This window comes from Streptomyces sp. NPDC002206 (assembly GCF_053593595.1).
Genome location: NZ_JBSFCW010000013.1, coordinates 42027 through 99697, shown reverse-complemented (window position 1 = coordinate 99697; position 57671 = coordinate 42027). Strand labels below are relative to the sequence as shown.

The 57671-nt window shown below is 70.5% G+C and carries 44 protein-coding genes, 1 tRNA gene, 2 pseudogenes and 1 riboswitch (1 of these 48 only partly in view); of the genes and pseudogenes, 16 read left to right on the top strand and 31 right to left on the bottom strand.

Features of this window, described 5'->3' with window-relative positions:
• Together ACWCP8_RS23765 and ACWCP8_RS23760 are read left to right on the top strand one after the other, a co-directional pair.
• A protein-coding gene (locus ACWCP8_RS23765; RefSeq protein ID WP_451117964.1) for a purine-cytosine permease family protein crosses the window boundary here: on the top strand, positions 1-680 show its 3' end. 727 nt of this gene lie to the left of the window's left edge; only the last 680 of its 1407 coding nucleotides appear in the window; its start codon lies beyond the left edge, outside the window; it ends in the stop codon at positions 678-680.
• Between the two features lie 194 nt (positions 681-874).
• Positions 875-1297 (top strand): hypothetical protein, encoded by a 423-nt coding sequence (locus tag ACWCP8_RS23760; protein WP_352265572.1) that lies wholly within the window; start codon positions 875-877, stop codon positions 1295-1297.
• A gap of 11 nt (positions 1298-1308) precedes the next feature.
• Here the strand turns inward: ACWCP8_RS23760 and ACWCP8_RS23755 are convergent, their stop codons facing one another.
• Positions 1309-2070, bottom strand: coding sequence for an SDR family oxidoreductase (locus ACWCP8_RS23755; protein WP_352265570.1), 762 nt, complete (start codon positions 2068-2070; stop codon positions 1309-1311).
• 152 nt (positions 2071-2222) lie between these two features.
• Here ACWCP8_RS23755 and ACWCP8_RS23750 point away from each other — a divergent pair, with 152 nt between their 5' ends.
• Positions 2223-3056 carry a helix-turn-helix transcriptional regulator gene (locus ACWCP8_RS23750; RefSeq protein ID WP_352265568.1) on the top strand — a complete coding sequence of 278 codons (834 nt, stop codon included), beginning with the start codon at positions 2223-2225 and terminating at the stop codon, positions 3054-3056.
• 301 nt (positions 3057-3357) lie between these two features.
• Here the strand turns inward: ACWCP8_RS23750 and ACWCP8_RS23745 are convergent, their stop codons facing one another.
• The gene (locus ACWCP8_RS23745; RefSeq protein ID WP_451117961.1) at positions 3358-4761 is read right to left on the bottom strand and encodes a cystathionine beta-synthase; all 1404 of its coding nucleotides are present in this window, start codon (positions 4759-4761) and stop codon (positions 3358-3360) included.
• A gap of 156 nt (positions 4762-4917) precedes the next feature.
• Here ACWCP8_RS23745 and ACWCP8_RS23740 point away from each other — a divergent pair.
• From ACWCP8_RS23740 to ACWCP8_RS23730, 3 genes and pseudogenes are all read left to right on the top strand, one after another.
• Positions 4918-5919, top strand: a pseudogene (locus ACWCP8_RS23740) (GDSL-type esterase/lipase family protein); the annotation flags it as partial.
• A 411-nt stretch (positions 5920-6330) separates the two neighbouring features.
• On the top strand, positions 6331-7551 hold the full coding sequence (locus tag ACWCP8_RS23735) for an acetyl-CoA C-acetyltransferase (protein WP_313937637.1): 1221 nt from the start codon (positions 6331-6333) through the stop codon (positions 7549-7551).
• A 396-nt stretch (positions 7552-7947) separates the two neighbouring features.
• Positions 7948-8778: a hypothetical protein gene (locus ACWCP8_RS23730; protein WP_352265646.1), complete on the top strand. Its 831-nt coding sequence runs from the start codon at positions 7948-7950 to the stop codon at positions 8776-8778.
• 99 nt (positions 8779-8877) lie between these two features.
• On the opposite strand, the gene ACWCP8_RS23725 is transcribed toward ACWCP8_RS23730, so the two are convergent.
• Positions 8878-9195 (bottom strand): hypothetical protein, encoded by a 318-nt coding sequence (locus ACWCP8_RS23725; protein ID WP_352265564.1) that lies wholly within the window; start codon positions 9193-9195, stop codon positions 8878-8880.
• Between the two features lie 100 nt (positions 9196-9295).
• On the opposite strand from ACWCP8_RS23725, the gene ACWCP8_RS23720 reads away from it, so the two are divergent.
• Positions 9296-9523, top strand: a complete 228-nt coding sequence (locus ACWCP8_RS23720) for a DUF4287 domain-containing protein (RefSeq protein ID WP_030976961.1) — start codon at positions 9296-9298, stop codon at positions 9521-9523.
• A 77-nt stretch (positions 9524-9600) separates the two neighbouring features.
• Here the strand turns inward: ACWCP8_RS23720 and ACWCP8_RS23715 are convergent, their stop codons facing one another.
• The 3 genes and pseudogenes from ACWCP8_RS23715 to ACWCP8_RS23705 all read right to left on the bottom strand — a co-directional run.
• Positions 9601-10488 (bottom strand): Bax inhibitor-1/YccA family protein, encoded by an 888-nt coding sequence (locus ACWCP8_RS23715; RefSeq protein ID WP_352265562.1) that lies wholly within the window; start codon positions 10486-10488, stop codon positions 9601-9603.
• A 148-nt stretch (positions 10489-10636) separates the two neighbouring features.
• Positions 10637-10722: transfer RNA gene (locus ACWCP8_RS23710), tRNA-Leu, on the bottom strand.
• Positions 10723-10974: 252 nt separating this feature from the next.
• Positions 10975-11950, bottom strand: a pseudogene (locus ACWCP8_RS23705) (glycoside hydrolase family 2 protein); the annotation flags it as partial.
• A gap of 368 nt (positions 11951-12318) precedes the next feature.
• On the opposite strand from ACWCP8_RS23705, the gene ACWCP8_RS23700 reads away from it, so the two are divergent.
• Both ACWCP8_RS23700 and ACWCP8_RS23695 read left to right on the top strand, forming a co-directional pair.
• On the top strand, positions 12319-13089 hold the full coding sequence (locus tag ACWCP8_RS23700) for an ABC transporter ATP-binding protein (RefSeq protein WP_267004794.1): 771 nt from the start codon (positions 12319-12321) through the stop codon (positions 13087-13089).
• 55 nt (positions 13090-13144) lie between these two features.
• On the top strand, positions 13145-15670 hold the full coding sequence (locus ACWCP8_RS23695) for an ABC transporter permease (protein ID WP_451117958.1): 2526 nt from the start codon (positions 13145-13147) through the stop codon (positions 15668-15670).
• Positions 15671-15763: 93 nt separating this feature from the next.
• On the opposite strand, the gene ACWCP8_RS23690 is transcribed toward ACWCP8_RS23695, so the two are convergent.
• From ACWCP8_RS23690 to ACWCP8_RS23630, 13 genes are all read right to left on the bottom strand, one after another.
• Positions 15764-17068, bottom strand: a complete 1305-nt coding sequence (locus tag ACWCP8_RS23690; protein WP_451117956.1) for a class I SAM-dependent methyltransferase — start codon at positions 17066-17068, stop codon at positions 15764-15766.
• A gap of 300 nt (positions 17069-17368) precedes the next feature.
• Positions 17369-18754 (bottom strand): NAD(P)/FAD-dependent oxidoreductase, encoded by a 1386-nt coding sequence (locus ACWCP8_RS23685; protein WP_352265553.1) that lies wholly within the window; start codon positions 18752-18754, stop codon positions 17369-17371.
• Between the two features lie 463 nt (positions 18755-19217).
• Entirely contained in the window at positions 19218-20159 is a 942-nt protein-coding gene (locus tag ACWCP8_RS23680) for a Ppx/GppA phosphatase family protein (protein WP_352265551.1), read from the bottom strand.
• Positions 20156-20770: a DUF501 domain-containing protein gene (locus tag ACWCP8_RS23675; RefSeq protein ID WP_352265549.1), complete on the bottom strand. Its 615-nt coding sequence runs from the start codon at positions 20768-20770 to the stop codon at positions 20156-20158. Before ACWCP8_RS23675 ends, ACWCP8_RS23680 begins: the two co-directional genes overlap by 4 nt.
• 69 nt (positions 20771-20839) lie before the next feature.
• On the bottom strand, positions 20840-21310 hold the full coding sequence (locus ACWCP8_RS23670) for an FtsB family cell division protein (protein ID WP_329163281.1): 471 nt from the start codon (positions 21308-21310) through the stop codon (positions 20840-20842).
• Positions 21311-21412: 102 nt separating this feature from the next.
• Entirely contained in the window at positions 21413-22693 is a 1281-nt protein-coding gene (gene eno / locus ACWCP8_RS23665) for a phosphopyruvate hydratase (RefSeq protein ID WP_352265547.1), read from the bottom strand.
• Between the two features lie 282 nt (positions 22694-22975).
• Positions 22976-23704 (bottom strand): transglycosylase family protein, encoded by a 729-nt coding sequence (locus ACWCP8_RS23660; RefSeq protein WP_451117952.1) that lies wholly within the window; start codon positions 23702-23704, stop codon positions 22976-22978.
• A riboswitch (cyclic di-AMP (ydaO/yuaA leader) is annotated at positions 23705-23875 on the bottom strand. It lies immediately after the preceding gene.
• A 300-nt stretch (positions 23876-24175) separates the two neighbouring features.
• Complete coding sequence (locus ACWCP8_RS23655; RefSeq protein WP_451117950.1) at positions 24176-25108, bottom strand: transglycosylase family protein; 933 nt, start codon at positions 25106-25108, stop codon at positions 24176-24178.
• 105 nt (positions 25109-25213) lie between these two features.
• On the bottom strand, positions 25214-26527 hold the full coding sequence (locus ACWCP8_RS23650) for a cytochrome P450 family protein (protein ID WP_451117948.1): 1314 nt from the start codon (positions 26525-26527) through the stop codon (positions 25214-25216).
• 9 nt (positions 26528-26536) lie between these two features.
• Positions 26537-27499 carry a nucleoside triphosphate pyrophosphohydrolase gene (locus ACWCP8_RS23645; protein ID WP_352265540.1) on the bottom strand — a complete coding sequence of 321 codons (963 nt, stop codon included), beginning with the start codon at positions 27497-27499 and terminating at the stop codon, positions 26537-26539.
• A 198-nt stretch (positions 27500-27697) separates the two neighbouring features.
• Complete coding sequence (locus tag ACWCP8_RS23640) at positions 27698-28354, bottom strand: SurA N-terminal domain-containing protein (RefSeq protein ID WP_352265538.1); 657 nt, start codon at positions 28352-28354, stop codon at positions 27698-27700.
• A 138-nt stretch (positions 28355-28492) separates the two neighbouring features.
• Complete coding sequence (locus ACWCP8_RS23635) at positions 28493-28894, bottom strand: GtrA family protein (protein ID WP_352265536.1); 402 nt, start codon at positions 28892-28894, stop codon at positions 28493-28495.
• Positions 28891-29850 (bottom strand): glycosyltransferase family 2 protein, encoded by a 960-nt coding sequence (locus ACWCP8_RS23630; RefSeq protein ID WP_352265535.1) that lies wholly within the window; start codon positions 29848-29850, stop codon positions 28891-28893. The genes ACWCP8_RS23635 and ACWCP8_RS23630 overlap by 4 nt, the downstream gene beginning before the upstream one ends.
• Positions 29851-29984: 134 nt before the next feature.
• On the opposite strand from ACWCP8_RS23630, the gene ACWCP8_RS23625 reads away from it, so the two are divergent.
• A complete protein-coding gene (locus ACWCP8_RS23625) occupies positions 29985-32543 on the top strand; it encodes a YfhO family protein (protein WP_451117945.1) in 2559 nt (852 codons plus the stop codon).
• 119 nt (positions 32544-32662) lie between these two features.
• On the opposite strand, the gene ACWCP8_RS23620 is transcribed toward ACWCP8_RS23625, so the two are convergent.
• The 4 genes from ACWCP8_RS23620 to ACWCP8_RS23605 all read right to left on the bottom strand — a co-directional run bounded on the left by ACWCP8_RS23620 (position 32663) and on the right by ACWCP8_RS23605 (position 38117).
• Entirely contained in the window at positions 32663-33454 is a 792-nt protein-coding gene (locus tag ACWCP8_RS23620; protein WP_451117943.1) for a glycoside hydrolase domain-containing protein, read from the bottom strand.
• A gap of 197 nt (positions 33455-33651) precedes the next feature.
• Positions 33652-35184: a serine/threonine-protein kinase gene (locus ACWCP8_RS23615; protein ID WP_352265529.1), complete on the bottom strand. Its 1533-nt coding sequence runs from the start codon at positions 35182-35184 to the stop codon at positions 33652-33654.
• A complete protein-coding gene (locus tag ACWCP8_RS23610; RefSeq protein WP_451117941.1) occupies positions 35181-35813 on the bottom strand; it encodes a hypothetical protein in 633 nt (210 codons plus the stop codon). Before ACWCP8_RS23610 ends, ACWCP8_RS23615 begins: the two co-directional genes overlap by 4 nt.
• Positions 35814-35942: 129 nt before the next feature.
• On the bottom strand, positions 35943-38117 hold the full coding sequence (locus tag ACWCP8_RS23605; protein WP_451117939.1) for an N-6 DNA methylase: 2175 nt from the start codon (positions 38115-38117) through the stop codon (positions 35943-35945).
• A 234-nt stretch (positions 38118-38351) separates the two neighbouring features.
• On the opposite strand from ACWCP8_RS23605, the gene ACWCP8_RS23600 reads away from it, so the two are divergent.
• Together ACWCP8_RS23600 and ACWCP8_RS23595 are read left to right on the top strand one after the other, a co-directional pair.
• On the top strand, positions 38352-39203 hold the full coding sequence (locus ACWCP8_RS23600) for a DUF4190 domain-containing protein (protein WP_451117937.1): 852 nt from the start codon (positions 38352-38354) through the stop codon (positions 39201-39203).
• Positions 39204-39241: 38 nt separating this feature from the next.
• Complete coding sequence (locus tag ACWCP8_RS23595; RefSeq protein WP_451117935.1) at positions 39242-39973, top strand: hypothetical protein; 732 nt, start codon at positions 39242-39244, stop codon at positions 39971-39973.
• Between the two features lie 59 nt (positions 39974-40032).
• On the opposite strand, the gene ACWCP8_RS23590 is transcribed toward ACWCP8_RS23595, so the two are convergent.
• From ACWCP8_RS23590 to ACWCP8_RS23580, 3 genes are all read right to left on the bottom strand, one after another.
• The gene (locus ACWCP8_RS23590; protein WP_355996178.1) at positions 40033-40779 is read right to left on the bottom strand and encodes an N-acetyltransferase; all 747 of its coding nucleotides are present in this window, start codon (positions 40777-40779) and stop codon (positions 40033-40035) included.
• Positions 40780-40954: 175 nt separating this feature from the next.
• Entirely contained in the window at positions 40955-41698 is a 744-nt protein-coding gene (locus tag ACWCP8_RS23585) for an HNH endonuclease family protein (protein ID WP_451118019.1), read from the bottom strand.
• Positions 41699-41870: 172 nt separating this feature from the next.
• Positions 41871-42737 (bottom strand): SCO6745 family protein, encoded by an 867-nt coding sequence (locus tag ACWCP8_RS23580; RefSeq protein WP_352265521.1) that lies wholly within the window; start codon positions 42735-42737, stop codon positions 41871-41873.
• 105 nt (positions 42738-42842) lie between these two features.
• Here ACWCP8_RS23580 and ACWCP8_RS23575 point away from each other — a divergent pair, with 105 nt between their 5' ends.
• Positions 42843-43418, top strand: a complete 576-nt coding sequence (locus ACWCP8_RS23575) for a TetR/AcrR family transcriptional regulator (protein ID WP_352265520.1) — start codon at positions 42843-42845, stop codon at positions 43416-43418.
• Here ACWCP8_RS23575 and mfd read toward each other — a convergent pair.
• From mfd to ACWCP8_RS23560, 3 genes are all read right to left on the bottom strand, one after another.
• Positions 43396-46926, bottom strand: a complete 3531-nt coding sequence (gene mfd, locus ACWCP8_RS23570) for a transcription-repair coupling factor (protein ID WP_352265519.1) — start codon at positions 46924-46926, stop codon at positions 43396-43398. The genes ACWCP8_RS23575 and mfd overlap by 23 nt on opposite strands.
• A gap of 396 nt (positions 46927-47322) precedes the next feature.
• Positions 47323-49908 (bottom strand): ABC transporter permease, encoded by a 2586-nt coding sequence (locus ACWCP8_RS23565; protein WP_451117931.1) that lies wholly within the window; start codon positions 49906-49908, stop codon positions 47323-47325.
• Positions 49905-50693 carry an ABC transporter ATP-binding protein gene (locus ACWCP8_RS23560; RefSeq protein ID WP_352265514.1) on the bottom strand — a complete coding sequence of 263 codons (789 nt, stop codon included), beginning with the start codon at positions 50691-50693 and terminating at the stop codon, positions 49905-49907. The genes ACWCP8_RS23565 and ACWCP8_RS23560 overlap by 4 nt, the downstream gene beginning before the upstream one ends.
• A gap of 514 nt (positions 50694-51207) precedes the next feature.
• Between ACWCP8_RS23560 and ACWCP8_RS23555 the strand changes: the two genes are divergently transcribed.
• The 3 genes from ACWCP8_RS23555 (at position 51208) to ACWCP8_RS23545 (ending at position 55003) form a co-directional block, all read left to right on the top strand.
• On the top strand, positions 51208-52740 hold the full coding sequence (locus ACWCP8_RS23555; RefSeq protein WP_451118017.1) for an MFS transporter: 1533 nt from the start codon (positions 51208-51210) through the stop codon (positions 52738-52740).
• Between the two features lie 140 nt (positions 52741-52880).
• Positions 52881-53378, top strand: coding sequence for a DUF485 domain-containing protein (locus ACWCP8_RS23550; protein WP_352265510.1), 498 nt, complete (start codon positions 52881-52883; stop codon positions 53376-53378).
• Positions 53375-55003, top strand: coding sequence for a sodium/solute symporter (locus tag ACWCP8_RS23545; RefSeq protein WP_352265508.1), 1629 nt, complete (start codon positions 53375-53377; stop codon positions 55001-55003). Before ACWCP8_RS23550 ends, ACWCP8_RS23545 begins: the two co-directional genes overlap by 4 nt.
• Positions 55004-55106: 103 nt before the next feature.
• On the opposite strand, the gene ACWCP8_RS23540 is transcribed toward ACWCP8_RS23545, so the two are convergent.
• Entirely contained in the window at positions 55107-56000 is an 894-nt protein-coding gene (locus tag ACWCP8_RS23540) for a cellulose-binding protein (RefSeq protein WP_451117928.1), read from the bottom strand.
• Between the two features lie 193 nt (positions 56001-56193).
• Positions 56194-57671 (bottom strand): SUKH-4 family immunity protein (locus ACWCP8_RS23535; RefSeq protein ID WP_451117926.1); only part of this gene is annotated, 1478 nt, incomplete at its 5' end.

Here is a 57671-nt window from a genome sequence, read left to right as displayed (position 1 = left end):
AGTGGTCCATGGCCTTCGGCGTGCTGGTCGCGGCATCCGCGGGCGAAGCGTTCCTCGACGACCAGGTCAGCTACGTGGTCTCGCTGGGCGGCACCGGACTGATCGCCTCACTGCTCTACTTCGTGATCGCGCTCGGCAAGCTGACCATCAACGTGCTGAACACCTACGGCGGGTTCATGTCGATGGTGACCGGCATCAGCGGCTTCCGCGGGCAGCGGGCGCTCTCGCAGCGCGGCCGCTCGGCGTACATCACCGTGATCATGATCGCGGGCACGGCGGTCGCCCTGCTCGGCAAGGACACCTTCCTCACCTCGTTCAAGGACTTCCTGCTGTTCCTGCTGACCTTCTTCACCCCGTGGTCGGCGATCAACCTCGTCGACTACTACCTGATTTCGCGTGAGCGGTACGACATCCCGGCCCTGTCCGACCCCAACGGCCGCTACGGCGCCTGGCGCTGGGACGCACTGTCGGTGTACGCGGTGGGCATCGTCGCCCAGCTCCCCTTCCTGGCGACGACCTTCTACACCGGCCCGCTGGTGGAGCCGCTGGGCGGCGCGGACATCTCCTGGGTGATCGGCCTGCTCGTACCCGCCCTGCTGTACTGGCTGCTCGCCCGTCGCGACACGACACACATCCCGACGGCCACGATCACCGCGCCGGACCAGGTCCCGGCCGTCTGAGCCCGGTCCCCACCGGGTCGCGGTCATCCACGACCCGGTGGGGACCGGCGCGGTCGTCCACGGCGTCAAGAGCGAGGACGTCGCCATCGGCGAGTGGACCAACGCCACCGAGGGCCCTCCCTGGTACGCCCCCGACCTCCGAAAGGGGGGCTGGCCCCACTGCGCCGGGCTCCTTCGCTCCGTACTGTTGGGCCATGGAAGCCCGTGACTCCGAGCTCGAGAAAGAGCTCAATGCCACCCTGCAGGCCCGCAGCGAGCTGGGGCCCGAGTACGAGTCCGCGCTCATCGACTCGTTCCTGGAGAAGGTCGACCGGCGTCTCGACGAGACGCTCGACCGTCGCGTCCGGCGTCATCTCGCCGAGCAGCAGATCACGGTCGCCCGAGAGGCCCGGGCGCCCCAGGATCCGCTGGCGAACTTCGGTGAACGGTTCGGGTTCGGGATCATCTCGCTGGTCCTGGCCATCCCGCTGTCCGCGATCGGGGTCGCGAACGCCGGTATCGAGGGGCTCGCCGTGGCCTGGCTGGGGATCGTCGGGGTGAATGTCGCCCAGGTGGTCCGCAGTCGGCCGTTGTTCCGGCGCTCGGAGGGACGCGCGAAGTCCGACTGGGAGGGCTGAGCGGCCGCCGGTTACGCCTGGCGTGTGGGGAGCACGATCAGCTGGCGCAGGTTGACGTGGCGCGGGCGGCTGGTGGTGTAGGCGACCAGGTCGGCGATGTCGTCGCCGGACAGGGAGCCCAGCGCGTCGAACATGCCGTCCAGCCGGCCCGACAGCTCCACGTTGTCGATGTGGCTGCCCAGCTCCGTGTCGGTGAGGCCCGGCTCGATGTTCGTGACGCGGACGTCTCGCGGGCCGAACTCTGTGCGCAGGGATGCCGACAGGTGGCTGAGTGCCGCCTTCGTCGCCCCGTACACGGCGTAGTCGGGGAACGCGATGTGCGCGCCGATCGACGAGATGTTCACCAGGTCTGCGGTGCGGCCCCCGGCGGCGGCCGCCACCAGGTCGGGGGTGAAGGCACGGATGATCCTCAGCGCGCCCGACACATTGGTGTCGAGCATCCGCTGCCACTCGTCGGTACGGCCCTCGTCCACCGGGTTCGGCAGCATCACTCCGGCTGCGTTGACCACCAGGTCGACCTCACCGAAGGCGGTATGGACACGCTCGGCAGCCGCGTCGACGGATGCCTGGTCGGTGACGTCCGCCGCCACGATGAGCGCTTCGCCGCCCTCCGCCGTGACCCTGGCGGCCACTTCTTCCAACCGGTCCGCCCTCCGGGCCAGCAGCGCCACCCTGGCTCCCCGGGCGGCGAGCAGGAGCGCAGTGGCGGCGCCCATGCCGCTGGCGGCTCCGGTGATGACAGCGGTGCGGCCTGCGAGGGTCTCGTACGACATGGCGTGCTCCTTGTGCTCCCTGGTGTCCGCCGGGCGTCTCCCCGGTGGCAGGTTCCACTCTTCGCCGCCCGGCGCCCGTTACCCAGGGATGCGTCGTTCCTGGGTCCGGCAGTACCAGGCTCCGCTCCGGCCCGTCTCCTAGGATCGAGCGCATGGATGGGGACCTCGGAGACTTTCTCCGCTCGCGACGCGCACGGATCCAGCCCGAGGACGTAGGCCTGCAGGCATACGGCCGACGCCGGGTGCCGGGGCTGCGCCGCGAGGAGGTCGCGCAGCTCGCGGGGGTGAGCGTCGACTACTACATCCGGCTGGAACAGGGGCGCGGACCGAGCGTCTCGGACGCGGTGCTCGACGCGATCGCCCGGGTGCTGGGGCTGGACGAGACGGAGCTGGCGTATCTGCACACCGTGGCCCGGCCGAGCACGAGGGCACGCGGCGAGCGGCCGGCTGCCGCGCAGCGGCTACGGCCCGGGCTGCGGCTGCTGCTGGACACCATCGACAGGGCCCCCGCGTTCATCCTGGGCCGCCGCATGGACGTGCTGGCCTGGAACGCCCTGGGCGACGCCGTCGTCGGTTTCTCCCGGATGCCCGCCGCCGCGCGCAACATGCCGCGCCAGGTGTTCCTGGAACCGGCGGCGCGCGAGCTGTACCCGGAGTGGGCGGCAGTGGCGGCGGAGACGGTCTCGCATCTGCGGCTGGACGCCGGGCTGCACCCGACGGACAAACAGCTCGCCACGCTGGTCGGCGAGTTGTCGTTGCGAAGTGAGGACTTCCGGCGGCTGTGGGCGGACCACCAGGTCAAGGCGAAGACGTACGGGGTCAAGCGCATCCAGCATCCCGTGGCGGGCGAACTGACGCTTCCGTACGAGACGCTGGCGCTGCCTGGCGACCCCGACCAGTCGCTGGTCGTCTATACGCCGGAACCGGATACCGAGACTGCCGAGCGGATCGCGCTCCTGGCGAGCTGGGCGGCCGCGCCCGCCTGATGAGCGGCCCTTGGCCGCTGGTGGACGCGCGTGGAGGTATGTCGCAGGGACCGCCGCACCCCCGGTTTCCCAGGGGGCGGGACGACGGCGGTCCCCGCGAGGGACGCGGGTCCGGGTCAGGGCCGGCTGATCGCGTCCTGGCGACAGTGGAGGTCCGGGAGCCGCTCCGTAGTCCGTGTCGCCGTCTCGGGTGTCGGCGGGTTTCCCTGCCGACACCCACTAATGTGCCGGAGCCGTGTTAAGCCGGTGCTGCGGGTACGTGTCGTGCTCGTACCGTTTTCACGAAGCCCCGATTCCCGCTCTACTGCTTCGGACCGGCGTCCTTCGCCAGGAACGACAGCAGGTCCTGCCTGCTCACGACACCCTTCGGCTTGCCCTCCACCAGGACGATCGCCGCGTCCGCGGCGTCCGCACCGCTGAGCGCCGACATCAGGTCCTCGACCGGTTCGCCCGAGCCGACCTGCGGCAGCGGCGGCGACATGTGCTTCTCCAGCGGGTCGGTGAGCGAGGCGCGCTGCGCGAACAGCGCGTTCAGCAGCTCCCGCTCCACCACCGAACCGATGACCTCTGCGGCCATCACGTCCGGGTGCCCGGCCCCCGGCTTCACGATCGGCATCTGCGAGACGCCGTACTCGCGCAGGACGTCGATCGCCTCGCCGACGGTCTCCTCCGGGTGCATGTGGACAAGCGTCGGGATCGCGCCTTCCTTGTGGGCGAGTACGTCCCCGACACGCGCCGACGGGCCGGTGTCCTCCAGGAAGCCGTAGTCGGCCATCCACTCGTCGTTGAAGATCTTGCTCAGGTAGCCGCGGCCGCTGTCCGGCAGCAGTACGACGACCACGTCGTCCGGGCCGAGGCGCTGCGCGACCTCCAGGGCCGCCACGACCGCCATGCCGCAGGAACCGCCGACGAGCAGGCCCTCCTCCTTGGCGAGTCGGCGGGTCATCTGGAAGGAGTCCTTGTCGGACACCGCGACGATCTCGTCCGTGACCGTGCTGTCGTACGCGCTCGGCCAGAAGTCCTCGCCGACGCCCTCGACCAGATACGGGCGTCCGGAGCCGCCGGAGTAGACCGAGCCCTCCGGGTCCGCGCCGATGATCTTGACCGAGCCGCCGCTGATCTCCTTCAGATAGCGGCCGGTGCCGGTGATCGTGCCACCGGTGCCCACGCCCGCCACGAAGTGGGTGATCTTCCCGTCCGTCTGCTCCCACAGCTCGGGACCGGTGGTCTCGTAGTGCGAGCGCGGGTTGTTCGGGTTCGAGTACTGGTCGGGCTTCCAGGCGCCCGGCGTCTCACGGACCAGCCGGTCGGACACGTTGTAGTACGAGTCCGGGTGCTCGGGGTCGACGGCCGTCGGGCAGACGACGACCTCGGCACCGTACGCGCGCAGCACATTGATCTTGTCCGTGGACACCTTGTCCGGGCAGACGAAGATGCACTTGTAGCCCTTCTGCTGCGCGACGATCGCCAGGCCGACGCCCGTGTTGCCGCTCGTCGGCTCGACAATCGTGCCGCCGGGCTGCAGCGCGCCGCTCTCCTCGGCCGCCTCGATCATGCGCAGGGCGATGCGGTCCTTGACCGAACCGCCGGGATTGAAGTACTCGACCTTGGCCAGCACCGTCGCCTCGATGCCGGCCGTCACACTGCGCAGCCTCACCAGCGGGGTATTGCCAACGAGACTGATCATCGAATCGTGAAATTGCACCGTGTTACTCCGGGGTCTCCGAGATGGTGCCGCCAGCGTATGCGTACGGGGATGAGATTGGGCGAAGCGATTGGGCGACGGTCGTTACGGGGCAGTTAGCTCTGTGTACGACGGTACGGCGACGAGGAGGTGGACCGGACTGTGTCAAGAGCAAGGGTGGCACGGCGGATCGCGGCAGGGGCCGCCTACGGCGGCGGCAGTATCGGACTGCTCGGTGCGGCGGCGGTGGGCGTGGTGCTGGCGGAGGTCCAGCTGGCGAAGCGGCAGGTGGGTGGCGGTATCGCACCCGTCCCGCCGAGTGCCGACGGGCGGTACGGGGTGGCCTTCACCGGTCCGGCGGAGCCTTTGCTCCTCGGCCTGCTCGGCGACTCCACCGCGGCCGGCCAGGGCGTGCGCAGGGCCGGACAGACCCCCGGGGCGCTGCTCGCCTCGGGGCTCGCGGCGGTCTCCGAGCGTCCGGTGGATCTGCGGAATGTCGCGCAGCCGGGGGCCCGGTCGGACGATCTGGAGCGGCAGGTGTCGGTGCTGCTGGCCGACACGTCCCGTACGCCCGACGTCTGCGTGATCATGATCGGGGCGAACGATGTGACACACCGGATGCCCGCCACCCATTCGGTGCGGTGCCTGACCACCGCCGTGCGCAGGCTGCGCACGACGGGCGCGGAGGTGGTTGTCGGCACGTGCCCTGATCTCGGCACGATCGAGCCGGTCTACCAGCCGTTGCGCTGGCTGGCCCGGCGGGCGAGCCGCCAACTGGCCGCCGCCCAGACGATCGGTTCGGTGGAACAGGGCGGGCGCACGGTGTCGCTGGGCGACCTGCTGGGGCCGGAGTTCGAGGCGAACCCGCGCGAACTGTTCGGCCCGGACAACTACCACCCGTCGGCCGAGGGGTACGCGACGGCGGCGATGGCGCTGCTGCCGACCCTGTGCGCCGTGCTGGGGCTGTGGCCGGAGTCCGACCGCCTCGACGGCTCGCGCCGCGAGGACATGCTGCCGGTGGCCAAGGCGGCGTCCCAGGCAGCCCGGGAGGCCGGTACGGAGGTCACGGGGGCGCGGGCGCCCTGGGCCCTGCTCAAGCACCGCAGGCGGCGGCGTCTGCCGACGGCCACGGAGCCGCATCCGCAGCCTCAGTCGGAACCCCTGGCGCGGTCCCATCCGTATCCGGACGGGCAGCACCCCGACGTACCGCTGCCGGACGGGCAGCACCCCGACGGACAGCACCCGGACGTACCGTTGCCGGACGGACAGCACCCCGACGTAGGGCTGCCGGACGGGCAGCATCCCGACGGCAAACACCCCGACGTGCACCCGGACGGGGACCCCCGCGCGGGCGGGGACGCGGGCACGGATCCCGCTCCCCGGCACGCCTGAACATCCGCATGCACTCGACCCCGTCCACCGACCCCATCCACTCGACTGAGCGGTCGCTTAGAAAAGAGGTCCGCATCACATGGCCTGCCGGGTGACCTCAGCGATACGGCCGGGTAACTTCCAAGGCAGTCCTGCCCGTCAGGTCTGCCGGTCAGTCCTGCCGGACAGCCAGCCTTCCAGCCCTCATGGAGCCGCGTGATGCCTGAAGCCGTGATCGTCTCTGCTGCCCGTTCCCCCATCGGCCGGGCCTTCAAGGGTTCACTGAAGGACCTGCGGGCGGACGACCTGACCGCCACGATCATCCAGACCGCGCTGGCCAAGGTCCCCGAGCTGGACCCGAAGGACATCGACGACCTGATGCTCGGCTGCGGCCTCCCCGGCGGCGAGCAGGGCAACAACCTGGGCCGCATCATCGCCGTGCAGATGGGGATGGACCACCTTCCCGGCTGCACGGTCACCCGCTACTGCTCGTCCTCCCTGCAGACGAGCCGCATGGCGCTGCACGCCATCAAGGCCGGCGAGGGCGACGTCTTCATCTCGGCCGGCGTCGAGATGGTGTCCCGCTTCGTGAAGGGCAACTCCGACAGCCTGCCGGACACGCACAACCCGCTCTTCGCCGAGGCCGAGGCCCGCACCGCCGCGCGCGCCGAGGAGACCGGTGCGAGCTGGCACGACCCGCGCGAGGACGGCCTCGTCCCGGACGCGTACATCGCGATGGGGCAGACCGCCGAGAACCTGGCCCGGCTCAAGGGCGTCACCCGTCAGGACATGGACGAGTTCGGCGTACGGTCGCAGAACCTCGCCGAGGAAGCCATCAAGAACGGCTTCTGGGCGCGCGAGATCACCCCGGTCACGACCCCCGACGGCACGGTCGTCTCCCAGGACGACGGCCCGCGCGCGGGCGTCACGCTGGAGGGCGTGCAGGGCCTGAAGCCGGTCTTCCGTCCCGACGGCCTGGTCACCGCCGCCAACTGCTGCCCGCTCAACGACGGCGCCGCCGCGCTCGTGATCATGTCCGACACGAAGGCGCGCGAGCTGGGCCTGACCCCGCTGGCCCGGATCGTCTCGACCGGCGTCTCCGGCCTCTCCCCCGAGATCATGGGGTACGGACCGGTGGAGGCCAGCAAGCAGGCGCTGAAGCGCGCCGGGCTCACCATCGACGACATCGACCTGGCCGAGATCAACGAGGCGTTCGCCGCCCAGGTGATCCCTTCCTACCGCGACCTCGGCCTGCCGCTGGAGAAGGTCAACGTCAACGGTGGCGCGATCGCCGTCGGCCACCCCTTCGGCATGACCGGCGCCCGGATCACCGGCACGCTGATCAACAGCCTGCAGTTCCACGACAAGCAGTTCGGCCTGGAGACCATGTGCGTGGGCGGTGGCCAGGGCATGGCGATGGTCATCGAGCGGCTGAGCTGAGCCGCAGCGGAGGGTAGGGGGCGCCTGAGGTACGAAGGCGGCACCTGCCCGCAGCGGAAGCGAAGCGAACGCGACCACAGGCCCGAGCGGCTGAGCTGAGCTGATCACTTCCGGAACCGCCGGGTCGCCTCTCCCGGCGGCTCACCCACCCACGACGTGGCCGGTTCCGAGCCCCGACCGTGACCGAATCTCCCCCAGGATGTGACCTATCTCCTGGGGGAGAGGTGTTTTTGCAGGTCACACCCGCATCAGGGGTAAACACGCGACCCAAAGACCTGTCCAATTCGTGACGTAATGCACTGACAACGGGCGCAGGTGCAGGCCAAGCTGATGTAGGAAGTCGTGGGATCAATTGAAACCGGGAGTATGTCAGTGAGCATCATGCCTCTTGCCCTGTTGCTGACCACCGCCGCTGCGACGGCTGTGGGCGCTGCTGCGCTGCACGCTGCTCACGGGCTGCGCAAGCAGGTCACGGCCCTGCGCATCGAGCTGGCCGCGGGCCACGCCCGTACCGCCTCGGTGCCGCCGCAGAGCCGCGCCACGGCTACCCCCGCCGCCGAGATACGCGCTGCTGTGACCGAAGCACTCGCCGAGGAGCGTGAGCGCGAGCTCGCCGAGGCCCGTGCCTTCTGGGCGTCCCAGGAGGCACGCGACGCCGCTGACGCCCCGTCGCTGCTGGGCGGTCTCTCCGGGATCGGCGAGGACGCGCCGTTCTTCCTGCCTCGCCAGGCCGACTTCGCGGGCCTGGAGGCCATGGACCTCGACGCCGCCGAGGCGCTCGAAGAGCTGACGGAACTGGCCGAGCTGGCGGAGATAACCGAGCTGCCCGAGACGGCGGAGTTCGCCGAGGACTCCCCCGAGCTGGCCGCGGCCCGTCGCCGCCACCCCTCACACCCCGACTTCGTGCCGGTGCAGACCCCGGTCGTCACCGACCACGAGCGCACCGTGAGCCGGCTGGAGGAGCTCGCCGACCGCCGTACCGAGCTCGCCGATGTCCGGCCCGGCCCGCTCGGCACCCTCGATGTCTATGTCTTCGCCGACGGCACCACACTCTGCATGACCCCCGGCCACCGCGAGACGGCCGAGCAGCTCGGCCGGGCGCTGCTGGCCGGTGAGCACCCGGTGCTGCTGGGCGGCTCCGGTGTCTCCGGCGCGTACGCGCTGACGTTCTCCTGCGGCAAGGAGAACGTCTACATTCTCGCCGACCGGGTCATCGCCTCGTTCTGACCCACCGGGAGCACTCCCGGAACCCTGGAGCCCCCGGGAACCCTCCGGGAAGCCGGGGTTCCCCGCAGCGGCTCTCGCCCGGCCGCTGCCCGAAGGCCGCTACGCGAATGCCCGGGCGGTCGCTTCCTCCACGAATCGCACGGCCTCGTCCAGCTCCACGGACGGGGCCGTTTCCAGCGCCACCGCCAAGTCCCGCCCCGCGACCGCGAGTTGGTCGCCGGTTGCGAACATCCCGACGTCCGGCAGGATGCGCGGCTCACGGTCCGGCGCCTCGATGCGCTGGGCCCGAACGGCCAGTTCCCTGGCCGTGGCCAGCCCCTCGGCGGCGGCTCCGCGCTGCAGCCTGCTCTGCGGGGCGGCACGCAGCCGGTCGGAAAATCGGTCCACGGCGGTGATCAGCGGGGTCGTATCGAGCACTCAATGACCCTACGCGCCGGTCCGTGATGGTTGCCAACGGGCCAACGCTCAGGCACGGTGTCGGGAAGGACCAGCAACGCGCAATGCGTCGGAGGCGCCGATGAACCATGTCTTCTCCGAAGAGACCCATCGCAATCTGCTCTCCCGAATCCCCCGCTGCACCGGTCGTGAAGTCTCCGACTGGCTCCGCACCGTCGACGAAGGCCCCGCCCTCCGGTTCGACGAGAAGGTCAGCTGGCTGCGGAGCGAACACGACCTCGCCTATGGACACGCGAAGGCACTCATCCACGAGTACGACCTGAGGCGGGCGGCGCGGAAGCTGCTTTAGGCGTACGAGATCCGGACAAGCGGAACGGCCCGCAGGCGGTGTGCCTGCGGGCCGTTCCGTCGTGCGGGGCGGTGCGGTCAGTCGTCGCCACTGAGGATGGAGAACAGACGCAGCATCTCCAGGTAGATCCACACCAGGGTCATGGTGAGACCGAAGGCCGCCAGCCAGGACTCCTCGCGCGGCGCGCCGTACGCGATGCCGTCCTCGACCTGCTTGAAGTCCAGGGCCAGGAAGCACGCACCGAGGATGATCCCGATGACGCCGAAGAGGATGCCGAGACCGCCGCTGCGGAAGCCCAGGCCGTCACCCCCGCCGAAGACGGCGAACAGCAGGTTGACCACCATCAGGAGCATGAAGCCCATGGCGGCGGCCATCACGAAGCCGTAGAAGCGGCGGGTGACGCGGATCCAGCGCATCTTGTACGCGAGAAGCACACCGGCGAAGACACACATGGTGCCCAGCACCGCCTGCATCACCACGCCGGGACCGATGTACGTGGAGACCGCGCTGGAGATCACCCCGAGGAAGACACCCTCGAAGGCCGCGTAGGAGACGATCAGCGCCGGGACCGGCTTGCGCTTGAACGACTGGATGAGCGACAGGACGAATGCCACCAGGGCAGCGCCGATCGCGATGCCGTAGGACTTGCCGAGGTTGGCCTCGTCGACCGGCAGCAGGGCCCAGGCGAGGGCCGCGCCGAGCACCACGGTGCCCAGCGTGATCGCGGTACGCGTGACCACGTCGTCGATCGTCATCGCGCCGGTGCGCGCGGGCGCCTGCGGGGCGCCGTACCGGGTGTCCTGCTGCGCGTAGGGGTTGGTGGCGTACGGGTTCGCGGCGGTGCCCTGCGCGTACGGGTCGGCACCCGTCACGGTGGCCCCGGCCTGCGGCGGCGCGTTGAAGCCCGCGTAGCCGTTGTCGCGGCTGAACCCCCGTCGCGAGAAGACCGGGTTGCTGCTCCTCATTGCTCTCCTCCATGGCCACCCTGCGCGGCCTTCCCACAAGAGTAATGGGTAGGCAAAACAATCACCCTAGTGCCAGGGGAGGATCTTTATGAAGGTTGATCGCTGAAGTAACGCCTGTCCGGACCGGTGTCCTCACCGAATGTCGCAGTGGTGCCCGGAGCCGGACTCGAACCGGCACGCCCCCGAGGGGCAGCGAGGTTTAAGCTCGCCGTGTCTGCATTCCACCATCCGGGCCTGGCGCGCGGCTCCGCGTTGGCACATGACCCTATCCGTGGACGTCCCCCGATCAGCGGAACTGTGGCTCGATGTTGTCTTATTTTATTGACCGTTTGAGGGTCCGTCAGCATAGCTGAGAGGGCATCGGCACATGCCTGGCCGGGGTAGTGGGTACCAAGACCCACAATCGGGATTGACGGAAACTCGCCGCACCCGGACGGCCCAGTGCACCATGGGTGCGCCATGGTTCGCCATGGGTCCGCCACCCGGCTAGGCAATGGTGTCATTTACACACCTCAGCACCGGGCGGGTCCCCAGCGCCCCCGGGTCCTCGATCACCGCGCCGGTCACCCGGAAGACGGTGCTCTCCCCCGGCAGCAGGGTGACGAGCATCTCGTCCACCTCGGCCGCCGGATCGAGCCGGTCGGGGAAGAGCGCGAGATCCCGCAGCAGTGTCCGGGCGGTCACCTCGACACGGTATACGGACGCGTCGCCCTCACTCCGGGTGACCCTCACGTCGCAGCGGGCGGGCGGCAGAGCCAGCCGGGTGTCCTCCTCGTAGAACTCGACTGTCCGCACCTCGCCCAGCCGCGCCACCAGCAGCTCCCGCGTCCGGTCCGCCGGCTCCGCGACGGACGGCGGCAGGGTGACCCGGGTGACCTGGCGCGGGGCCGTGCTCACCCTCAGCTACTCCTCCGCCAGCACGGTGCCGTCCAGATCGTGCCGGGTCAGGCACAGCGTGCCCGCCCACGGCTGGTCCACGTCGTTGACCAGGTGCAGCGCGCCGTCACGCACGACCAGCAGCCGGTCCGCGTACACGGCACGAAGCGCGTACCAGAGGGGCTTGCGGCGGCCGTCGCCGTCGACTGCGGCCCAGGAGACGACCGGCCAGGAGTCGTTGAGCTGCCAGACCACGGTGCCCATGCAGTACGGGGTGTGCGAGCGGAAGTGCCGGATGCCGAAGGCGACCGCGCGGGCCTGGTTGAGCTGGGTGAGCCAGTGCCAGTCGTCGAAGGACCCGCCCGGCTGCGGCAGGTGGTCGCCGAGGCCGCGGAGCAGTTTGGCGTTGCCGTCCTCGGCCTTCTGGTGGTGGGTGAGCAGCGGGGCGTCGGGCGTGAGAGCGCCGCTGACGGCGCGCCGCAGGGTGGCGTGGGCGGGGCGGGCCCTGGAAGCCGAATTCGGCGACGAAGCGGGGGACACGGTCCGCGTAGGCGCGGTGGTCGGCCCGGTTCCAGACGTCCCAGATAGTCATGCGGCGCGCACGCTGATGGCGCTGGTCACGGAGGGCAGCGCAGCCGGATTCGAGGACTCCGCCGCCCGCCTCGTCCCGCGCGGCTCCACGGCGCCGCCGCGCTGACCGCCGGGTGCGGGGCGGCGGGCGCGACGTGCCGGATGTGACGTACCGGATGTGACGTACCGGATGTGACGTGCGTGGTACGCCATCAGGGTCGCCGTCATACCGCAGGAGGACGCGCGTACCCCGCCGATGCGACTCAAGAGGGCCTCCGGAACGAGCACGGGGGCTGACGACCGGCGGCGAATCGACGGAGACGATGGAGCGGTGCCTTGCAGAAGGCCCCGTACCTGAACCGAGCCCCGACCCAGGAGTCTCCCGTGACCACCATGTCCACCGCTCACCGCGCCACCGCGGTGGCCGCCCGCGCCACGGAACTGTCGAAGATCTACGGAGAGGGCGAGACCAAGGTGACCGCCCTGGACCGGGTCACCGTGGACTTCCCGCAGGGCGAGTTCACCGCGATCATGGGCCCGTCGGGCTCCGGCAAGTCCACGCTGATGCACTGCGTGGCCGGCCTCGACAGCTTCAGCAGCGGTTCGGTACGGCTCGGCGAGACGGAGCTCGGCTCCCTCAAGGACAAGCAGCTCACCCAGCTGCGCCGGGACAAGATCGGCTTCATCTTCCAGGCGTTCAACCTGCTGCCGACGCTGACCGCACTGGAGAACATCACTCTGCCGATGGACATCGCGGGCCGTAAGCCGGACGCCGAATGGCTGCGCGGGGTGATCGACATGGTGGGTCTGTCCGACCGGCTGAAGCACCGGCCGACCGAACTCTCCGGCGGCCAGCAGCAGCGCGTCGCGGTGGCCCGCGCCCTGGCCTCCCGGCCGGAGATCATCTTCGGTGACGAGCCGACCGGGAACCTGGACTCCCGCTCCGGCGCCGAAGTCCTGGGCTTCCTGCGCAACTCGGTGCGCGAGCTGGGCCAGACCGTGGTGATGGTGACGCACGACCCGGTCGCCGCCTCCTACGCGGACCGGGTGATCTTCCTCGCGGACGGGGCGATCGTCGACCAGATGGTGCGTCCCACCGCGGACGGGGTGCTGGACCGGATGAAGGCGTTCGACTCCAAGGGCCGTACCAGCTGAGCACGGACCGCCTCCCCCGATCCCGCTTCCGGACCCCATCCCAGGACTGACAGACATGTTCCGTACCGCCCTGCGCAATGTGCTCGCGCACAAGGCCAGGCTGCTGATGACCGTGCTCGCCGTGATGCTCGGCGTGGCCTTCGTCTCCGGCACCCTGGTCTTCACCGACACCCTCGGAAACGCCTTCCGCAACCAGTCGGCGAAGAGTTACGACGACGTCGCCGTCGCCGTCACCACCCACTCCGACCGGCGCGACGAAAAGACGTCCGGCATCGACGCCGCCACGCTGAAGAAGATCCGGTCCCTGGGCGGGGTGGCCACGGCCACCGGCCGGGTCTCCGGCTTCGCCGGGGTCGCCGACCCGGGCGGCAAGCTGATCGGCAACGGCTGGTCCAACACCGGCGGCAACTTCTCCCCCGGCGCCAACGGCAAGGACGCCTCGTACACCTTCGTCGACGGCACGGGCCCGGTCGGCGACGGCCGGATCGCGCTCGACAAGGAGACCGCGAAGAAGGGCACGTACGAGGTCGGCGACCGGATCAGGGTCGCCACGAACGGACCGGTGAAGGAGTACACCCTCTCCGGGATCTTCACCACCGAGGACGGCGCGGTCAACGCGGGCGGCAGCCTGGTCCTCTTCGACACCCCGGTCGCCCAGCAGCTCTATCTGAAGCCCGGCTGGTTCCAGGACATCACCGTCACCGCCGCGGCCGGCGCCTCCGACCAGAAGCTGCTGGACGCGGTGGAGCCGCTGCTGCCCAAGGACGCCACCGCGAGGACCGGCAAGGTCCTCGCCGATGACCAGGCGAAGCAGATCGAGAGCGGCCTGGGCAACCTCAACACGATGCTGCTCGCGTTCGCGGCCATCGCCCTGTTCGTCGGCATCTTCCTGATCGCCAACACGTTCACCATGCTGGTCGCCCAGCGCACCAGGGAACTGGCGCTGCTGCGCGCCGTCGGCGCCTCCCGCCGTCAGGTCAAGCGGTCCGTACTCCTCGAAGCGGCTGTGGTCGGCGCGCTCGCCTCGGTGATCGGCTTCCTGCTCGGTCTCGGTCTCGCCACCGGACTGCGCTCGGCGATGAGCCTGATCGGCGGGAAGATCCCGGCCGGTCCGCTGGTGATCTCCCCCGTCGCGGTCGGCGCCGCGCTCGGCGTCGGCATCCTGATCACCGTGCTGGCCGCCTGGCTGCCCGCCCGCCGCGCCGCGAAGATCGCGCCGGTGGCCGCGATGAGCAGCGTCCACGCGGTGGCCACCACCAAGTCGCTGGTCGTACGGAACTCGATCGGCGGGGTGCTCACCCTGCTCGGTGCGGCCGGGATCGTCGCGGGTGCGGCGGCCGGTTCGGACGGCCGGACGATCATCGGGGCCGGTGCCTTCGTGGCGCTGATCGGTGTCATCGTGCTGATCCCGCTGCTGTCGCGGCCGGTCATCGCGCTGGTGCGGCCGCTGCTGCTGAAGCTGTTCGGCGTCTCGGGCAAGCTGGCTGCGCAGAACGCGGTCCGTAACCCCCGGCGTACCGGAGCAACGGCCTCCGCACTCGCGATCGGCCTCACCCTGGTCACCGGCATCTCCGTGCTCGGCGTCACGCTCGGCCAGGCCGTCGACCGGATGACGACGGACAACATCAAGGCCGACTACATGATCTCGATGGCGAGCGGCGACTCGCTCGACGAGTCGGCTCTCACCGCCCTGGAGAAGTCCGACGCCGTCTCCGCGGTCTCGCCCCAGCAGGCCGCCTCCATCAGGGTCGAGGGTGCCCACCACGCGGTGTCCGGGGTGACGCCGGGCGATGTACAGAAGGTCTTCTCCGTGAAGACGGTCTCCGGCTCGCTGGATTCGCTGGCCGACGGCGAGATCGCCGTCGGCGACAAGACCGCGAAGTCCAACGGCTGGAAGCCCGGCACCTCGCTCCCGGTGACCTACGACGACGACAAGAAGGGCACCCTGAAGGTCGGCGCGGTCTACGAGGAGAACGAGTTCCTCTCACCCGTCCTGATGCCGAAGGACATCCTGGACGCGCACCAGGGCCACCCGGACATCCGCGAGATCTGGCTGAAGACGGACGGCGGCGCGTCGAAGGCCAACGAGCAGGCCGTGGTCGACGCCCTGGGGGACAACCCGGCGATGTCCGTGATGGACCGTCAGGACATCCGGGACATGTTCGGCGGCTTCATCAGCACGGCACTGAACATCATGTACGGGCTGCTGGCGATGGCCTTGATCATCGCGGTGCTCGGGGTCGTCAACACCCTGGCGATGTCGGTCTTCGAGCGCCAGCAGGAGATCGGCATGCTGCGGGCGATCGGTCTGGACCGGCGCAAGGTCAAGCGCATGATCCGGCTGGAGGCCGTGGTCATCTCGGTCTTCGGTGCGGTGGTCGGGGTCGCGCTCGGTACGTTCCTCGGCTGGGCGATCGGCCGGACGCTGGCCTCCGCCATCCCGGGCTACGCCCTGGTGATCCCGTGGGACCGGATCGCGGTCTTCCTGGTGCTGGCAGCACTGGTGGGCGTGCTGGCCTCGCTCTGGCCGGCCCGCAGCGCCGCAAAGCTGAACATGCTGACGGCGATCAAGACGGAGTAACGAGTGAGCCACTGATGGCCGTCCCCTGATACGGAGGGCCGGTACCCGCAAGCTGGAGCTGCGGGTACCGGCCCTCTCTGCACTCGTACGCGTTCAGTCGGCCGCGGAGGCCTTCCATTCGCGGGCGCGCAACGGCATCCGCGACGCCCCGCCGTCCATCGGACGCACCACGAGGATCTGGTTGACACCGATCTTGTTGTGCTCGAAGGAGAGCGCGGAGGCCGCCATGTAGAGCCGCCAGACCCTGGCCCGGCCGGGTGAGGTCATGGTGACGGCGCGGTCCCAGTGCTTCTCCAGGTTGGCGACCCAGCGGCGCAGGGTCAGTGCGTAGTGTTCGCGGATCGACTCGACGTCGCGGGCTTCGAAGCCCGCTTCCTCGAGTGTTGCGACGGTCCGGCCCACCGGCGCGAGTTCGCCGTCCGGGAAGACGTACGCGTCGATGAACTCGTCCACGTGGTACGCGGACTCGTTCTTCTCGGGGCGGCGGGCGATCTGGTGGTTGAGCAGCCGGCCGCCGGGCCTGAGCAGTGCGTAGAGGTTGTCGGCGTATTCGCGGTAGCGGACCGAACCGACGTGCTCGGCCATGCCGATCGACGAGATGGCGTCGTACGGGCCGTCCCTGACGTCCCGGTAGTCCTGGACCCGGATCTCGATCCGGTCCGTCAGGCCCTCTTCGGCGATGCGCTTGCGGGCGAACGCGGCCTGCTCGGTGGAGAGGGTCACTCCGGTGACCTGGGCGCCGTACTCACGGGCCGCGTGCATGGCCATGGAGCCCCAGCCGCAGCCGACGTCGAGGAGGCGGTCGCCCTCCTTCAGGGCGAGCTTGCGGCAGACCAGGTCGAGCTTGTCGCGCTGGGCGTCCTCCAGGCTGCCGCCGTCCTCCCAGTAGGCGCAGGAGTAGACCATGGACGGGCCGAGGACCAGTTCGTAGAAGTCATTGCCCACGTCGTAGTGGTGGCTGATGGCCTCCTTGTCGCGGCGTCTGGTGTGGAGGGGGCCGGTGCGGCGGCGGACCTCCTCGGCGGGCGGGGGCGGTGGCGGCCAGGGCCCGGCCAACTGCAGCAGGCCGCGGGCGGCGGCCCGCGCCTTGGGGTCCCGGATCGGGTGGACGGTGTCCTTCGCGTCCGCCCCGCGTTCCCAGAGCAGCCCGGCCATACGGTCCAGGGTCTCGTACAGATCGCCTTCGATGTCGAGTTCGCCCGCCACCCAGGCGCGGGCCAGGCCCAGTTCGCCCGGCTTCCAGAGCAGCCGGCGCAGTGCGCGGCGGTTCCGGATGACGAGTACGGGGGCACCTGGCGGTCCGGATTCACTGCCGTCCCAGGCCCGGATCCGGACCGGTACGGGTTCTCCCAGCAACTCCTCGGCGAGAGCGGTCAGCCGCAACGCGGCGTCTGCCATGGCGTACACCTCCGTGATGGTGTTTCCCAACGTGCCCGAACATGCCCAAACATGCCGTGAACCACGCCCTGCACCCGTGGTGCCACGACGAGGTACACCCCCGTCAACACTCTCCGGCGCCAACGGCATCCCGCAGCAGCGCAACGGATCGGCAAAATACCTGTAGTCCACATGCACTTATCGGGCCGGAGGGCCGGCCCCTCCCCGGGTACGCCGAAGGGGCCGCCCGCACCACGGATGGCGGGCGGCCCCTTCGGGCGTCATGCACGAGCTGCGCGGATGCGAGCATCCGCGGGTGGACTAGGAGGCGTTGGCCTTCTCGCCCTCGGCCTTGGCGGCGGCCGGAGCCGGAGCCGGCTTGGCGGCCTCGTAGAACTCCTCGCGCGGCGTCTCCATGGCGCCGAGCGAGACGACCTCGCGCTTGAGGAACATCGCAAGGGTCCAGTCGGCGAAGATCCGGATCTTGCGGTTCCAGGTCGGCATCGCCATGCCGTGGTAGCCACGGTGCATGTACCAGGCGAGACGGCCCTTGAGCTTGATCTTCATCTTGCCCATGACGATCATCGCGACGCCCTTGTGCAGGCCGAGACCGGCGACCGCACCCTTGTTGGCGTGGCTGTAGTCCTTCTGCGGGAAGCCGCGCATCCCGGAGATGACGTTGTCGCCGAGGACCTTGGCCTGACGCAGTGCGTGCTGGGCGTTCGGCGGGCACCAGGCGTTCGGGTTGCCGGCCTTGCGGCCGACCATGTCCGGAACCTGGGCGTTGTCGCCCGCGGCCCAGATGTAGTCGGTGCCCTGCACCTGAAGCTTCTCGGAGGTGTCCACGTGACCGCGCGGACCGAGCGGCAGGCCGAAGCGGGCCAGCGCCGGGTTCGGCTTCACGCCGGCCGTCCACACGATGGTGTTGGAGTCGACCTCGAGGCCGTTCTTCAGGACGACGTGACCGTCGACGCAGGAGTCCATGGAGGTCGAGAGGAAGACCTCGACACCACGGGACTCCAGGTGCTCCCGGCCCCAGGTGCCCAGCTTCGGGCCGACCTCGGGAAGGATCTTGTCGGCGGCGTCGACGAGGATGAAGCGCATGTCCTCGCGCTTCACGTTCGTGTAGTACTTCGCCGCGTCGCGGGCCATGTCCTCGACCTCGCCGATGGTCTCCGCACCGGCGAAGCCACCGCCCACGAAGACGAACGTCAACGCCTTGCGGCGGACGTCCTCATCGGTCGTCGAGTCGGCCTTGTCCAGCTGCTCGAGAACGTGGTTGCGCAGGCCGATGGCCTCCTCGATGCCCTTCATGCCGATGCCCTGTTCGGCCAGGCCGGGGATCGGGAAGGTGCGGGAGACCGCGCCCATCGCGATGACCAGGTAGTCGAAGGGCAGCTCGTAGGCCTCGCCGACGAGCGGCGCGACCGTGGCGACCTTGCGGTCCTGATCGATGGTCGTGACGCGGCCGGTGAGAACCTCGGCCTTCGGCAGTACGCGTCGCAGCGGGACGACGACATGCCGAGGCGAGATGCTGCCGGCGGCGGCTTCGGGGAGGAAGGGCTGGTAGGTCATGTACGACCGGGGGTCGACGACCGTGACGGTCGCCTCGCCGTAGCGCATCTTCTTCAGAATGCGCCGAGCTGCGTACAGGCCTACGTACCCACCGCCTACTACGAGGATCCTGGGACGCTCCGTGGTGCTCATGCCATCGAGTATCCACCCCGCCTGGGGGGCACGCTCGTGAGCCCCTTCACAAGGTATCCCCCACCCTCTGCTACACTTCGCCGCCCACGTGACCGAGGTCATGGCGGTGCGGGGGAACCACCGCGCCGTGGCGAACGTTGTTCACCGCTTGTGAGCAGGCCCTTGAGCCCCGCGAGCGCAGTGAATCACCCTCTTCTCGCACCGCCTCGAAACACACCCGGAACCGTCCCGCATGCGCGGCGGGCGGACCCGTCGGCGGCCGTGGAAGCCCGTACGGAGCAGAAGTCTGGTCCGGAGTGCCGAATTCCTTGTGAAGAAGTTCACGAACTTCGTCGCGGCGTGTCTTCGGAGGGGGTCCCCGAAGGGTCCACGGGGAGCCGACGGAGGCTCAAAGGTGCAGGCGGGAGTGCGCATGAGCGCGTTACCGGCCGCGCTCGTACGCACCCCCGCCCGGCAGCCTCGGCTAGGCGATCGACCAGCCGATCCCGTCCAGAATGTCGTGCTCGCTGACGACGACCTCGCGGGCCCCGGTCCGCTTCATCACGGCCAGCAGGACGAGCGCCCCGGAGGTGATCACATCGACGCGTCCCGGGTGCATCGCGGGGATCGCGGCACGCTCGGCGTGGGTCGAGGTGACGAGCCGCCCGGTGATCTCCTGGACCTGCTCGAAGGAGATCCTGGAGTGGTGGATCGCCTCGGAGTCGTACTCCTGCAGTCCCAGCGCGATCGCGGCCACGGTGGTGACGGTGCCCGCGAGGCCGACGAGCGTGGCGGCCTCGGTGAGCGGGACGCTCTCCTCGGCGAGGTCCAGAGCGGCGTCGATGTCCGCGCGGATCGCGGTGATCTGACCCAGCGTGGGCGGGTCGGTGACGACACCGTCACGTACGAGGTGGCGCTCCGTCATCCGTACGCAGCCGATGTCCACGGACCGCGCGGCCAGAACCCGGTCGTCGCCGACGACGAACTCGGTGGAGCCGCCGCCGATGTCGACCACCAGATACGGCTTGGCGAGATGGTCCCGGCCCGCGAGCTCCTTGGTGGCGCCCTCGAAGGAGAACTCCGCCTCCTGGTCGCCGCTGATCACCTCGGGCTCGACGCCGAGGATGTCCAGCACGCCGCGGACGAACTCGTCCCTGTTCTCCGCGTCGCGGGAGGCGGAGGTGGCGACGAAGCGGAGCTTCTCCGCGCCGTGCCCCTTGATGACGTCCGCGTACCGGCGGCAGGCGGCGAAGGTCCGCTCCAGCGCGTCGGGGGCGAGCCTGCCGGTGCGGTCCACGCCCTGCCCGAGCCGGACGATCTCCATCCGCCGGTCGAGCTCGGTCAGCTCACCGGTGGCGGGGTCGGCATCGGCGACGAGCAGCCGGATGGAGTTGGTTCCGCAGTCGATGGCGGCAACGCGGGTCACCGGCCGTCCCCCTCACCGGGCTCGTCGGCCGGCCGGGAGGCGAAGTGGCCGCTGTCGTTCGCGTCGACCGTCCACCCGTCGCTCTCGCCCGGAGCCACGCACGGCGTCACGCACGGCCCCTTGCGCCACCACTCCGGCAGCATCGCAATCGCCTCGTCCCCCAGCGGATTCACGCCCGGCCCCGCCGCCAGCGAGTGCCCGACCAGCACATGCAGGCACTTCACCCGGTCCGGCATACCCCCCGCGCTGGGGAAGCCCTCCAGCACCTCGATCGCGTCACGCCGGGCGATGTAGTCCTCGTGCGCATTGCGGTACGCCGCCGCCAGCTCCGGGTCCGTGGCCAGACGCTCCGTCATCTCCTTCATGACGCCGTTCGCCTCCAGCGTTCCGATCGCGGACGCCGCGCGCGGGCACGTCAGGTAGTACGTCGTCGGGAACGGCGTACCGTCCTCCAGCCGGGGCTGCGTCTCGACCACGTCCGGGTTGCCGCACGGGCAGCGGTGCGCGATCGCGCGCAGCCCGCGCGGCGGGCGGCCGAGCTGCTGCTGGAACGCGGCGATGTCCGCCTCGGTGGGCGTGGTGGATTCGGTCTGGGGAGGGGGCGTTTCCATGCCTGCCTTGGTTCTACTCGGGATGCTTGGACTGCGGTTCCGCAGAGGATCAGGAGAAAGGAGAAGGGGTCAGTCGCGGTCGGCGGAGTCCACGCCGTCCCACAGGTTCGAGTGCCACGGCCGGTCGGTCTCCTCCGACCCTCCGCTGCGCTCCTTGGCCGCGTCCGGGTCGACCACGGTGTAACCGGTCTCCCCGGGAAGGACGTAGTGCAGGTGCTCCCGGGCCAGCCGCCGGATGTACGCGTCGTCCTGGAGGCGCGCCTTCTCGTCGCGCAGCTCCTCGGTGCGCGCCTCCGCCTCCTGCGCCAGCCGCTCCTGGTCGGCGATCTCGTCGCGCTGCGACACGTACTGCCGCATCGGGTACGCGAGCGCCACCACCAGGGAGCAGACGACAAGCGCGAGGAAAGCGGCCCGGCCGGTGAGCCGGGAGCGGCGGGCCTGGCGGCGGTTCTGGGACCGGTAGACGCGGGCGGCGGTCTGCTCTCCGAGCAGCCGCAGCCGGGTCGCGGTGGAGAACCGGTCCCGGTCCTTCGCGGCCATGTCTCCGCCTCCCCACTACGCACGTCCGTCCCCGCACACGGTACGGGACCGAGTGCGGGGACGGACGGAGGCCGGTGCCTTCGGCCCGTGACGGGCCTGCGATCAGCCCTTGAAGCGCGGGAACGCGGAGCGGCCCGCGTACACCGCCGCGTCGTCGAGGATCTCCTCGATACGCAGCAGCTGGTTGTACTTGGCGACACGGTCCGAGCGGGCCGGGGCGCCGGTCTTGATCTGACCGCAGTTCACCGCGACGGCGAGGTCGGCGATGGTGACGTCCTCGGTCTCGCCGGAGCGGTGGGACATCATGCACTTGAAGCCGTTGCGCTGGGCCAGCTCGACGGCGTCCAGGGTCTCGGTCAGCGAACCGATCTGGTTGACCTTGACGAGCAGGGCGTTGGCGGAGCCCTCCTCGATGCCACGGGCCAGGCGCTCCGGGTTGGTGACGAACAGGTCGTCGCCGACGATCTGCACCTTGGCGCCGAGCTTCTGGGTGATGACGTTCCAGCCGGCCCAGTCGTCCTCGTACAGCGGGTCCTCGATGGAGACCAGCGGGTACGCGGAGACGAGCTCCTCGTAGTACTCGGTCATCTCGGCGGCCGAGCGGGACTTGCCCTCGAACTCGTACTTGCCGTCCTTGTAGAACTCCGAGGCGGCGACGTCGAGCGCGAGCGCGATGTCCTTGCCCGGGGCGTAACCGGCCTCCTTGATGGCCTCGAGGATGAGGTCCAGGGCGGCGCGGTTCGACTCCAGGTTCGGCGCGAAGCCACCCTCGTCGCCGAGACCGGTCGACAGGCCCTTCGTCTTCAGGACCTTCTTCAGCGTGTGGTAGACCTCGGCGCCCCAGCGCAGGGCCTCGGAGAAGGACTCCGCGCCGATCGGGGCGATCATGAACTCCTGGATGTCCACGTTGGAGTCGGCGTGCGACCCACCGTTGAGGATGTTCATCATCGGGACGGGCAGCAGGTGCGCGTTCGGGCCACCGAGGTAGCGGAACAGCGGCAGGTCCGAGGCCTCGGAGGCGGCGTGCGCGACGGCCAGCGAGACGCCGAGGATGGCGTTGGCGCCGAGCGAGCCCTTGTTCTCGGTGGCGTCCAGGTCGAACATCGCCTGGTCGATCAGCCGCTGCTCGGTCGCGTCGTAGCCGACGAGCTCCGGGCCGATCTGCTCGATCACGGCGAGGACGGCCTTCTCGACGCCCTTGCCGTGGTAACGGTTGGGGTCACCGTCGCGAAGCTCAATGGCCTCGAACGCACCGGTGGAGGCGCCGGACGGAACAGCAGCACGGCCGGTGCTGCCGTCGTCGAGGCCAACCTCGACCTCGACCGTGGGGTTTCCGCGGGAGTCGAGGATTTCCCGGGCTACGACGACGTCGATGGACGGCACGAGGCATCTCCTTCTGGGATATGACGCTGGTTGTGCAGGGTCGCTTTGGCCTTGCGCCAAGAGCCTAACCGCCTTGGCCCACTGTGTTCGGCGACCGCCCGCCTCCTGGGACGAAAAAGGACCCAAGGGCACCCTTAGACGGGCAAATATCCAGAAACTTACTGAGCGGTAACCACAACAGTTGAACGGTGAGCGCAGAAACCCCGACCCCGCGCGTACGGGGGAATCCGCGCCGGGTCGGGGTGCTCAGGGGAGGAGAGAGCTTTTCTGCTGAGGTGCGTACTACTTCGTCAGGTGGAGCTGCTGACCCGGGAAGATCAGGTCGGCGTCCTTGACGATGTCCTTGTTCAGCTTGAACAGCTGGTGCCAGCCGCCCTTCACCTTGTGCGCCTCGGCGATCTTGCTGAGCGAGTCACCGGCCTTCACCTTGTACTCGCCGTCGCCCTTCGCGACCTTCTGGCCGGTCGGCGTGGTGACGGTCTTCGCGGCCTCGGGGGCGGTGCCGCGGTCCGAGCGGGAGGCGGTGGGGGCCTCGGTGTGCTCGGCCGGCTTCGGCGCGGCCGGCTTCGGCGCGGCCGGCTTCGCGGCGGCCGGCTTCGCGGCGGCGGAGCCGGTGTCGACGCCCGGGTCGACACCGTCGTTGGTCAGGTTGCCGGCACCGGCGCAGCCCCAGGCACCCGGACCCTGCATGTCGAGGAGCTTCTCGGCGACGGCGATCTGCTGGGCCTTGGTGGCCAGGTCGGCCCGCGGGGCGTACTGCGTGCCACCGGCGGCAGCCCAGCTGGACTGCGAGAACTGCAGGCCGCCGTAGTAGCCGTTGCCGGTGTTGATGGACCAGTTGCCACCGGACTCGCACTGGGCGACGGCATCCCACGTGGCGACGGAGGCGGCGGAGGCGCCCGTGGCACCCATCAGGGGAACGGCGATTGCGGCACCGGCGACACCGGCGAGCGTGGCCACACGGACGACCTTGGACGGGCGGCGGTTCTTGCCCTTGCTGTTCAGCAGCATGGTTCTCCTCACCGACGCCTACGAGGTGAGCTGTCGGGTTCGGGCCAAGTGAGTTGCCCGGTCGCACGTCCTAGCACGCGACTTCACCCCAAGCCGGTCCTGACGGTCCTTCGACCATCGGGCCCGGCGCTTACCTGGGTCCCCCGCTCCTGCCTACGGCGCTTTACGCGTCTGTTCCCTTCGACCGACGGCAGGATTCGGCGTGACGGTCGACGGGGCCCGCGGTGCGAGCGGTTCCGACCGTAAACGCACGCAACCCCCACATTCAAAGACGGGCATAACGGGCAATCATCCCCTTCTTGCGTCCGGCCGGTCATCGTTTTCGCAGGTGGGGGGCGATACGGGCAGAGCCGGCAGACAAGACACGCCGATTGACGCAAAGAGACCCATGTCTCACTTACGCATAAGCGGACATAGGCCTCTGAACTACCCTGATTTTTGGGGTGATTTAAGCTGTTGATCAGACCGGTCTCACTCCGCCTTCACGCCGAGCTCGAGGCTCTGGCCAGGAAGAATGAGATCCGGGTCGTCGCCGACAGCACTCTTGTTGGCCTCATAGAGCGCCGGCCATCCGCCATGAACCTTCTGTGCATCAGCAATTGCCCAGAGGTTGTCGCCCGGCCGAACGGTGTATGTGCCGTCGGCGGCCGAGCCGCGCGTGTCGCGTCCGCCACTGTTACCGCGGGAAGCATGGCGGCCCGAGTCGCGGTCACCGTCCGTTCCCGCGCCCTGGCTCACCTCGGGGGCCGGCGCGCCACGGTGCTTACCGCCCGTCTCGCTGCCGGAAGAATCGGAGGAGAGGGACGAGTCAGCCCAACCGGACGTATCCGACACATCGGATGACGACTCGCTCGACGCCTGACCCGACGCCTTGCCCGACGTCTTGCCGGATGACTTCGACGACTTGGCGGACGACGACTTCGATCCGCCCGAGGGGCTCGCCTCGTCCGACGATTCGTCGGACGGGTCCGCGCTCTGCGTCGGGTCGGCCGACAGCAGACTTCCCGGGTCGACACCCGGCAGCGTCCCGTCCACCGTGAGCCCGGAGATCACCGCACAGCTGGGCCACGCCCGTGGCCCCTGGTCGTCGAGGACCTTCTCGGCGACCGCTATCTGCTGCGAGCGGCTGGCGAGGTCGGCACGCGAGGCGTACGCCTCGCCGCCGTACGACTTCCAGGTGTCCTGCGAGAACTGGAGACCGCCGTAGAAGCCGTTGCCGAGGTCGGCACTCCACATGCCGCCGCTCTCGCACTCGGCGACCCGGTCCCAGGTCGTGGCGCCGGCCGCGTGCGCACCGGCCGCACCGAGCAGCGGGATGGCGATGGCCGAGCCGGTGACGCCTGCGGCGACGACGATGGCGGGTGCCTGACGAGGGCGACGGTGTCTGCCGTTCGCGGAGCCCATGCGGTTGCCTTCCGTGTGACTGACAAGTGACTGGTGAGTCGAACGGTGAAGGTAGCGGCAGTCGAACGCTTGTCACAAGTCGATGCAGCGCAGATCACGTGAAAGTCACAGAGTTGACGGAGTGTCACTTTCGCCGGAGCGATGTCCGGGATCGAACTCCACGGGAAGAGTGCGCAGTCCGCGCATGATGAGCCCTCCGCGCCACCGCAAATCGGTAGGTTCCACCGCAAGGCGCAGGTCCGGTAGGCGTCTCAGCAGCGTGGCCAGCGCGGCCTGTCCCTCCAGTCGGGCGAGCGGCGCCCCCAGGCAGTAATGGATGCCGTGACCGTAGCCGAGGTGCTGATTGTCACGCCGGGAGAGGTCGAGGGTGTCGGGGTGGGCGAACCGTTCCGGATCCCGGTCCGCGGCGGCGAGCACCACCAGTACGGGGTCGCCCGCCGCGATCCGCCGGCCGCCGAGCACCAGCGGTTCGGTGGCGAACCGCCAGGTCGCCAGCTCCACCGGACCGTCGTACCGCAGCAGTTCCTCGATTCCGGTCTCCAGCAGCCCCGTCTCCCCCGCGTCGAGCGAGCGCTGCAGCCGGTCCCGCTGCTCGGGGTTGCGCAGCAGGGCGTACACCCCGTTGCCGATCAGGTTGACCGTCGTCTCGAAGCCGGCGAAGAGGAGGATGAAGGCCATGGCGGCGGCCTCGTTCTCGGTGAGGTGCTCGCCGTGGTCGCTGGCCCGGATCAGCCCCGAGATCAGATCGTCCCCGGGGTTCTCCCGCTTCCGGTGGATGAGTTCGGCGAGATAGCCGCGCATCTTCTTCACCGACCGCGCCACCCCGCCGCGCGGCCCGCCACCGTGGCGGATCATCATGCCCGCCCAGTCCCGGAAGTCGTCCTGGTCCTCGCGCGGAACGCCGAGCAGATCGCAGATCGCGTAGATGGGGAGCGGGAACGCGAAGTCGTGGATGAGGTCCGCGCTTCCCTCCTCGATGAAGTTGTCGATGAGGCGGTCCGTCAGCTCCTGCACGCGCGGCGCGAACTCCGCGACCCGGCGCGGTGTGAACGCCTTCGAGACGAGGCGGCGCAGCCGGGTGTGGTCGGGCGGGTCGATGTTCAGCAGATGCGTCATCAGCTCCGCCTTGCGCTCGCCCGGGATGCCGGTCTTCCCCTTGGCGTGCGCCGGCTCGTCGTGGTGCGCCGGGTTCTTGGAGAGCCGGGTGTCGGCGAGGGCCTGCCGGGCGTCCACGTACCGCGTCACCAGCCATGCCTCGACCCCGCTGGGCAGCGCGGTGCGGTGCACGGGGCTGTGCTCGCGCAGCCAGGCGTAGGCCGGGTACGGGTCGGTGGCGAACTCCCATGTGAAGAGTTCGGGGCCGTCCGCAGGGGCGTCGGCGGGGCTGGCGGCAGGGGTCTCGGCGGGGCTGTCGTTCACCCCCTGACGTTATCCGTTGCCCTCCGCCGCGAGGATCGCGTCCCGGTAGGCGCGGCCGGCGGCGCGCAGCGCGGCCTCGGGGTCGGTGCCGTCCTGTTCCGCGCGTACGGCGAGGGCGAGGAGCTCGTACCCGATGCCGTCCCCCGCGGGGAGCGCCACATCGAGTCCGGCGGTACGGACCCGGCCGGCCAGCTTCGCCGCCAGCGCCAGACCGGGCTGGCCGAGCGGCACGCCGTCGGTGACCGAGTCGCGCTGCTTCTCGATGGCCTTGGTGCGCAGCCAGTGCGCGTGCACGTCCTCCGGGGTCTCGGCGGTCTCGTCGCCGAAGACATGCGGGTGGCGGTGGATCAGCTTCTCGACGAGGGTGGCCGCGACATCGTCGATGGAGAACGGCTGGTCCTCGTCCTCCTCCGCGATCCTGGCGTGGAAGACGACCTGAAGGAGTACGTCCCCGAGTTCCTCACGCAGCTCGTCGCGGTCGCCGTCCTCGATCGCCTCGACCAGTTCGTACGCCTCCTCGATGGCGTACTTGGCCAGACCCTGATGGGTCTTCTGCGAGGTCCAGGGGCACTCGGCCCTGATCCGGTCCATGACCTGGACGAGATCGAGGAGGCGGGCGCCCGGCAGATCGTACGAACCGGGCAGCAGCTCCAGGTTCGGCATCTGTACCCGGCCCGATCCGGCGAGCCGGGCCAGCCCGTCCGTCAGCGGCTGGTTGCCCTCGCCACCGGTGACGACCACGACGGTCCGGCCGCCCGCGCAGGCGTCGACGAGCTCCTGCGCGGTGGGCGCGGAGTGTTCGACGGTGACGCCCGCCTCGCGCAGATACGGCAGCTGGGGGTGGTTCTGCTCGGCGCAGAGCACCCGGTCGGCGGCGTGCAGCGTCTGCCAGGCCGGCCAGGACAGCAGCCCGGGCGCGACCCGGTGGCTGGCGGTGAGCAGGACGATACGACCGGGATCTTCAGCGTTCACCCCACCAACCTACCTAGGGGGCGTCCGGTCGGTCAGGCCGGATCAGGGAGCGGCCCGCCGCGGAGCGGCTGATGTCACACCGTGGTGCGTGCAGCTGCAAGGCGGAGGAGGGTGCCGAGAGCTTGGGGAAGACCGACGACAACGCGGCAGATGTGCGTGCCAGGGCACGCGAGCCCGGCCTGACCGACCGGACATCCCCTAAGCGCCTGCTGCGGCTTCCTGCTGGGCGGGCTTGGTGACCTGGGTGATCCACGGGGCCTTGTAGTTGGCGAGCTGGGTCTGCTTGTCGTCCCAGGTACCGAAGCGCGGGTTGACGTCGATGTGCAGCGACTTCGACGCCGCGGTGAGTGCGTCGCCGACGGCCTTCTGTCCGGCGGGCTGCTGCAGGTCGGCGCCGAGCGCCTGGGCCAGCTTCGTCAGCTGGACCTGCTCGCGCAGGACGGCCTCGATCTGGTCGGGGGCGACCCAGCTCTGCTGGAGCATCATCGTCCGCAGCTGTGCCTCTCCCCCGGACTGGGTGGCCGCCGACTGCCGCATCTCCTGGATCTCCTTGCGGCTGACCGTCACGTCCGCGTCCGCGGCGGCCTTGTCCAGGATCCGGTCGAAGATCAGCCCGTGCAGCTTGGCCCGGCCGAGCTGTCCCGACTTGTTGATGAGCTGGACCGACTGGTCGGACTTGCGCTGCGCGGTGCGTACCTCCGCCACCTGGGCCTGCACGGTGGACACCTCGATCCGGTCCCCTCCGACCACGGCTGCGGCACCTGGGTGGGCCTGGTTGCCGCAGGCGGAGAGCAGCGGCGCCGCGACGAGCATGGCGGCGGAGACGACGAGCGCGGTGCGACGGCGGCGGTGCAAAGGAGCCTCCCGGGGAGAGATTGTGCGGCGGTGCACAAGACCCTGCGGTGATCGATGTTAGGCAGTGGGCGTGATCCGGGCCACTGGTTCGACCAACGATTCGGCAGCAGTTCGGGATGTGGGCCGAATCCGGTGTGCTCAGCGCACGCGTTCGACCGCTTTCGGCCTCGCGTCCGGCCGCAGCATGATCGCGCGGGAGACCACAAAGGTGATCGGGATGGCCGCCAGCGCCGCGACCAGCGGTGCGTAGCGGCTGCTGAAGCCGGCGCGGTCGACCAGCAGCCAGACACCGCCGGTGGTGATGACGAAGTTGGCAGCGTTGGTGAGCGGGAAGAGCAGGAACTTCCGCCAGGTGGGCCGGGTCCGGTACGTGAAGTACGAGTTCAGCAGGAACGAGCCGGTCATGCTCAACGCGAACGCGATCACATGCGCGGCCAGGTACGGCAGCGCGGTCAGCAGGGCCAGGTAGCAGCCGTAGTACGTACCGGTGTTCACGACGCCGACGAGGGCGAAGCGGGCCATCTGGGCCGTGACCGTCATCGGCCTACGAACTGCCGCGACCGCTGCTGACTGGGTACGCCGGTATTGGATGCCTTCACCAAGAAATGCGGGCGCCGCTTCACCTCGTAATAGATGCGGCCGACATACTCACCGACCACACCCACTATCACCATCTGGACCCCGGCGAGGGCCGTGACCACGACGATCAGCGTGACATAGCCGGGGGTGTCCACCCCTTTCACCAGGGCGACGCCGACGATCCAGGCGGCGTAGGCGAAGGCGACGGACATCAGCACCATCCCCAGGTACAGGGCGGCGCGCAGCGGCTTGTTGTTGAAGGAGAGCAACCCGTCGAGCCCGTAGTTGAGGAGCTTCCCGATGGTCCAGGCGGAGCTGCCCTTCTCACGGACCGCATTCTCGTATCCGAAGGTCGTCGTCCGGAATCCGACCCAGGCGAACAGGCCCTTGGAGAAGCGGTTGTACTCGGTGAGTTCGAGGACGGCATCGACGGTACGCCGGGACAGCAGCCGGAAGTCACCGACCCCGTCGACCAGCTCCACGTCCACCAGGCGGTTGATCAGCGCGTAGTAGGCGCGGGCGCCGAGGGTGCGGGTGACGCGGTCGCCCTTGCGGTTGCGGCGGGCGATCACCTGGTCGTAACCGTGGGAGTGCTCCTCCAGCATGCGGCCGACGAGCTCGGGCGGGTGCTGGAGGTCCGCGTCCATGATCACGACCACATCGCCGTCGGCGTGCTGGAGGCCGGCGAGCATGGCGGCTTCCTTGCCGAAGTTGCGGCTGAAGGAGAGATAGCGGATCCGCGGGTCGGCTGCGGCCAGCCCCTCCAGGATCGGCAGCGTGCGATCCGCGCTGCCGTCGTCGACGTAGACGAGCTGGAAATCATGCCCCAGCCGGCTCATTTCATCCGTGGCGCGCGCATGAAAGCGTTCGAGGATCTCCTCCTCGTTGAAACAAGGCACTACTAACGAGATCAGCACAGGAGCATCTCACCCTGTCGGTGCGTCAGACATGGAGGAGGGACGTGGACCATGAGCAACCATCACGTGAATTGAACTACTGAATAAGCAGTTCCACACCGCTCATTACTTTCACGGCTGCGATATTCGTCCGTATGCCGACCTTCCGTCCCCGCACGGCCGCGGCCGCACTCGCCGCATTGATCACCACGGCCACCGTGTGCGCGGGCGACGCCAGGGCCCGCAGCTTTCCGTTCGGGCCGCGCACCCGGAGCGTCAATGATCTCGGAAATCAGTTCGTGCCGTTCCATACCCGGCTCCGGGACCTGCTGCACGGGCACGGCGACGGCGGACTGTTCCTGAACTGGTCGTCCGGATACGGCACCAGTTTCCTGCCGGATCTCGGCACCTATTTGACCAGCCCGTTCGCACTGCTCGTCGGGGCCTTCCCCCGGGACCGCATCGACCTCGCGGTGTACGTGGTGACCGTGGTGAAGATGGCGTCCGCTGCGGCAGCCATGGCGTTCCTGCTGCTGACACTGCGGGGCGGGCGCTGGTGGATGGCCGGGGTGCTCGGCGGCTCGTACGCGCTGTGCGGCTGGTCGGTCGCCGAGGCGTCGTACAACCCGATGTGGCTGGACGGTCTGATCGCCCTGCCGCTGCTCTGTCTGGCCGGTGAGTGGGCCCGGACGGGGCGCCGTCGCATGGTGGCTCCGCTGCTCGTCGCGGTGGTGTGGGTCGCCAACTTCTATACGGCGTACATGGCGACCCTGGGGGCCGCCCTGGTGTTGGTGGTACGTCTGCTGACGGAGAGTGAGAAGGGGGTCGGGAGGGCGAAGGCTGCGGCACGGGGGCTGGCGCGGGCGGCCGGGAGCGTGCTGCTGGGGATCGGGCTCGCGGCGCCCGTCCTGATTCCCGTCTACCTGGGCACGAAACACGCCTACCCCGGCTGGGACCGGACGTTCCGGCCCGCCGCCTGGCCCGATGTGCTCGCCCGGCTGTTCCCCAGCACGTACGGCTTCTTCACACCCGCCCTCTTCCTGAGCGCCGTCGCACTGCTCCCGGCCTGCGCACTCGTCTTCCAGCGGGGTGTGCCGCGGCGCGAACGGTGGGCGTGGGCGGGGCTGGTGGCGGGGGCCGGGCTGTCGCTGCAGTGGGGGCCGACCCATCTCCTCTGGCATGCGTTCGCGACGCCCAACGGCAGTCCGTACCGGCAGACGTTCGTGCTCGCCGGTCTGGTGGTGATCGCTGCCTGGATCTCGGTCTCGTACGGACGGCCGGGGCCCCGGGCCCTGGCCGGCGGAGGCGCGGTGCTGGTGCTGGTCGCGGCGGGGGCGGCCTTCAGCGACCTGGCCACGCACCGGTCGTACCTGCTGTTCGCGGCCGGTCCGGTAGCGACGGCCGCCGCGCTCGCCCTGCCCGGCCGGGGCCGTCGGGCGGGTCTCGCCGCCGTGCTGCTGACCGGTGTGCTGGTGGGGCAGGCCGCGGCGACCACGGCGTTCGCCGACCGGCAGCGCCTGGCCCAGCTCGATCACTACGCGCCCTGGGGCGAGCGGCAGCGGGTACAGGCCGACGCGGTGGCCCGCGCGGACGGCTGGCCGCGTTACCGCACCGACCCCGGCGGGGAGCGGACCACCGCCAACGATCCGCTGCTCGTGGGCGGTCAGGGTGCCGCGTACTACAGCAGCCATACGCCTGCCGTGCTGACCCGCACGCTCGCCGCCCTCGGCGCCGGCTGGACGTCCCGCGGCCGGGCCGTGCAGAGCCTGGACAACCCCGTCACCGACGCGATCTTCTCGGTCGGTGCCCGGGTCCACGGGCCGCGCGACCCGCACCAGCGGTGGAACGCACCGGACGACCGGCCGGTGACGGTGGTGCGGCAGCAGGTGCCGCCGCTGGTGACGGTGCGGCAAGCGGGCGCGGCGCCGTCCTTCGGCCCGTCGCCGTTCCGGAACCAGGAGGCGCTGCTCGGTTCACGGGTCTATACCGTGCCGCGGACGGCGCTCCGGAGGGTGAGCGGTGCCCCGGTCGAGGATCGGGGCGACCGCACCCACCGGGTGGGGCGCGGTACATACCGGCTGACCGCCCGCTGTCCGGCGGGCAGCGAGGTGTACCTGTGGACGCCCGGGGTGTTCGGCTCGGCGCGGGTGAGCGATCGGCCGGGGGCTCAGCCGGGCGGCGATGGGCCGGGCGCGGGCCGGGAGACCGAGCTCCGGGGCCTGCTGCCGGCCCGCCGCGCGGCGATGGAACCACTTGGACAAATCGTGGGCGCCGACGGGCAGGTCGTGGTCACGCTGCGGTCCGTACGCGCGGGAACCGTGCCGCGCGAGGCCCTCGGCTGTCTGGACCGGGACCGGCTGGCCGAGGCCGTGACCGGGCTGCGGCGCACAGGAGCGACGTCCGTCCGCGTCACCGACGACGGCGTCCGGGCCGAACTGCCCCCCGGAACCCGCGGAACCGTCGTGCTCGCCGTGCCCCGGATCGCGGGCTGGAGCTGCCAGGGGCGGCCCGCCGACAGCTACCTGGGCCTGGTCTCCGCGCCTGTCCCCGCCCACGGCACATCCGTCGACTGCACGTTCCGTCCCCCCGGCCTGCGGGCCGGTTCGACGGTCGGAGCGGGCGCGCTGCTCGTGCTGGCCGGGGCGGCGGCGTGGGGTGCGCTGGTGCGACGACGCGCCGGGCGGCAGGACCTTGTACTGGCGGGACCGGACTGACCCGGCCCCCGCCCGCGGCAGGTCCGTCGACGGCACGTTCCGTCGGACCGGACTGCGGGCGGGAGCGGCGGTGGGGAGTTCGGGGTGCTCGATCAGTCAGCCACGACCGGCGGCCTCAGCTACCCACGATCGCGACCGGGGCGTCCCAGGCGTTCCGGTCGAATCGTGAGCGTGCCACCGGTGTGCGTCACCTTCTTGTTGACGGCGTACTGGTGACCGCGACGGTGACCGGTGTACAGCGTCGAGGCGTACGGGAAGCCCGTGGTGGTGGAGTACACGTCGTCGTAACGGGCGTACCAGAGGATCTCCGGCAGGTCCGTGCGGTTCGTCGCGTTGGCCACGACGGCGGCGCTGGAGTTGCTGAAGCCGTAGAAGCCGGACCAGTACCCCTTGGCCTTGACCGTCCTGTCGAACGACCGGATGTACGAGAGCACCGTGTTCACACAGGAGGTGTTCTTCGGGTCGAAGTACTCCATGTCGAGGTAGACCGGGCTGCCCGGCTTCCTGCCGAGCGCGGCCTCCTTCGCCACGGCGTCGTTGGCGTCGGTGACGGCCGGTGAGGCGGCGTCGGCGGCGGTCGTCTTCTCGGGGGCGGCGCTCGTCTGGCACGGCGGCTGCGCGCCGACGTACAGCGGGACGAGCTTCCAGCCGGTGGCGCTGACGGCCTTCACCCAGGAGGCGGTGAGGTTGGGCTGCGCGCAGCCGCGGTTCTTTCCGCCGACGTACACGGCGGCACCGTGGTAGACGGAGGAGCTGTACCAGCCCTTCAGGGTGGTCAGCGACGGCGCGGTGCAGGTGTCGAGGACATGCCCGGTGTAGATCTTCGGCGCGGGCCTGGCGACCGTGGTGGCGGTGGCGGCCTCGGCGGCGAACGCACCACCGGCGAGAACAGCGACGCCCGCCACGGCCATGGAGATGCGGCGACGCTTCTTGGATATGCGGTGCCGAGGCTGCCGGCAAGCTGTCGATCTCGGCGCCGCTCCCGCGCAACGCGTCCTCCGTGCCGCTGCGCCGCCGCCCAAGGGCTGTCCCGCAAGGCCCGGCGGGACCGGACCGACCGAGCTCGTCGCGTCGGCGGGACCGGACCGGCCGGCCCCGCCCGGTCCGCTCAGCCGCCGCGGACCTGCATCTGCCGGTCGAGCTGACGGCGCAGCTCCACCGGCAGCGGGTGGTGCGGCCCGTACATCCGCTCGGTGTCGTACAGCAGTGCCTGGAGCTGCCCGCGCGCCGCCGCGTGGTCGCCGACCGCGAGCAGCAGATACCCGATGCGCTGACGGATCTCGAAGGAACGGGCCGGGTCGTTGCCCGTCGCGTACTGGTTCTCGTAGTACGGCAGGACCGCGCGGTACTCCGCGAGCGCGGCGGCCGGTTCGCCCAGCTGCTCCAGGCACTGCGCCGCGTCGTAGCGGTACTGCAGCGTCTGGGTGTCGGCCGGGCCGGCCTCCGCCGCGCGGTCGTCGGCGAGGCGGCGCAGTTCGGGCAGGGCGCGACGGTACTGCCCGTCGTCCATGAGCGTCGCCGCGTACTGCTTGCGCAGGATGCGGACCACCGGCGAACCCTCACCGTGCTGTTCGGCCGCGGCCGGGAGGATGCCACCGAGGATGTCCACGGCCTGGGTGATCCTGCCCTGCCCGAGCAGTTGCTTCACCTCGTCGACGGCGGCCGCGACATCCGGTTTGGCGGCCACCGGCGTCGGCTGCGCGGCGGGCGGAGTCGTGACGAGGTCGGGCCACGGGGCGTGCGGCCGCAGAAAGGGGCGGGTCGGGTCGAGCGGACCGGACGGCAGCCCCGTGGAGCGGGACGGGAGGAGCGGGGTGAGGTGTTCGTACACCTCCTGGGCGCTCGCCGGACGGTGCTGCGGGTCCTTGGCGAGCAGCCGCAGCACGAGCGCTTCGAGGGGCTCCGGAATCTCGGGCCGGATCTGCCGGACCGGGAGCGGCGGCTCGTAGAGGTGGCGGTGCAGCACACCGAGGGCGGTGGATCCGGCGAACGGCACGTCCCCGCTGAGCAGTTCGTGGAGGAGTACGCCGAGCGCGTACAGGTCGGTGTACGGGCCGACGGCGCCGCCCATCGCCTGCTCGGGCGCCATGTAGGCCGGGGAACCGATCGGCGTACCGGTGTGGGTGAGGCGCGTGGTGTCGTTGTCCAGGACCGAGGCGACGCCCAGGTCGAGGACGGTGATCGTGCCGTCCGGGCGCACCATCAGATTCCTGGGCTTGAGGTCGCGGTGGACGATCGGCACGGCGTGCACGGCGGAGAGCGCGGCGCAGAGCTGGGCGGCCACGGCGACGGACCACTGCCACGGATAAGGGTCGTGCTCGGCGAGATGGTCGGCGAGATCGGAGCCCTCGACGTACTGCATGACCAGGAACAGATCGTCGTCGTCGCTGCCCGCGTCATGGACGGTGACCAGGCCCGGATGGTCCACCTGGGCGGTGACCCGGCACTCGCGCACGAACCGGCGCCGCAGCTCGTCGGCGGCGCCGCTGCCGCCGGGACCGGCGACCCGGTCGGGACGGAGCAGCTTCACCGCGACCCTGCGGTCCAGGCGTTGGTCGTACGCCGTCCAGACCTGGCCCATGCCGCCCTGGCCCAGGATGGTCGCCAGCTCGTACCGCCCGGCGATGACGCGTCCGTTCAACGGTCCTCCTCCTTACGGAGGTAGTCGCTCAGCTCGTCGAGCTCGGCACGGACCTGGTCGATGCGGTGGGGCGGGGTGGGCGTGGGCGCGTGCGGCACGGGCTGGGGCTGGGGAGGCTGCCGCTGGGGCTGGAGCTGCGAAGGCTGGGAGTAGGGCTGCCGCTGGGGCTGGGGCTGGTACTGCGGCGGCTGAGCGGGCAGCGGCTGCCGTACGGGCATGGTCGTGTACCCGTACCCCGGCGGCAGGTAGCCGCCGGCGCCGAACTGCTCCTTCCTGAGCTGCTCGTAGTGGCGGATGTCCCCGACCAGGTAGTACGCGGGGGCGGCCACCATCGCCAGCAACAACAGCGGTATGAGGACGTTGTCGACGCCACTGGGGTCGTCGCTGCCCTCCCTGCCGATGATCGGCAGGAGCACACAGATCAGCACGAAACCGGCCCCGGTCAGCCACCAGTCGGACGTCCTGCGGCGCACGATCGCGAGGCGCAGCAGCGGAGCCCACAGCAGCAGACCGATGGAGCCCACCGAGAGCACCACGAACAGCACGCGCATCGAGACGATCCAGGCCCGGTTGGGCAGCCGACGCGGCGGCATCGGCGTCGGCGGCGGCGGATGACCCGGGCCGTACATGGCTGCTCCTGGTACCTGGTCGGGGAAGTGCTGAACGCACCTGTCAGCGCGCGCAGATCTGGCAGACCTGAGCGTAAAGGGCGACACCGACAACGGTCCCGGGGTTGTACGGAACCGTTGTGGTTCAGCTCACTTCGGCGTGACCGTACCGTCCGTCAGCCCGTCGTACATCCCCTGGACCAGCTGTCCGCCGAGCCGGCCGGTCAGCCGGAGCGCGTCCTCGAACGCGGCGAGGGCGCGGAACTGCGCCCCGTACCGCTGCTGTTCGGCGAGCGGCAGGCGCGGCAGCTGGAGGCGGCGGGCGTCGAGCCGGGTCGCGGTGGACGCGTAACTGCTGGCCTGCCGGTTGTTGGCGGTGCCGCGCAGGAAACCGGCGAGGAACCACGGGTCGAGGGTGGCCGGATCGGGGCGCAGCAGCTGAAGGTTGCGGCCGAGTGCGGAGCCCGCGGTGGCCTCGTCGATCACCCGGGCGACGGTGCCGCCGCCGAGCACGGGGACGACGACGTCACCGGGCTCGACGAGGACCGGCTCCTCGGGCGGCCCGTCGGTGCTCGCGGGGGTGGCGGGACGTGTTCCGGAGGGGGCGGTGGAGCCGAGGACGTCGTATTCCGTGAGGACGGGGCCGGGTCCGGTGCCGGAGCCGCCGGTACGGAGCTGGAGGGCGCCGGCACGGGCGAGTTCACCGACGGTGGTGAGGGGCCAGCGGGCCGGGTCGGAGAGGTCCGCGAGCGGCGGGGTGAGAGTGGCGGTCAGCCGCAGCGTCTCGGTCAGCCGGTCCCGTACGCGGGTGAGTTCGGCGGCTCCGCCACCGGCCGTCGGCGGGGGCAGATGGCGGGCGGGGGCCAGGTCCACGTCGTCGTCGAGGAGTTCGATGACGGGGACGACCCGGCTGACACCCGGCCGGTCCTGGCCGGTTCGGTCGAGGGCGGCGTCCGACTCGGGACCGGTCCGCTCCGCCCGCTCGAACGGCTCCCAGGCGTCCAGCACGGCGCTGCGCACCGCCTGCCAGTCGAGCCGGTCGCGCCCGCCCGACGCGGGGGCACCGGCGGTCGCCGCAGCCGGTTCGGCGGGTTCGGCGGTGTCCACGAGCAGCAGCTCGGGCGAGGGGCGGACACCGGCGCCGGGCTTGCGCAGCACCCAGAGGTGGAGCGGGATGCCGTACGGGGGTGCGGCGCCGGCCGGGAGGGCGACGACGGCACGAAGGGCGCCGCGGCGCAGCAGATCGGCACGGATCCGACGGCCGGAACGGCGCGACGCGGCGGCCGGGGGCATCAGCAGGACGGCGGTGCCGCCCTCGCGCAGATGGGCCAGGGCGTGCTGGACCCAGGCGAGTTCGGACTCCGTACGGGCGGGGAAGCCGTACTCCCAGCGGGGGTCGTAGGCGAGCTCGTCGTGCCCCCAGTTGCGTTCGTTGAACGGCGGGTGGCAGAGCACGGCGTCGACGGCGAGCTGCGGGAACGCGTCGGCGCGCAGGGTGTCGCCGGTCCGCACGGCGACCGTGCAGCTCTCGATGGTGGAGTTCAGGGCGAGGCGGAGCGCGGTCAGCGCAGCGAGGTCGGGGTCGGCATCCTGCGCGTACAGGGCGGTCGGACGGCTGAGGGCGCGCAGCAGGGCGCCGGTTCCCGTCGCCGGGTCGAGAACCGTACGGGCGGGCCGGCTGCCCGTCTCCACGAGGGCGGCCATCAGCTCGGCGAGGCCCGGAGGGGTGAGGGTGAACTGGCGCGGGTTGGCGTCGAGCTGGCGGCCGAGGAGGAACTCGAAGGCCTGGCGGGCGCCGGTCTCGGCGGCGAGTTCGGCAGCGGCGCGCAGCAGGGGAACGGACGGCAGGAGTTCGTCGGCGGTGGGGGTGTGAACAGCGCGTACGCATCCGTTCGTTCCACCTCCGCTTCCGTCGCCTGCTTCGGTGGCCGGACCGAAGCGTGCGGTGAGCAGGTCGTTCAGGGCGAGGTGCAGCACCTTGGCCATCCGCCCGTCCGACACGGCGGTGATCTCCAGCCAGGCGGTGGGCCTGTCCCGGACGAGCAGCAGGGCGCAGCCCGCGTGAACGAGGGCGGGGACGGCGCCGGCCGGGTGCCCGGCCAGTTGCTGCCAGACCCGTTCGCGGAGCGGGACCTCGGCGAGCTTCCCCTGGTCACGCAGCCACTGTTCGACTTCGGGCAGGGCGAAGGACGGGCTGGTCTCGGTGCCGCCAACCGGCTTGGGGAAGTCGGCGTGGCGGCGTCGCCAGTTGCTGACGGCGGCGCGGCCCACCCCCGCGAGCCGGGCGATCCCGGCCGCGGTCACCTCTGTCGAGTTCTCCGGCACTGACTGTCTCCCTGGTCCTGGGCGTCCTGGTCCTGATCCGTCCGCGCTGCCTGCTCTGTGTAGGCGAGCATACCGAGCCGTTCACGCGACACCGATTCACACCGTGCATGAATCCGTTTCGCGTGAACAGTGTTGACTCGGTTCACAGGCTCTGCTGTTATTGACCTGTCGCTACACCAGGCGGCGCAGCATTCCGCTCACCACTCATCCCTGTACTTGCCGGAGGGCACAGCCATGTCCCAGTTCACGCAGCCGCCGCAGTCCCCGCAGCCCCAGCAGCCGTACGCCCCGGCGCAGACGCCGGGCCTGCGCCCGGCCCGCAACGGGCTCGGCATCTCGGCGCTGATCCTCGGCATCATCGGCGCCGTCTCGGGTCTGATCCCGTTCCTCTTCTGGCTGGCGGGCATCCTCGGCGTCATCGCCCTGATCCTCGGCCTGGTCGGCCGGGGCCGGGTCAAGCGCGGCGAGGCCACCAACAAGGGCGCGACCACGTTCGGCGCCGTCCTCGGCCTGATCGCGCTGATCCTCTCGGTGGTCGGTGCGGTCATCACGTTCAAGGCGGTGGGCGACGCCGTGGACGAGCTCGACCGGGCGGTGTCGGACACCACGGCCACCGCCGCGCCGAAGGCCGGCGACACGGGCTCCGGGAAGAACAAGGGCAAGGGGTCCGGCGGCAACGAGAAGCCGGACGCCGGGAAGGCGCTGAAGGCCGGTGACTCGGCCGTCTACGACGACGATCTGACGGTCACGGTCGGCGACGCGACCTCGTACACCCCTGACTCGTTCGCCGCCGGTCACACGAAGGGCAACAAGGCGTACCGGATCGCCGTCGTCATCGAGAACGCGGGCAAGGAGAAGTTCGACTCGGCGCTGATCAACGTCGAGGCGCGGGCCGGCGAGGACGGTGTGAACGCCGAGCAGATCTTCGACGGCAAGGTCGGCGAGGGCTTCAGCGGCACGGTCCTGCCGGGCAAGAAGGTCACCGTCCAGTTCGCCTTCGACGCCCCGGCGGACGCCAAGAACCTGACCGTCGAGGTCAACCCCGGCTTTACGTACGACACCACCCAGTGGGACCTGAAGCTCTAGAACGCCCCTCCCTTCGCCACCCCGACCGGAGCCCGACCATGCGCCTCCTCGCCCGCATCGCCGCAACCGCTCTGCGCACCGCGACAGCGACGCTCTGCGCCGTCACGGCCCTGGCTCTCACGGCCTGCAACCCGGTGTTCGCCCAGCAGCGGGACACCGCGCCGTTCGCCCGGCTGACCGGACCCGAAGTCGCGAACAAGGCCCTGGCGGCGACCCGGGCCGCCAAGTCGGTACGTATCACCGTGGAAACGAAGTCGCCCGGCGGCACCCCGGTCGAGGCGTACGTGGCCACCGACATCAGGGGCGAGTGCACGGTGACCCTGTCCATGGGCGCGGCAGGCACGATGGACCTGGTCAGGACCGGCGGCACGGTCTACACCCAGTCCGACGAGGCGATGCTGCGGGCGGCGTCCGCGGGCCGGCCGCACGCCGCCACGGACGCCGAGGTCAAGAGACTCACGGGCCGCTGGGTGAAGGCGGACCACGCCGACAGGTTCACGGCGCAGACCCTGGGCTACTGCAACCGGAAGGGTTTCCTCGACCGCCTGGCGGAGAACAGCAGTACCGCGCACAAGGGGAGGGCAACCGCTGTCGGCTCCACGCCCGCCCTGTCCCTCACCGGCCGGGCGGGCAGGGGGACATGGCAGGCGGCGGTCGCCGCGGAGGGCAGGCCCCACCTCCTGAAGCTGCGCTTCAGCACCGGGACCCCGCTCACCGTCGAGTTCACCGAGTTCGACAAACCGTTCAGGGTAAAGAGACCAGCCATCTGACACACGGATCTGACACACGGACCCGCCTGTACACACACGTACAGGCGGGTCGTTCGTTTTCACACCCGGTGCCGCACCCACACATTGGGCTCCACATACACCGCATATCCGTGCGCCACCGAACAGTGCACCGGCACCAACGCCCCAGGAACCTCCACCGGACCGTCCTCGTCGAACGGCAGCCCGGTCCAGGACCGCCACCGCTCGAGGGAGCCCGACACCGTCATGGACACCGGCGCCACCGCCTCGATCACACCGCCCGCCCGCACATGGACGCGCAGCCACGGGTCGTACGGAAGCCCGTCCTCCGCCCGGGTCCGGCGGGCGTACTCCTCCATCGGAGCCGAGGCGTCCAGGTGTTTGGCGCTCGGCCGCACCGGGGCGACGAGCTCCCGGAACCCGAGCCGGCCTGCGTTCTCCCGCATCGCGGCGACCATCCGCCCCGAAATCCCCTCCCCCTGGCGCCCCTTGGCGACGGCGATCTCGACCGCGCCGACCGTGTCCGGCGTACGCCCACGCCGCAGGTCGGAGAAGGCCCACAGCAGCGACTGGTCCCAGCCGCCCTCGGGCAACTCTCCGCGCCCCGGAGCATGCAGCGCAAACGGCACGCTGTACGCCCGCGCGGCGACGTCACCGTCCGGGTCCGTCGCGACGAGCGCGAATTCCGGGAAATCGACGGCGAGCCTGGGGTAGTTGGCCCACCCGACGAGGTCCTCCAGGACGAACTCCGGCCAGGTCTCGGGCATCTCCTGCATGGGCCCGGCGAGCTCGGGGCGCGCGGCGAGGGTGGTGATCTTCAGCTCCATCCACCACACGCTAGGCAGCGGAACTCCCGAAGCCAACGTGTTTACCGACGCCCCCGCTGCACGGCCGCGGCCGCGTGACCGTGCGTACGCCCGGCACCGTCAGCGCCGGAGCCGCCAGGAAGGGCGGCTGCCTCAAGGGCCTCGTGCGTGCCCCCTTCTCAGCGGCCCGACGCCGTCAACCGCCGCACTGCGCCAGCATCGCCCGCTTGTCGGCGGCGGTCACCGGCAGCGCGTACTTCAGCGAGACCTGCGCGAACCGCACCGCGTACGAGCAGCGGATCCGCTTGTACGGCGGCAGCCAGGAAGCCGGGCCGGAGTCACGCTTGGCATTGTTGGCCGGGCCGTCGACCGGGATGAGGTTGAGCGGGTCGTTCGCGATCTGCTGGCGCTTGGCCTCGGGCCAGCGGGAGGCGCCCATCTGCCAGTCGTACGAGAGCGGCATGACGTGGTCGATCTGGACCTTCGTCGCCTGCTGCTTGCTCCACTCGATGGTCGAGCCGGTGTACGGGTCCTTGAGGGTCATGGAGACGACGACGCAGTCCGACCCCGACCGGAGTTCGACATTCTTGCCGTCCCGGGCCAACAGGTCGTTGCGGGTGTCGCAGCCGTTGCGGGACAGCGGGATGCCGTCGACCGAATCCTTCCAGGCGTAGCCGAACTTGTCCCGCTCGTAACCGGTCTTCGGCCCGCGGCCCTTCGTGCTCACCTTCTCGATGAGCTTCCGGGCGGCTGCCCGGTCCGCGTCGGAGGTGAGAGGGGCGAGGCCGGGCTTCGTACCGTCGGGGTTGCTCAGCGGGCCGGCGCCGAAGCCGCCCGCCGACTGCCCGCCGCCCGCCGACCCGCTGCCACCGGCGGCCATGTCATCGGGGTCGCAGCCCGCGAGGGCCAGGACCGCCGCCGCACCCAGGGCAGGCAGCATCACTCGGTACGCATGGGGAGATATCACTCGAAGCCGTCCTGACGGGGAAAGTCGAACCCGGGAATCCTACGGATGTCTTCCCCGCCGACGGACGTTCATGGCCGCGATACCCGAGGGATGCGGCCCGAATCACACTCCCCCGCCTCACACCTTCCGCCTCACACCTTCCGCCTCACACCTTCCCGATGCCGAGCGTCGTCTCGGAGGGCAGCAGCCCGGACCCGATCGCTGCGACCCACAGCGGCCCCAGCAGCTCCACGAGCCGCTCCCGCTCCCCCTCGCCGAGCGCCCGCCAGGGTGCGGCCGCCTGCTCGTCGGTGCGCCGCTCGACTTCGGTACGCAGCGCCCGGCCCGCCTCCGTCGCCATACCGTCCTCCTCCAACAGCCCGCGCTTCACCAGCCGTCCACGGGCCGCGTTCCACTCCTCGTCGCTCCAGGCCCGGCTCTCGAACACCTCCGGGCGTGCGGCACCGATGGCGGCGAACGAGACCAGCGACTCGACCGGGTCGAGCCCCGCCTCGGCGAGCGCGGCGATGTGCCCGTCCCCGCGGTGTTCGCGCAGAACCGTCGCCGCGTGCCAGAGCGCCTGATGCGGTTCGTCCGGCCACGGCAGGGCGGCGTTGGCCTCGGCCAGCGGACGACCGGTCACGTCCGCGGCCTCCGCGACGCGCCGGGCCAGCGCGGCGGCCTCGGTGATCTCCGGGCCGGCGGCCTGTTCCCCGAACAGCGCCCGGTACGTACGGTCGACCGCCTTCGTGCGGGCCGCGACCACCGCATCGGGGGAGGCGACGGACCAGGCGGCCGGAATGTGCTCCCGCACCATCCGCGGACTGAAGCTGTAGAAGGTTTCGGCGACCCGCTCCGCGTCGACGGCCCCCAGCGGCGCCGCGCGCCAGGCGAAGTAACTCGGCCAGCGCTCATCGGTGCGGTAGCCGAGCACGGCGGCCTCCTCGAACACCTCCGGCGCGTAATAGAGCACCGCGTGCAGAGGCTCCAGCAGGTGCCACATCTGACGTACGCGACCCAACTCCTCGGACATGTCTCCACCCTCCGGCCGATCCCTCATCTTGTCGCTGACTAGTTCTAGAGAATCCTCGCTCCACCCGAACTTGTCAATGACTAGATTCAGCGTAATCTGCTGACCATGAGCAGCGATCGCACCTACCACCACGGCGACCTGCGACGGGCCGTCCTCACCGCCGCACTCGACGTCATCCGCACCGAGGGCCCCGGCGCCCTGAGCCTGCGCGACCTGGCCCGCCGGGCCGGCGTCTCCCACGCCGCCCCCGCCCACCACTTCAAGGACCGCACGGGCCTGCTCACCGCCATCGCCGCCGAGGGGTACGGGCTCTTCGCCGACGCCCTCGCCGACGCGCCGGACCTACGGGAGAGGGGCGTGCGGTACGTACGGTTCGCGACCGGCCACCCCGCGCACTTCCAGGTGATGTTCCAGCCGGAGCTCTACCGCCCGGACGACCCGGAACTCCTCGCGGCGAAGACCCGCGCGGCACAGGCGCTGCGCGCAGGGGTCACCGGTCTCCCCGCCGGGGGACGCGGTGACGACCCGCGGCTCGCCGGAATCGCCGCCTGGTCCCTGGCCCACGGCTACGCCACCCTGCTCCTGAGCGGCAATCTGAACGACCCGCTGAGCGACCGGAACCCCGAGGAGGTGTTCCGGTCGCTCACCGGGCTGCTGTTCACGACCCCAGGATCGTCGTGAGGAACTCGCCGGTCCAGGCCAGCAGTTCGCGGCCGACGACCGGCTTGCCGCCGACCCTTCCGGTGGTCGGGCGCGGGACCAGGATCTGGTGGAGAGCCGGCTTGATCACCGTCTTCGGGTAGAGGCGCTTCAGGCGCAGTTCCTGCGACTCGCGCAGTTCCACCGGAGCGAACCGGATGTTCGGTCCCTGGAGCACGATGTCCCCGACGCCGCAGGCACGGGCCAGCATCCGCAGGCCCGCGACCAGCAGAAGGTTCTCGACCGGCTCCGGGAGCTTGCCGTAGCGGTCGGTGAGCTCCTCACGGACCGCCTTGATGTCGTCCTCCGTGGTGGCGGACGCGATGGCGCGGTACGCCTGGAGGCGCAGCCGCTCGCCGGGGGCGTACTCGTGCGGGACGTGCGCGTCGACCGGGAGCTCGATCTTGACCTCCAGCGGCGGCTCCTCCTCGACGCCGCCTTCGAGCGAGGCCCGGTAGTCGGCGACGGCCTCACCGACCATGCGTACGTACAGGTCGAAGCCGACGCCCGCGATATGGCCGGACTGTTCACCGCCCAGAAGGTTTCCGGCGCCGCGGATCTCCAGGTCCTTCATGGCCACGTACATGCCCGCACCCATCTCCGTGTGCTGGGCGATCGTGGCCAGGCGCTCGTGGGCCGTCTCGGTGAGCGGCTTCTCCGGCGGGTACAGGAAGTACGCGTAACCGCGCTCCCGGCCACGGCCGACACGGCCGCGCAGCTGGTGGAGCTGAGAGAGACCGAAGTTGTCGCCGCGCTCCACGATCAGCGTGTTGGCGTTGGAGATGTCGATGCCGGACTCGACGATCGTCGTGGAGACCAGGACGTCGAACTTCTTCTCCCAGAAGTCGACGACGACCTGCTCCAGGGCCTGTTCCGACATCTGCCCGTGTGCGGTCGCGATCCGGGCCTCGGGGACGATCTGGCGGAGGCGGGCGGCCGCGCGGTCGATGGACTCGACACGGTTGTGGATGTAGAACGCCTGCCCCTCACGCAGCAGTTCACGACGGATGGCCGCGCCGATCTGCTTCTCCTCGTACGGGCCGACGAAGGTCAGGACCGGGTGGCGCTCCTCGGGGGGTGTGGTGATCGTCGACATCTCTCGGATACCGGTGACAGCCATCTCGAGCGTGCGGGGGATCGGCGTCGCGGACATGGTGAGCACGTCGACGTTGGCCCGGAGCTTCTTCAGCTGCTCCTTGTGCTCGACGCCGAAGCGCTGCTCCTCGTCGACGATGACCAGCCCCAGGTCCTTGAACTTCGTCTCCGAGGAGAACAGGCGGTGCGTGCCGATGACCAGGTCGACGGAGCCCTCGCGCAGGCCCTGGAGGGTCGTCTTCGACTCGGAATCGGACTGGAAGCGGCTCAGCGCCCGCACGCTGACCGGGAATTGGGAGTAGCGCTCGGTGAACGTGCCGTAGTGCTGCTGGACCAGGAGCGTCGTGGGGACGAGAACAGCCACCTGCTTGCCGTCCTGCACCGCCTTGAACGCGGCGCGCACCGCGATCTCCGTCTTGCCGTAGCCGACGTCGCCGCAGATCAGCCGGTCCATCGGGACCGACTTCTCCATGTCCTCCTTGACCTCGGCGATCGTGGTGAGCTGGTCCGGCGTCTCCACGTACGGGAAGGCGTCCTCCAGTTCGCGCTGCCACGGGGTGTCGGGGCCGAAGACATGGCCGGGCGCCGCCATCCGCGCCGAGTACAGCTTGATGAGGTCGGCTGCGATCTCCTTGACGGCCTTCTTGGCGCGCGCCTTGGTCTTCGTCCAGTCGGCGCCGCCGAGCCGGTGCAGGGTGGGGGCCTCGCCACCGACGTACTTGGTGACCTGCTCCAGCTGGTCGGTCGGGATGTAGAGGCGGTCGCCGGGCTGGCCGCGCTTGGCGGGGGCGTACTCGACGAGGAGGTACTCGCGGGTGGCGCCCTGCACCGTCCGCTGCACCATCTCGATGTAGCGGCCCACACCGTGCTGCTCGTGGACGATGTAGTCGCCCGTCTCCAGCGTCAGCGGGTCGATGGTCTTGCGGCGGCGGGCCGGCATCCGGCCCAGGTCCTTGGTCGCGGTGCGCTGACCGGTCAGGTCCGTCTCGGTGAGGACGGCGAGCTTCAGCGCCGGGTCGACGAAGCCGTGGTCGATCGCACCGCACGAGACATGGACGACGGACGGTGAGATCTCCGCCAGGTCCGCGTCGAGGCGGGCCGGGATGCCTTCGCCGCCGAGCACCTCGACGGTACGGGCGGCGAGCCCCTGGCCCTCGGTGACGTACACCGTGCGCCAGCCTTCGGCGAGCCAGCCCTTGGTGTCGGCGAGCGCCCGGGCGGTGTCACCGCGGTACGACTCCGGGGCGTGCATCGTGAGCTTCAGCGTGTCTTCGTCGAGCTCGGCGTCGGCGGCGAACGGGGAGACCGACCACCACATCATGTTCAGCTCGCGGGCCCGGTCGCGGACGTCCGCGATGCCCCACAGGGAAGCGGCGTCGACATCGATCGGGGCCTCGCCGCCACCGGCCGTCGCCGCCCAGGACGCCTGGAGGAACTCCTGGCTGGTGGCGACCAGGTCCGCGGCCCTGGTGCGGACCCGCTCAGGATCGCAGACCAGCGCCATCGACCCCTTGGGCAGCACGTCGAGCAGCAGCTCCATGTCGTCGACGAGGACCGGGGCGAGGGACTCCATGCCCTCCACCGCGATCCCCTCGGCGATCTTGCCGAGCAGCTCGCCCAGCTCCGGGTGGCGTTCGGCGAGGGCGGCGGCCCGTTCGCGTACCTCGTCGGTGAGCAGCAGCTCACGGCAGGGCGGCGCCCACAGCCCGTGCTCGGCGATCTCCAGCGACCGCTGGTCGGCGATCTTGAAGTAGCGGATCTCCTCGACGTCGTCGCCCCAGAACTCCACCCGGAGGGGGTGCTCCTCGGTCGGCGGGAAAACGTCCAGGATGCCGCCACGGACGGCGAACTCACCGCGCTTCTCGACCAGTTCGACCCGGGAGTACGCGGCTGCCGCGAGCGCCTCGACGGTCTTGCCGAGATCGGCGCTCTGACCGATGCGCAGCGCCACGGGCTCCAGGTCACCGAGCCCCTTGACCTGCGGCTGCAGTACGGAACGCACCGGTGCGACGACGACGCTGACCGGGCCGGTCTCCGGGTCGTCGGCCCTCGGGTGCGCGAGCCGACGCAGCACGGCGAGGCGGCGGCCCACCGTGTCGGAGCGCGGTGAGAGCCGCTCGTGCGGCAGGGTCTCCCAGGACGGGAACTCGGCGATGCTGTCCGGGGGCAGCAACGTCCGCAGGGCCGCGGCCAGATCCTCCGCCTCCCGCCCGGTCGCGGTGACGGCGAGCACCGTCCGCCCGGCCTCGCGGGCCAGTGCGGCCACGGCGAAGGGGCGGGCAGCGGCAGGGCCGACGAGGTCGACATGCATCCGGTGGCCGTCGGTGGCGGCCTTCACCGCTTCGGCGAGTGCCGGGTCACGTACGACGACATCCAGCAGACCGTGCAGGCTCATGAAGGGCTTCCGTCCGGGTTACGAGGGCGAGGTTCCGGCAGCCGGCTGCTGCCAGGGGGCAACGCGAAGGGCCCGACACGTAACACGGGCCGGGGGTTCCCAGCGTACGACTCCCCTGTGACACCCGCGCCCGCAATCCGGCTCGGCGGGCCGGATCCGGTCGCCCTCCGGCACAGGCCGGCGACATCCGGCGGCGCGTCGTACCCCGGCCGCACCCCCTGCGCATCCTGGCCGTCCCCCTGAGGGTGACCACATCCTCCGGCGTCCGCTCCCCGATGTTCTCTCCCGGCGCGCAGGGGGCACCGCACCGGAGCAGCGGCAACGCATCCGGCCCCGAGGTGTTTGGAGGAACACCTCGGGGCCGGAGCAGTCATCCTACGTGGATCTCCGCGGCCGCTATTCGGTGGCGATCGCGTTCAGCACGTTCATCCGGCCGGCCCGGAACGCCGGGACCAGTGCCGCGAACAGGCCGACGAAGGCCGAGCCGACGAAGACCGTGAGGATCGTCGGCCACGGAATCTCCAGCACGCCGAGGCCTTCCAGAGCCAGCAGCTTCTGCGCGGCCGTGCCCCAGCCCATGCCCAGGCCGAGGCCGAGCAGGGCACCGAAGAGGGCGATGACCACCGACTCCAGGCGGATCATGCGGCGCAGCTGGCGGCGGGAGAGGCCGATGGCACGCATCAGGCCGATCTCCCTGGTCCGCTCGACCACCGACAGGGCCAGAGTGTTCACCACACCGAGCACCGCGACGATGATCGCGAGCGCCAGCAGACCGTAGACGATGTTCAGCAGCTGGCCGATCTGGTCCTTCAGGTCCTGCTTGAAGTCGGCCTGGTTCTGCACGGTGTACTGCGGGTACGCGGCGAGGGCGTCCTTGAGGGCGGCGTACGCCTCCTTCTCCTTGCCGTCCTGCGCCTCGGCGAACATGAGCATGTTCTTCGGCATCTTGTCGGCGGGGACGTACTTCTCGGCGGTCGTGATGCTGGTGTACATCGCGCCCTTGTCGACGTTCGTGTCGTCCGAGGTGATCGCGGCAACCTTCAGCTTCGCCGTCCCGCCGTCCTTGAACGCGACGGTGATCCGGTCACCGACCTCTACCTTGTGCCGGGTGGCGTACGCGTCGCCGACCGACATGGCGTCCTCGCCGTAGGCGTCGGCCAGGTTCCCGGAGACCGTCTCGCGGCGCAGGTCGTCCCTGTACGTCGGGTCCGCGGCGACGACACCTTCGTCCTCGACCGCGCCGTCGGGGGCGGTGAGCTCGGCGCTGACCGACTTGTAGTGGGTGATGTGCTCTATACCCGGGACGGCCTCCAGTGCCTTCGCGGCCTGCGGCACGATCGGCTGGGGCGGATTGCCGCTCGGCTGGACGATGAAGTCCACGCCGACCGACCTGTCGAGCTCCTCGGTCGCCGAGGCGACCATCGACGAGCCGACGACGGAGAGGCAGGCGACCAGCGCGAGGCCGATCATCAGGGCCGCTCCGGTCGCTCCGGTACGCCGCGGGTTGCGCAGCGCGTTGCGCTCCGCCATCCGTCCGACCGGGCCGAACATCCGCAGCACCACCGTGCTGAGCACCCGGACCACGAAGCCGGCCAGCAGCGGGCCGATCACGATGAAGCCGATCAGGGTGAAGACCACACCGCCACCGAGGAAGAGCGATCCGTCGCTCGCCTTGTCGGCCTGCGCCGCGGCGTACAGGGCGGCGCCGCCGGCGGCCGTGAGGACCAGACCGATCAGGGCCCGTACCCGGCCGGCGCGGCCGTCCGCCGGGGTGCCGGCGTCACGCAGGGCGGCCATCGGGGAGATCTTCCCGGCCCGGCGGGCCGGGACGTACGCGGCGACGACGGTGACGATGACGCCGAGCGCCAGCCCGAGCACCGGAGTCGTCCAGGCGATCGTGAGGTCCTCGGTGGACAGGTTCATGCCCATGGAGTTCATGAGCTTCATCAGACCGACGGCGACACCGATTCCGGCACCGACGCCGAGGACGGAGCCGACGAAGCCGAGGAACAGCGCCTCGACCAGCACGGACCGGTTGACCTGCCGGCGGCTGGAGCCGATGGCCCGCATCAGGCCGATCTCGCGGGTGCGCTGGGCCACCAGCATCGAGAAGGTGTTGACGATGAGGAAGATGCCGACGAGGAAGGCGATCCCGGCGAAGCCGAGCATCGCGTACTTCATCACGTCGAGGAAGGAGCCCATCGAGTCCTTGTTGGCGTCCGCGGCCTCCTGCTGGGTCTGGAGCTTGTACGCGACGCCGTCACCGAGGGCGGTGGCGACGTTCTTCTTCAACTGCGTGTCACTGACGCCGGGTTCGGCGGTGACGGAGATGTGGGTGAAGACGCCGGGCCTGCCGAGCAGCTTGGCCTGCGCGGTGGCGGTGTCGAGGTAGACGACGGCCGCACCCGGGTTGGTGACCTTGAAGGAGGCGATACCGCTGATCGTCGCCCTGATGTCGCCGGTCACGGCGATGGTGCGCAGCTCGTCACCGATCTTCAGGTGGTGCTTGTCCGCGGTGTCGGCGTCGACCATGACCTCGGTCGGTCCGCGCGGTGCGTGACCGGAGGTGATCTCCATCGAACGCAGGTCGTTCTGCGTCCAGTTGCCCGCGATCGTCGGGGCACCGGTCGAGGAGCCCATGTTCTTGTTGTGGCTGTCGACGACGGTGACGGACATGCTGGTGACCGCACCCTCGGCGGTCTTCACCCCGTCCGCCTTCCTGGCCTGCTCGACGGCGGCAGCAGGCAGCGAGACAGGCCTGCCGTTCTGCGGCATTTCGTCGGCACCCTGCGCGGTCCTGGGGCTGACGGTGACATCGGCCGAGGTCGCCGCGAACAGCTTGTCGAACGTGGTGTTCATCGTGTCGGTGAAGACGAGCGTGCCGCACACGAACGCCACCGACAGCAGGACCGCCACGGCGGAGAGCGCCATCCGTCCCTTGTGCGCAAAGAAGTTGCGCGCCGAGGTCTTCCAGACGGTCATGACGTCCGCCCGCGCGCGTCGAAGTCCTTCATGCGGTCGAGGACCTGGTCGGCCGTCGGGTTGTGCATCTCGTCGACGATGCGACCGTCCGCGAGGTACAGCACCCGGTCCGCGTAGGAGGCGGCCACCGGGTCGTGGGTGACCATGACGATGGTCTGGTTCAGCTCGTCGACCGACTTGCGCAGGAAGGTCAGCACCTCGGCGCCGGCCCGCGAGTCCAGGTTCCCGGTGGGCTCGTCACCGAAGATGATCTCCGGGCGGGCGGCGAGCGCCCGGGCCACCGCGACGCGCTGCTGCTGGCCGCCGGAGAGCTCGGTGGGGCGGTGCTTGAGCCGCTCGGCGAGACCGACCGTGTCCACGACCTGCTGCAGCCAGTCGGCGTCGGGCTTGCGGCCCGCGATGTCCATCGGCAGCGTGATGTTCTCCAGCGCGTTGAGCGTCGGGAGCAGGTTGAACGCCTGGAAGATGAAGCCGATCCGGTCCCGGCGGAGCTGGGTGAGCTTCTTGTCCTTGAGCTTCGTGATCTCGGTTTCGTCCAGGTGGATCTCGCCCGAGGTCACCGTGTCCAGACCGGCCAGGCAGTGCATCAGCGTCGACTTGCCGGAGCCGGACGGGCCCATGATCGCCGTGAACTGCCCGCGGGCGATGTCCACGTCGACATGGTCGAGCGCGACGACCCGGGTCTCCCCCGCTCCGTACGCCTTGACGACCTGGCGCGCTCGCGCAGCGACGGCCGTACGCCCTCCAGTGTCCCCGTGCCTGGGAATGGTTACAGCCGTTGTCACGGTAATTCTCCTATGTCGGTCGATGCCTGGACGTCGTGGTGTACGTACTGAGTGCGTCGTTGTGTACGTACTGAGTCTGGGGCCTGACGGCGATCGGCGCGCTGGTGCCCAGCGCAGTCTTCAGGTGGGGTTTTCCCCACCCCGCCCCCTGCGGTCAGCCGCAACCGCGGTGTAGGAACACGCTATGGAACGGGACCCCTCCGCCACGTCCTCCGTCGGGAGGAACCGTCCCTGGGCAGAAGTAAGGAGCTACCCCTAGGGGTCTCCGCCCATGGGTGGAGCCGGATCTCAGGGGGCTCCACCCATGGGCGGTCGCGGGCAGCCGTGACTGTTCCGGTGTCCTGGCACGGCAGCGGGTGAGACAGTGTCCCCGGGAAAGTACGTGCATAGGGAAGGGATCTTTGTGAGCGGCGCGGGCGGCGATACCGAAGCAAAGTCGGGGTCCGGACCGGCCCCCGCCCCCTCCCCCACCGCACGACGCGGCCACGGTCGCGGCCGCGTCGTGGCCGCGCTGATGCTCGGCATGGCCCTGACCGCGATCGACGGCACCATCGTCTCCACCGCGGTCCCTCAGATCGTCGGCGATCTCGGCGGGTTCGCCGTCTTCTCCTGGCTCTTCTCCGGCTATCTGCTGGCCGTGACGGTCACCCTGCCGGTCTACGGCAAGCTCTCCGACACCTTCGGCCGCAAGCCGGTCCTGATCGCCGGCATCATCCTCTTCCTCGCCGGATCGGTCCTCTGCGCCGCCGCCTGGAACATGGCCGCCCTGATCGCCTTCCGTGTCGTCCAGGGGCTCGGCGGCGGTGCGCTGCAGGGCACGGTGCAGACCATCGCCGCCGACCTCTACCCGCTCAAGGAACGCCCGAGGATCCAGGCCAGGCTGTCCACCGTCTGGGCCACGTCCGCCGTGGCAGGGCCGGTGGTCGGCGGGCTGCTCGCGACCTACGCCGACTGGCGCTGGATCTTCCTGATCAATCTGCCGATCGGGGCGGTCGCGCTCTGGCTGGTCGTACGCCACCTCCACGAACCGTCCCGAGCCCGCCGCACCGCGGGCGCACCCCGGCTCCGTATCGACTGGGCGGGCGCCCTCGCCGTCTTCGCGACCGGTGCCCTGCTGCTGACCGCGCTCGTGCAGGGCGGTGTCGCCTGGCCCTGGCTGTCGGCGCCGTCGCTCGGCCTGCTGGGCGCGAGCGCCGCTCTCGCCGCACTGACCGTCGCCATCGAGCGACGCGCCGCCGACCCGATCATCCCCGGCTGGGTCTGGCGGCGGCGGACCATCGCCTCGGTCAATCTGGCCCTGGGCGCGATGGGGCTGCTGATGGTCGCCCCGACCGTCTTCCTGCCGACGTACGCCCAGTCGGTCCTCGGCCTCGGGCCGATCGCCGCCGGTTTCGTGCTCTCCGTGATGACGCTCAGCTGGCCGGTGTCGGCGGCCCTGTCCAACCGGGTCTACAACCGCATCGGGTTCCGCCGCACCGCGATCATCGGCATGAGCGGCACCCTGTTGATCCTGCTGTCCTTCCCGCTGCTGCCGTATCCCGGCGAGCCGTGGCAACCGGCCCTGATCATGCTGCTGCTGGGTGCGGCGCTGGGGCTGTTCCAACTCCCGTTGATCGTGGGGGTCCAGTCGACGGTCGGCTGGTCCGAACGCGGTACGACGACCGCCTCCGTACTCTTCTGCCGCCAGGTCGGCCAGAGTCTGGGCGCCGCACTCTTCGGGGCGGTCGCCAACGGCGTCCTCGCGTCCCGGCTCGCCGACGCGCCCGTCCCCGGGCTGCCCGGCGACCTGGATGCGATCTCGCACGCACTGGACGACCCGGGTGCGCTCTCCGCCGCCGGGGCGGACTATCTGCGGCGGGCTGTCGACGCGGCCGTCGACCAGGTCTACCTAGGGGCCGCAGCGGCCGCGGCGGTGGCTCTGCTGGTACTGGTCTTCGTGGCGCCACGCCGTTTCCCAATCCTCGCGGAGGGCGCCGAGGAGGCCGGCGGCGATGCCGGAAACCGGGTCCTGAAGGCCCCAGGAATTGACACAGGACTGGACAACTGAAGGGTTACCGCAGGTAGTTCGGACCAACCCCTCCCCAGTCGCTTTACTCACGAGTAACGTACGCGCATCCAGCAGCGCACCCGCGCTTCTCCCTTGCAGCCCGTCCCCGGGCCCGAAGCCGTGCAAGGAGCAGCATCCAGATGTCGCACGAACCTGCACAACCCTTCCCTGAGCACCAGCCTCCCCAACCGCCGCACCGTCCCCCGTACCAACCCCGCCACCAACGGCCACAGCCAACCCACCGGCCCCGGTACGAGCCTCCGCACGACCCCGCGTTCCTCCTCCCCTGGCAGAGCTCCGCACCCGCTCCCCCGCCCCGCTGGCCGAGCCCGCCCACCACGCCCGTCCCCGCACCCGGCCACCACAGCGATCTGCGCCGGCTGCGCGGCGCCTATCGCATCCTGCGGCGCGGCGCGACGCTGACCGCACTCGGCTTCTTCACCCTCTTCCTCCTGCTGTCCGGCTTCGCCCCGGGACTGATGACCCACCCCGTCGGCGGTGGCCTCACCACCGGCCTCGCACTCGGTCTGTGCCAACTCCCGGTCACCCTGCTCGCGATCGCCCTCTACGAGCGGACCGCCCGGCGCACGGTCGACCCGCTCGCCGCCGAACTCCGCAGAACAGGAGGGACCCGATGAACGGATTCGACGAGTCCGCCCAGACGATGTCCCTGGTGGCGTTCATCGCCGTGGCCACCGTCACCCTGCTGCTCTGCGTGATGACCGGCCCGGACCGCGACGACCTCGACGAGTTCTACACCGGCTACCGCTCGCTCTCCCCGGTGCGCAACGGCCTCGCCATCGCCGGCGACTACCTCTCCGCCGCAACCCTTTTCGGCACCACCGGAGTCATCGCCCTCACCGGCTACGACGGGCTCGTCCTCGCCCTGAGCACCACCCTCTCCCTGGTCCTGCTGATGTTCCTGCTGGCCGAACCGCTGCGCAACGCAGGGCGGTTCACCATGGGCGACATGCTCACCCGCCGCGCCCCCGGCCGTACGGTCCGCATCGCCGCCTGCGGGGTCACCCTGACCGCGCTCGTTCCGATGATGGTCGTGCAGCTGGCAGGCAGTGGCGATCTGCTCGCGTTCATCCTCGGCTTCGACAGCTCCGGATTCCGTACCGGCTCGATCATCGTCCTCGGCATCGTGATGATCAGCTACGCGGCGATCGGCGGGATGAAGGGCACCGCCCTGATCCAGATCGTCAAGACGGTCGTCCTCGTGGCCGCCTGCCTCACCATCTCCGCACTGGTCATGAACCGCTTCGACTGGTCCACCGACGCCCTGCTCGCAGCCGCCCAGCAGGGCAGCGGCGCCGGGGCGGCGTATCTCCGCTCCGGCCTGCAGTTCGGCGGCAGCGGGCTCGACATGGTCAGCTCCCAACTGACCGTGGTACTCGGCGCCGCCTGTCTGCCGCACATCACCATGCGCATGTCGAGCGCCCGCAGCGCACAGGCCGTCCGCCGCTCACTCTCCTGGGCGGTCTCGGTGGTCGTGGGTCTCTGCCTGCTGCTCACCGTGATCGGCTTCGGCGCGGCGGCACTGGTCGGCCACAACCTCATCGTGGCTGCCGGAGCGCAGGGAAACAGTTCGATCCTGCAGGTCAGCGGCGCGGTCGCGGGCAGCGGCGAGCTCGGTGCGCTGGTTGTCACCATGATGACGACAGCCATCTTCCTGACGCTGCTCGCCTCGGTCGCCGGAATGATCCTGGCCTGCGCGAACTCTCTCGCCCACGACCTGTTCGCCCACGGGCTGCACGGGATCCGCGACCGCGACAAGGAGCCGGTCGAGGACCGCATCGAGATGGGCGCGGCGCAGGCAGCCGCGGTCGGTGTCGGCCTGGTCGCCATCACGCTCGCCGTACTGGCCCGGCACTGGAACGTCCAGGCGCTGGTGACGCTCTCCTTCTGCATCGGGGCGTCGGCGCTGGCCCCGGCGCTCGTCTACAGCATGTTCTGGCGGCGCTTCACCCGCACGGGGCTGCTGTGCACCCTGATCGGCGGCACCGTTGCCGTGCTGGTGCTGATCACCGGCACGAATCTGGTCTCGGGCTCGCCCGGGTCGGTCTTCCCCGGACGCGACTTCAACTGGTTCCCGTTCACCACGACCGGGCTCGTGTCGATCCCGCTCGGTTTCCTGGCGGGCTGGCTGGGAACGGTGCTCGGCGGGCGCACGGCGGCCGAGGAACGCAGGCTGTACGAGACCGAGGAGCCGTGGATCCTGGCGGGCGCACCCCCGGCAACGGCGCGCCGGGCGGGCTAGGACCGGGCCCGCACCCGCTCAAGGGCACGGACCGCGCATGCGCCCGGTGCTGCGACGCCCGATCCTCCCGCGCCCGGTCCTCCCGCGCCCGGTCCCGCGACGCTCAGCCCTCCGCCGTAGCCCCACGCCCGGTGAGAGCCGCGAGCGAGTTCCGTACGTGCGCCATGTGCGCCAGGACCTCCTCGCGACCCTCTTCGTGCTCCCGCAGGATCCGCTCCGTCTCCCGGACCACCCGCTCCTCGCGCACCCGCGCCGCCGCGATCAGCTCTGTGGACTGCGCCTCCGCGTCCTCCTGGCCGTGTCGCGCGGCCTCCTCCGTCTCGGCCAGCGCCCGCCGCGCCTCGGCCAGGCGATTCTCCGCCTGCTCGGTCAGCGCATCGTGGTGCGCGGCCTGCGCCGCTTCGGCCTCGGCCAGCTCCCGCTCGGCCGCCTTCCACCGCTCGGTGTGCTCCTGCTCCTGGTTGGCCAGCACGGCAGCCGTGCGGCGGCGCGTCTCGGCCACCGCGGCCTGCGCCTCGTCGTGTACCTCTCCGGCGTCCCTGAGAGCCGCGGCAAGCATGTCGTCGGCTCTCCGCTGCGCCGACGACACCGTCTCGTCCGCGTGCGCCCCGGCGGCCGCCCGCATGGCGTCGGAGTCCGCGCGGGCCGTGCCGCGGAACGCGCGGGCCGCCGCGTCCGCCGTGTCCCGCAGCGCCCGCGCCTCCTCCAGCGCGGCACCGCGCACGGCCTCCGCCTCCGCCTCCGCGAGCGCCAGCATCTCCTGCGCCCGCTCGCCGAGCGAGACGTACGTCTGTGGGGCGAGCGTGGCGACGACCTCGGCAAGCCCGGCGGACTCGGCCTCCAGCTCCTCGGCCAGCGCGGTCAGCCGGGCCAGCAGCTCCCAGGCCTCCTCCCGCGCCGCCGACAGGGCGGTCACCGTCCCGTCCACCTGCTCCGGGCGGTAGCCACGCCCACGCACCACGACAAAGCCGTGCGCGGACACCGGTGCAGCACTCATCCTGAAGCCTTTCTCCGACTCTCCGACCACCAAGCAATACGTCAAGGATGCGGCAATTGACAGAGAAGTCGGAATCGTTTCGGTACTTTTCGGACGGAAGCGACGGGTGTCACAAGACGGTCGTTCACAGACGCAGAGGCGCCCGGACCCCGACAGGGGTCCGGGCGCCTGGTACGCGGCAGGTCGGATCAGGTCAGATCAGCCCGTCCCACATCTGCTCGAGCAGCACCGACCACCAGCTCTCCGGCGACGCCAGCGCCGCCGCGTCCAGCGCCACCAGCTGCGCCTGGAAATCGACCGTCCAGCGGCCCGCCTGCTCCGGGTTGAGGCCGAAGCGGAGCCGCCACATCCGGCCCAGGAGTGCCATCGAACGAGTGAACTCCGGCAGCCCGGTGTTCACGAACTGCGGCGGCACCGGCTGTCCGCCCGGACCGGCCTCGACCGGCACGGCCACGATGTTCGCCGTGCCGTACTGGACACAGATCGCCCGCCCGAAGTCGGACCCCATGACGAGGTACGCCCCCGCGTCGGCAGCCGGCTGCACCTGCCGCTGCACGGCCAGCTCGGCAAGCGTCGGCACCACCGGCTGACCCGGCTGCGCCCAGAAGAACGGCCCGAAATCGGCGGGCAGCCCCGCCCACACCAGCGTCCGTGCCACGACCTCGGGCACCCCCTGCCGGGACACCGCCCGCTGGTCGAAACGGAGCACACCCTGCGGCCCGAAGGACTGCAGCAGCTCCTCCGCGATGGCCTCCGGCGGGATCGGCATCGCGGGCGGCATCTGCGGCAGCGGAGCCCGTACCGGAGCCGGACGCGCCGGACCGTCCGCGACCTGGTGCAACTCGCCCTGGTGCGTGAGCAGATGCTGCATGCCCTGCTGGCGGCTGGCGTGATCGGTGCCGTACGGGGCGACGCTGGTGATCCGTACCTGCGGCCAGGTCTCCCGGATCATGCGCGCACAGTAGCCACCGGGCAGCTCGCACGACTCCAGCTCGGTGTGCAGCTCGATGACCTGCTGCGGCGGCACGTTCATGGCCCGCAGCTCGTGCAGCATCTGCCACTCGGGGTGCGGGGTGCCGGGCGCCGAGCGGCGGATCAGCTGCTGTTCGCTGCCATCGGGCGCGCGGAAGCGCAGGACCGCCTGGTAGCCGGGGCCGACGGTCGGCTGACCGGCCGGCGCCTGCGGATAGCCGTACGCCGGGGGCGGCGGGGTGTGCGGATTCGGCGGTACGGGACCGGCGGCGCCGCCCGGCGGCATGCCGGGGGCTCCGGGCGGACCGGACGGCTGCGGCGCGGGCGGCCCGGCCTGACCGGGGCCCGCGAGCATCGTGGCGGCATGGTGCGCACCGCCACCGGGCGGCGGCGTCGAACCAGGAGGACCGGGAGGCGCGGGCGGTCCGGGCGGCTGCGGCACCCCGGGCGCCCCGGGCGGGCCCGGCGGCCGAGGCGCGCTCGGGCCACCCATGCCGCCCGGGTCGGCCAGCATGGTCGCTGCGTGGTCGAAGCCACCACCGCGCGGCGGCGTCGAACCAGGAGGACCGGGAGGCGCGGGCGGTCCGGGCGGCTGCGGCAGACCGGGCGCCCCGGGCGGGCCCGGCGGCCGAGGCGCGCTCGGGCCACCCATGCCGCCCGGGTCGGCCAGCATGGTCGCTGCGTGGTCGAAGCCACCAC

Bases quoted from the DNA above. Each gene is read 5' to 3' on its own strand.
- ACWCP8_RS23760 (WP_352265572.1), top strand. From the start codon at position 875: ATGGAAGCCCGTGACTCCGAGCTCGAGAAAGAGCTCAATGCCACCCTG.
- ACWCP8_RS23755 (WP_352265570.1), bottom strand. From the start codon at position 2,070: ATGTCGTACGAGACCCTCGCAGGCCGCACCGCTGTCATCACCGGAGCC.
- ACWCP8_RS23750 (WP_352265568.1), top strand. From the start codon at position 2,223: ATGGATGGGGACCTCGGAGACTTTCTCCGCTCGCGACGCGCACGGATC.
- ACWCP8_RS23735 (WP_313937637.1), top strand. From the start codon at position 6,331: ATGCCTGAAGCCGTGATCGTCTCTGCTGCCCGTTCCCCCATCGGCCGG.
- ACWCP8_RS23720 (WP_030976961.1), top strand. From the start codon at position 9,296: ATGAACCATGTCTTCTCCGAAGAGACCCATCGCAATCTGCTCTCCCGA.
- ACWCP8_RS23715 (WP_352265562.1), bottom strand. From the start codon at position 10,488: ATGAGGAGCAGCAACCCGGTCTTCTCGCGACGGGGGTTCAGCCGCGAC.
- ACWCP8_RS23695 (WP_451117958.1), top strand. From the start codon at position 13,145: ATGTTCCGTACCGCCCTGCGCAATGTGCTCGCGCACAAGGCCAGGCTG.
- ACWCP8_RS23690 (WP_451117956.1), bottom strand. From the start codon at position 17,068: ATGGCAGACGCCGCGTTGCGGCTGACCGCTCTCGCCGAGGAGTTGCTG.
- ACWCP8_RS23685 (WP_352265553.1), bottom strand. From the start codon at position 18,754: ATGAGCACCACGGAGCGTCCCAGGATCCTCGTAGTAGGCGGTGGGTAC.
- ACWCP8_RS23675 (WP_352265549.1), bottom strand. From the start codon at position 20,770: ATGGAAACGCCCCCTCCCCAGACCGAATCCACCACGCCCACCGAGGCG.
- ACWCP8_RS23670 (WP_329163281.1), bottom strand. From the start codon at position 21,310: ATGGCCGCGAAGGACCGGGACCGGTTCTCCACCGCGACCCGGCTGCGG.
- ACWCP8_RS23660 (WP_451117952.1), bottom strand. From the start codon at position 23,704: ATGCTGCTGAACAGCAAGGGCAAGAACCGCCGCCCGTCCAAGGTCGTC.
- ACWCP8_RS23655 (WP_451117950.1), bottom strand. From the start codon at position 25,108: ATGGGCTCCGCGAACGGCAGACACCGTCGCCCTCGTCAGGCACCCGCC.
- ACWCP8_RS23635 (WP_352265536.1), bottom strand. From the start codon at position 28,894: ATGACGGTCACGGCCCAGATGGCCCGCTTCGCCCTCGTCGGCGTCGTG.
- ACWCP8_RS23625 (WP_451117945.1), top strand. From the start codon at position 29,985: ATGCCGACCTTCCGTCCCCGCACGGCCGCGGCCGCACTCGCCGCATTG.
- ACWCP8_RS23620 (WP_451117943.1), bottom strand. From the start codon at position 33,454: ATGGCCGTGGCGGGCGTCGCTGTTCTCGCCGGTGGTGCGTTCGCCGCC.
- ACWCP8_RS23610 (WP_451117941.1), bottom strand. From the start codon at position 35,813: ATGTACGGCCCGGGTCATCCGCCGCCGCCGACGCCGATGCCGCCGCGT.
- ACWCP8_RS23600 (WP_451117937.1), top strand. From the start codon at position 38,352: ATGTCCCAGTTCACGCAGCCGCCGCAGTCCCCGCAGCCCCAGCAGCCG.
- ACWCP8_RS23595 (WP_451117935.1), top strand. From the start codon at position 39,242: ATGCGCCTCCTCGCCCGCATCGCCGCAACCGCTCTGCGCACCGCGACA.
- ACWCP8_RS23590 (WP_355996178.1), bottom strand. From the start codon at position 40,779: ATGGAGCTGAAGATCACCACCCTCGCCGCGCGCCCCGAGCTCGCCGGG.
- ACWCP8_RS23585 (WP_451118019.1), bottom strand. From the start codon at position 41,698: ATGCTGCCTGCCCTGGGTGCGGCGGCGGTCCTGGCCCTCGCGGGCTGC.
- ACWCP8_RS23580 (WP_352265521.1), bottom strand. From the start codon at position 42,737: ATGTCCGAGGAGTTGGGTCGCGTACGTCAGATGTGGCACCTGCTGGAG.
- ACWCP8_RS23575 (WP_352265520.1), top strand. From the start codon at position 42,843: ATGAGCAGCGATCGCACCTACCACCACGGCGACCTGCGACGGGCCGTC.
- mfd (WP_352265519.1), bottom strand. From the start codon at position 46,926: ATGAGCCTGCACGGTCTGCTGGATGTCGTCGTACGTGACCCGGCACTC.
- ACWCP8_RS23565 (WP_451117931.1), bottom strand. From the start codon at position 49,908: ATGACCGTCTGGAAGACCTCGGCGCGCAACTTCTTTGCGCACAAGGGA.
- ACWCP8_RS23555 (WP_451118017.1), top strand. From the start codon at position 51,208: ATGCTCGGCATGGCCCTGACCGCGATCGACGGCACCATCGTCTCCACC.
- ACWCP8_RS23550 (WP_352265510.1), top strand. From the start codon at position 52,881: ATGTCGCACGAACCTGCACAACCCTTCCCTGAGCACCAGCCTCCCCAA.
- ACWCP8_RS23545 (WP_352265508.1), top strand. From the start codon at position 53,375: ATGAACGGATTCGACGAGTCCGCCCAGACGATGTCCCTGGTGGCGTTC.
- ACWCP8_RS23540 (WP_451117928.1), bottom strand. From the start codon at position 56,000: ATGAGTGCTGCACCGGTGTCCGCGCACGGCTTTGTCGTGGTGCGTGGG.